40 protein-coding genes (1 of these 40 running past the window's edge) are annotated in these 40,928 nt (G+C 71.1%); 35 read left to right on the top strand and 5 right to left on the bottom strand.

The features are described 5' to 3' along the window. Window positions 1-687 precede the first annotated feature (687 nt). A complete protein-coding gene (locus NIE111_RS06840) occupies window positions 688-1,431 on the top strand; it encodes a DUF5753 domain-containing protein (protein WP_238683573.1) in 744 nt (247 codons plus the stop codon). Continuing rightward, window positions 1,422-1,643, top strand: a complete 222-nt coding sequence (locus NIE111_RS06835; protein ID WP_238683563.1) for a DUF397 domain-containing protein — start codon at window positions 1,422-1,424, stop codon at window positions 1,641-1,643. Before NIE111_RS06840 ends, NIE111_RS06835 begins: the two co-directional genes overlap by 10 nt. On the opposite strand, the gene NIE111_RS06830 is transcribed toward NIE111_RS06835, so the two are convergent. After that, entirely contained in the window at window positions 1,622-2,134 is a 513-nt protein-coding gene (locus NIE111_RS06830; protein WP_091394101.1) for an Lrp/AsnC family transcriptional regulator, read from the bottom strand. The genes NIE111_RS06835 and NIE111_RS06830 overlap by 22 nt on opposite strands. Window positions 2,135-2,348: 214 nt before the next feature. On the opposite strand from NIE111_RS06830, the gene NIE111_RS06825 reads away from it, so the two are divergent. The 14 genes from NIE111_RS06825 to NIE111_RS06760 all read left to right on the top strand — a co-directional run bounded on the left by NIE111_RS06825 (window position 2,349) and on the right by NIE111_RS06760 (window position 17,007). After that, on the top strand, window positions 2,349-3,533 hold the full coding sequence (locus NIE111_RS06825) for a polyamine ABC transporter substrate-binding protein (RefSeq protein WP_238683562.1): 1,185 nt from the start codon (window positions 2,349-2,351) through the stop codon (window positions 3,531-3,533). Window positions 3,534-3,538: 5 nt separating this feature from the next. Further along, window positions 3,539-4,690, top strand: coding sequence for an ABC transporter ATP-binding protein (locus NIE111_RS06820; protein WP_238683572.1), 1,152 nt, complete (start codon window positions 3,539-3,541; stop codon window positions 4,688-4,690). After that, entirely contained in the window at window positions 4,687-5,595 is a 909-nt protein-coding gene (locus tag NIE111_RS06815; protein ID WP_238683561.1) for an ABC transporter permease, read from the top strand. The genes NIE111_RS06820 and NIE111_RS06815 overlap by 4 nt, the downstream gene beginning before the upstream one ends. Before the next feature lie 55 nt (window positions 5,596-5,650). Then, window positions 5,651-6,487, top strand: a complete 837-nt coding sequence (locus tag NIE111_RS06810; protein ID WP_238683560.1) for an ABC transporter permease — start codon at window positions 5,651-5,653, stop codon at window positions 6,485-6,487. Between the two features lie 37 nt (window positions 6,488-6,524). Then, window positions 6,525-7,991, top strand: coding sequence for an NAD(P)/FAD-dependent oxidoreductase (locus NIE111_RS06805; protein WP_238683559.1), 1,467 nt, complete (start codon window positions 6,525-6,527; stop codon window positions 7,989-7,991). Continuing rightward, on the top strand, window positions 7,991-9,172 hold the full coding sequence (locus tag NIE111_RS06800) for a saccharopine dehydrogenase family protein (RefSeq protein ID WP_238683558.1): 1,182 nt from the start codon (window positions 7,991-7,993) through the stop codon (window positions 9,170-9,172). Before NIE111_RS06805 ends, NIE111_RS06800 begins: the two co-directional genes overlap by 1 nt. A 271-nt stretch (window positions 9,173-9,443) precedes the next feature. Further along, entirely contained in the window at window positions 9,444-10,202 is a 759-nt protein-coding gene (locus NIE111_RS06795) for a G5 domain-containing protein (protein ID WP_238683571.1), read from the top strand. Between the two features lie 272 nt (window positions 10,203-10,474). After that, window positions 10,475-11,320: an endonuclease domain-containing protein gene (locus NIE111_RS06790; protein ID WP_238683557.1), complete on the top strand. Its 846-nt coding sequence runs from the start codon at window positions 10,475-10,477 to the stop codon at window positions 11,318-11,320. 343 nt (window positions 11,321-11,663) lie between these two features. Then, window positions 11,664-12,329, top strand: coding sequence for a response regulator transcription factor (locus NIE111_RS06785; RefSeq protein WP_238683556.1), 666 nt, complete (start codon window positions 11,664-11,666; stop codon window positions 12,327-12,329). Next, on the top strand, window positions 12,326-13,390 hold the full coding sequence (locus NIE111_RS06780; protein ID WP_238683555.1) for a sensor histidine kinase: 1,065 nt from the start codon (window positions 12,326-12,328) through the stop codon (window positions 13,388-13,390). Before NIE111_RS06785 ends, NIE111_RS06780 begins: the two co-directional genes overlap by 4 nt. A gap of 73 nt (window positions 13,391-13,463) precedes the next feature. Beyond that, on the top strand, window positions 13,464-14,474 hold the full coding sequence (locus NIE111_RS06775; protein ID WP_238683554.1) for a threonine ammonia-lyase: 1,011 nt from the start codon (window positions 13,464-13,466) through the stop codon (window positions 14,472-14,474). Then, window positions 14,471-15,601 carry a D-alanine--D-alanine ligase family protein gene (locus tag NIE111_RS06770; RefSeq protein ID WP_238683553.1) on the top strand — a complete coding sequence of 377 codons (1,131 nt, stop codon included), beginning with the start codon at window positions 14,471-14,473 and terminating at the stop codon, window positions 15,599-15,601. The genes NIE111_RS06775 and NIE111_RS06770 overlap by 4 nt, the downstream gene beginning before the upstream one ends. Continuing rightward, window positions 15,598-16,275 carry a M15 family metallopeptidase gene (locus tag NIE111_RS06765; protein WP_238683552.1) on the top strand — a complete coding sequence of 226 codons (678 nt, stop codon included), beginning with the start codon at window positions 15,598-15,600 and terminating at the stop codon, window positions 16,273-16,275. The genes NIE111_RS06770 and NIE111_RS06765 overlap by 4 nt, the downstream gene beginning before the upstream one ends. Before the next feature lie 57 nt (window positions 16,276-16,332). Then, window positions 16,333-17,007 carry a septal ring lytic transglycosylase RlpA family protein gene (locus NIE111_RS06760; RefSeq protein WP_238683551.1) on the top strand — a complete coding sequence of 225 codons (675 nt, stop codon included), beginning with the start codon at window positions 16,333-16,335 and terminating at the stop codon, window positions 17,005-17,007. Window positions 17,008-17,066: 59 nt separating this feature from the next. Here NIE111_RS06760 and gabT read toward each other — a convergent pair whose 3' ends face one another. Both gabT and NIE111_RS06750 read right to left on the bottom strand, forming a co-directional pair. Then, the gene (gabT, locus tag NIE111_RS06755; RefSeq protein WP_238683550.1) at window positions 17,067-18,338 is read right to left on the bottom strand and encodes a 4-aminobutyrate--2-oxoglutarate transaminase; all 1,272 of its coding nucleotides are present in this window, start codon (window positions 18,336-18,338) and stop codon (window positions 17,067-17,069) included. Between the two features lie 3 nt (window positions 18,339-18,341). Further along, on the bottom strand, window positions 18,342-19,778 hold the full coding sequence (locus NIE111_RS06750; RefSeq protein WP_238683549.1) for a gamma-aminobutyraldehyde dehydrogenase: 1,437 nt from the start codon (window positions 19,776-19,778) through the stop codon (window positions 18,342-18,344). Between the two features lie 142 nt (window positions 19,779-19,920). Here NIE111_RS06750 and NIE111_RS06745 point away from each other — a divergent pair, with 142 nt between their 5' ends. Continuing rightward, complete coding sequence (locus tag NIE111_RS06745) at window positions 19,921-21,360, top strand: aldehyde dehydrogenase family protein (protein ID WP_238683548.1); 1,440 nt, start codon at window positions 19,921-19,923, stop codon at window positions 21,358-21,360. A gap of 18 nt (window positions 21,361-21,378) precedes the next feature. On the opposite strand, the gene NIE111_RS06740 is transcribed toward NIE111_RS06745, so the two are convergent. Continuing rightward, entirely contained in the window at window positions 21,379-22,620 is a 1,242-nt protein-coding gene (locus tag NIE111_RS06740; protein WP_238683547.1) for an SUKH-3 domain-containing protein, read from the bottom strand. A 78-nt stretch (window positions 22,621-22,698) separates the two neighbouring features. Between NIE111_RS06740 and NIE111_RS06735 the strand changes: the two genes are divergently transcribed. The 15 genes from NIE111_RS06735 to ahcY all read left to right on the top strand — a co-directional run bounded on the left by NIE111_RS06735 (window position 22,699) and on the right by ahcY (window position 37,582). Further along, complete coding sequence (locus NIE111_RS06735; protein WP_238683546.1) at window positions 22,699-23,121, top strand: YbaB/EbfC family nucleoid-associated protein; 423 nt, start codon at window positions 22,699-22,701, stop codon at window positions 23,119-23,121. Further along, a complete protein-coding gene (locus tag NIE111_RS06730; protein ID WP_238683545.1) occupies window positions 23,118-23,450 on the top strand; it encodes a hypothetical protein in 333 nt (110 codons plus the stop codon). Before NIE111_RS06735 ends, NIE111_RS06730 begins: the two co-directional genes overlap by 4 nt. 15 nt (window positions 23,451-23,465) lie before the next feature. Beyond that, complete coding sequence (locus NIE111_RS06725; RefSeq protein ID WP_238683544.1) at window positions 23,466-27,428, top strand: toxin glutamine deamidase domain-containing protein; 3,963 nt, start codon at window positions 23,466-23,468, stop codon at window positions 27,426-27,428. A 25-nt stretch (window positions 27,429-27,453) separates the two neighbouring features. Further along, window positions 27,454-27,738, top strand: a complete 285-nt coding sequence (locus NIE111_RS06720) for a hypothetical protein (RefSeq protein WP_238683543.1) — start codon at window positions 27,454-27,456, stop codon at window positions 27,736-27,738. 43 nt (window positions 27,739-27,781) lie between these two features. Next, window positions 27,782-28,093: a hypothetical protein gene (locus NIE111_RS06715; protein ID WP_238683542.1), complete on the top strand. Its 312-nt coding sequence runs from the start codon at window positions 27,782-27,784 to the stop codon at window positions 28,091-28,093. Window positions 28,094-28,157: 64 nt separating this feature from the next. Next, window positions 28,158-28,340 carry a hypothetical protein gene (locus tag NIE111_RS06710; protein ID WP_238683541.1) on the top strand — a complete coding sequence of 61 codons (183 nt, stop codon included), beginning with the start codon at window positions 28,158-28,160 and terminating at the stop codon, window positions 28,338-28,340. A gap of 55 nt (window positions 28,341-28,395) precedes the next feature. After that, a complete protein-coding gene (locus NIE111_RS06705) occupies window positions 28,396-28,644 on the top strand; it encodes a hypothetical protein (RefSeq protein ID WP_238683540.1) in 249 nt (82 codons plus the stop codon). 98 nt (window positions 28,645-28,742) lie between these two features. Next, the gene (gene nfi, locus NIE111_RS06700) at window positions 28,743-29,447 is read left to right on the top strand and encodes a deoxyribonuclease V (RefSeq protein ID WP_238683570.1); all 705 of its coding nucleotides are present in this window, start codon (window positions 28,743-28,745) and stop codon (window positions 29,445-29,447) included. Window positions 29,448-29,598: 151 nt separating this feature from the next. Beyond that, the gene (locus NIE111_RS06695; protein ID WP_238683539.1) at window positions 29,599-30,660 is read left to right on the top strand and encodes a hypothetical protein; all 1,062 of its coding nucleotides are present in this window, start codon (window positions 29,599-29,601) and stop codon (window positions 30,658-30,660) included. A 69-nt stretch (window positions 30,661-30,729) separates the two neighbouring features. After that, a complete protein-coding gene (locus NIE111_RS06690) occupies window positions 30,730-32,115 on the top strand; it encodes a phosphomannomutase/phosphoglucomutase (protein ID WP_238683538.1) in 1,386 nt (461 codons plus the stop codon). Between the two features lie 61 nt (window positions 32,116-32,176). Beyond that, window positions 32,177-32,362 (top strand): Trm112 family protein, encoded by a 186-nt coding sequence (locus NIE111_RS06685; protein WP_091394023.1) that lies wholly within the window; start codon window positions 32,177-32,179, stop codon window positions 32,360-32,362. Next, window positions 32,359-33,561: an SIS domain-containing protein gene (locus NIE111_RS06680; protein ID WP_238683537.1), complete on the top strand. Its 1,203-nt coding sequence runs from the start codon at window positions 32,359-32,361 to the stop codon at window positions 33,559-33,561. The genes NIE111_RS06685 and NIE111_RS06680 overlap by 4 nt, the downstream gene beginning before the upstream one ends. A 67-nt stretch (window positions 33,562-33,628) precedes the next feature. After that, window positions 33,629-34,636, top strand: coding sequence for a cation diffusion facilitator family transporter (locus NIE111_RS06675; protein WP_238683536.1), 1,008 nt, complete (start codon window positions 33,629-33,631; stop codon window positions 34,634-34,636). 3 nt (window positions 34,637-34,639) lie between these two features. Beyond that, complete coding sequence (gene manA, locus NIE111_RS06670; RefSeq protein ID WP_238683535.1) at window positions 34,640-35,803, top strand: mannose-6-phosphate isomerase, class I; 1,164 nt, start codon at window positions 34,640-34,642, stop codon at window positions 35,801-35,803. 279 nt (window positions 35,804-36,082) lie between these two features. Next, a complete protein-coding gene (ahcY, locus tag NIE111_RS06665; RefSeq protein ID WP_238683534.1) occupies window positions 36,083-37,582 on the top strand; it encodes an adenosylhomocysteinase in 1,500 nt (499 codons plus the stop codon). A gap of 179 nt (window positions 37,583-37,761) precedes the next feature. On the opposite strand, the gene NIE111_RS06660 is transcribed toward ahcY, so the two are convergent. Further along, the gene (locus NIE111_RS06660; RefSeq protein ID WP_238683533.1) at window positions 37,762-37,908 is read right to left on the bottom strand and encodes a hypothetical protein; all 147 of its coding nucleotides are present in this window, start codon (window positions 37,906-37,908) and stop codon (window positions 37,762-37,764) included. 172 nt (window positions 37,909-38,080) lie between these two features. On the opposite strand from NIE111_RS06660, the gene efeU reads away from it, so the two are divergent. The 3 genes in view from efeU to efeB are tightly spaced (at most 25 nt apart) and all read left to right on the top strand, a layout consistent with a single transcriptional unit that may run on beyond the window. Further along, on the top strand, window positions 38,081-38,980 hold the full coding sequence (gene efeU / locus NIE111_RS06655; RefSeq protein ID WP_238683532.1) for an iron uptake transporter permease EfeU: 900 nt from the start codon (window positions 38,081-38,083) through the stop codon (window positions 38,978-38,980). 22 nt (window positions 38,981-39,002) lie between these two features. Next, window positions 39,003-40,136 (top strand): iron uptake system protein EfeO, encoded by a 1,134-nt coding sequence (gene efeO, locus NIE111_RS06650; RefSeq protein ID WP_238683531.1) that lies wholly within the window; start codon window positions 39,003-39,005, stop codon window positions 40,134-40,136. A 25-nt stretch (window positions 40,137-40,161) separates the two neighbouring features. Beyond that, a protein-coding gene (efeB, locus tag NIE111_RS06645; RefSeq protein WP_238683530.1) for an iron uptake transporter deferrochelatase/peroxidase subunit crosses the window boundary here: on the top strand, window positions 40,162-40,928 show its 5' portion. 511 nt of this gene lie beyond the right edge of the window; only the first 767 of its 1,278 coding nucleotides appear in the window; its start codon is at window positions 40,162-40,164; its stop codon lies off the right edge, out of view.

Raw genomic sequence — 40,928 nt, 5'->3', positions numbered from 1 at the left:
GTGCGTGTTGGTCGGTATAGTTTTTGCTTGCTGACCGCTCCATCACGCGTGCTCGACCGCCCTGCCCGCCACGCGCAGGTGCCGGCCGGCGGCGCGGGCACGCGGGGCCGGGGAGGCCGCAGGGCGGCGGTCGCGGATTGCGGTGACGCAGGCCGGGTTGGGTGCGCGGCTGGGGTCGGGTGCGCGGCTGGGGTCGGGTGCGCGGCTGGGGTCGGGTGCGCGGCTGGGGTCGGGGGCGCGGCTGAAGGTCGGGGCGACGCGTGACGGGGGCGACGCGTGACGGGGGCGACGCGTGACGGGGGAGGCGCGGGCCGCAGGGGGCCGGGGAGGGCGCGCCGGGGTCGGGAGGCGCGGGCCGCAGGGGGCCGGGGAGGGCGCGCCGGGGTCGGGAGGCGCGGGCCGCGGGGGGCCGGGGAGGGCGCGCCGGGGGTCGGGAGGCGCGGGTCTTGGGACGCTGGTGGGGCACTTCGGGGACGGTCGGGGGGCGTCCTGGTTGCGCGCCCAACACGTCCCACCGCAACACGCCGGTAGAGCGCAGACACCGACACGCAGCGTGGCTATCGTCCGCCGCAACGTGCATCGAGCGGCGTCGCAGCGCGCCTGCTGGGCGAACGACCCGGGGTCGTCCGCCACGGCACGGAGGAGCGGCGGGAGGGTCTGGTGGCGAACGAGGCGTTGCGGGTGGCGATGGCCGAGGCGGGGGAGACTGTCGAGTCGTTGGCCGAGAAGGTCTGCGTCGACCCGAAGACGGCGGCGCGGTGGCTCGCTCCGGGGCGCATCCCGCATCCGCGTACCCGGGTGGCGGTGGCCGAGGTCCTGCGCCGGGACGCGGCCGACCTTTGGCCGGAGCCGTTCCGCCGCCGTGACCTGCCGTGGTTCCGGCCGTGGGCCGAGCTGGAACAGGACGCCACCTCGCTCCGGTGGTATGAGCCGCTGCTCGTGCCGGGTCTGCTGCAGACCGAGGGGTACGCCCGCGCGATCCTGGGCACCGGCGGGCTGGTCGCACCGTCCGAGGTGGACCAGATCGTGGCGGGCCGCCTCGAACGGCAGGCGGTCCTGTGCCGCGATGCTCCACCGCAGCTCGTGGCGGTGATCGACGAGGTGGTGCTGCGCCGGCCGGTCGGTGACCGCGCCGTGATGGCCGCCCAGTTGGCCCACCTCGCGAGAGTGGCCGAGTGGGAGCACGTGCAGGTCCGGATCATCCCGGCCGAGAGCCCGTGGCACACCGGGCTGGCCGGCCCGTTCATTCTGGGGCGGCTGCCCGACGGGGCGGAATTGGCGTATCTCGACAATCAGCTCCGCGGTCAGGTCGTGACCGATCCCCTCGACGTCGCTAGCCTGGGACGCAGGTGGGAGAGCGTCACCGGTGAGGCGTTCCCCCAACGACGGTCGATCGAGCTGATCGGGGAAGTGGCCACGACATGGACATGACCGACGCCCGCTGGCGCACCGCGACCCGCAGCAGCAACAACGGTGGTGCCTGCGTCGAGGTGGCCGACAACCTGCCCGGCCGGGTGCTGGTGCGTGACAGCAAGGATCGCGACGGCGCCGCCCTGACCTTCGCGCCGACCGCCTGGGCGTCGTTCATCGGCGCTGTCAGCGCGGCGAGCGGCGGGCAGCGTCAGGCCGTACCCCAGGTGTAGGTCTGCTTGCGCAGCTTGAGATAGACGAACGCCTCGGTGGAGAGCACCCCGGGCACCGCGCGCAGTCGTTGCAGGATCTCCAGCAGGTGGTCGTCGTTGCGGCAGACCACCTCGGTGAGCAGGTCGAACGACCCAGCGGTGATCACCACGTAGTCGACCTCGTCCAACTCGGCCAGCCGGTCGGCGACCGCTTCCAGGTCGCCGTCGGTACGGAGGCCGATCATCGCCTGCCGGTTGAAGCCGAGCTGGAGCGGATCGGTCACCGCCACGATCTGCATCACGCCGGAGTCGAGCAGCCGCTGCACCCGTTGCCGGACCGCCGCCTCGGACAGCCCCACCGCCTTGCCGATCGTCGCGTACGGGCGGCGGCCGTCCTCCTGGAGCTGCTCGATGATCTGCTTGGCCACGTCATCCAGCAGAGCGTGATTGGCGCCGTCACGGACAGCGACGCGTCGACCGCCATTGCTGTTCTCGTGCTGCCGGTTTGTCATTGCCCGCTCCCCATGTCCCGAATCGTGATGTCGCGCGTGTATCCCCGCGTAGTCTGGCGTATTTCGTCGTGCATCGCTATTCCCGCAACGGAATCCCTTGTAAGGGAGGTCACCTCATGTCAGGATCAGTCGTCCATGGCACTTGACCCTCCCGACATTCCCGCCGGCGCGCCTCCCCGTCCCGCCCGCCGACGATGACCCCCTAGGAGTCGTCATGCGTACTCCCCTCCGGCCCCTCTCCCGGCGTGGACTGCTCACCGGCACTCTCGGTTCGGCCGCCCTGCTCACCATGGGTGGCAGCCTCGCGGGCTGCGGCACCAAGGGCGCGCAACAGACCGAAGCTGGCTGCGTCAGCGAGGACCTCTCCGGCACCGAGAAGAAACTCGCCTTCGCCAACTGGCCGCAGTACATGGACGTGGACGACGCTGACGAGTCCAAGCGGCCGAGCCTCGACGAGTTCATCACGAAGACCGGCATTCAGGTGACCTACACCGAGGACATCAACGACAACAACGAATTCTTCGGCAAGGTGCAGAACCAGCTCGCCGCCTGCCAGAGCACCGACCGGGACATCATCGTGCTGACCGACTGGATGGCGGCCCGGATGATCCGGCTCGGCTGGATCCAGAAGCTGGACCCGGCGAAGATCCCGAACGTGCAGGCCAACCTGCTTCCGTCGCTGCTCAACCGCCCCTTCGACGCCGAGAATCGGATCTCCATCCCGTGGCAGTCCGGCCTCGCCGGCCTCGCTTACAACGGCAACGTCACGAAGGAACTGCGGACTGTCGACGAACTGCTCACCCGCCCCGACCTCAAGGGCAAGGTGACAGCGCTCAGCGAGATGCGCGACACCATGGGTCTGCTGCTCGGGTCCAACGGGCATGACCCGGCGAACTTTACCGCCGCCCAGTTCGACGACGCCCTCAACAAGCTCAAGAAGGCAGTCGACTCCGGGCAGATCCGCAAGTTCACCGGTAACGACTACGCGCCCGACCTGGCGAAGGGCGACATCGCCGCGTGCATCGGCTGGTCCGGCGACGTCATCCAACTGTCCGGTGAGGACGAGAAAGTTCGGTTCGTCGCGCCGGACTCCGGCGTGATGCTCTACAGCGACAACATGATGGTCCCCAACAAGGCCACCCACAAAGGCAATGCCGAAGCGCTGATCAACTACTACTACGAGCCGGCTGTCGCGGCGAAGCTGGCCGCGTACGTCAACTACATCTGCCCGGTCAAGGGCGCTCAGGCCGAGATGGAGAAGATCGACCCCGAGTTGGCGGCCAACCCGCTGATCTTCCCGGACGAGGCGCTGCTGTCGAAGTCCAAGGTGTTCATGGCCCTGGACGAGAAGCAGGAGAAGGAGTACGAGGGCAAGTTCCAACAGGTCATCGGGGCGTGACGAGGATGGCGCGCGAGACACCAGCCGGCGACCTGCGCCTGGCCGACCTCACCAAACGGTTCGGCGTCTTCACCGCTGTCGACGACCTGAGCCTGACCATCGAGCAGGGCTCGTTCTTCGCGCTGCTCGGCGCGTCCGGCTGCGGCAAGACCACCACGTTGCGGATGATCGCCGGCCTCGAGGAGCCGACCAGCGGCCAGGTGCTGCTCGGTGACCGGGACATCGCCCGGCTGCGGCCGTACAAGCGGCCGGTCAACACCGTCTTCCAGAGCTACGCCCTCTTTCCGCACCTCGACATCTTCGAGAACGTGGCCTTCGGGCTGCGCCGACGCGGCATCCGCTCGGTCGACGACGAGGTCACCCGGATGCTGTCGCTGGTGCAACTCGACGGGTACGGCAACCGCCGCCCCGCCCAGCTCTCCGGCGGCCAGCAGCAGCGGGTCGCGTTGGCCCGCGCCCTGATCAACCGGCCGCAGGTGCTGTTGCTCGACGAGCCGCTGGGCGCACTCGACCTCAAGCTGCGCCGACAGATGCAGATTGAGCTGAAGCGCATCCAGACCGAGGTCGGCATCACCTTCGTGCACGTCACCCACGACCAGGAGGAGGCCATGACAATGGCCGACACCGTCGCGGTGATGAACGCCGGCCGGATCGAGCAACTCGGTCCTCCCGCCGACCTCTACGAGTTTCCCGCCACCGCCTTCGTGGCGAACTTCCTCGGCCAGTCGAACCTGCTCGCCGGCGAGGCCACCGGCGCCGGTGGCGGCGACGTCGCGGTGACGGCGCACGGCACGCGCTTCTCGGTGCCCGCCGGCCGCTCACGGGCCGAACACGGTCCGGTCCACCTGGGGGTACGCCCCGAGAAGCTGATTCTGGTCGGCTCCGCCGACCAGGTGCCCGCTGGGCATCAGCACGTCACCGGAGTGGTCACCGACGCCTCCTACGTGGGAGTCAGCACGCAGTACCTGCTGCGCACCGGCTGGGGCACGGAGTTGTCGGTCTTCGCCGCCAACAGCGGGACGTCGCCGCCGGTGGCGGTCGGCAGCGAGGCCGTGGCGTACTGGGATCCGCAGCACGCGTTCCTGCTGCCCCGCGACGCCGCCGACACCGACCGGACGTCGCCGGTGCTCGACGAGCCGGTGGGTGCGTCGTCGTGACCCTGCTGGCCCCCACCAGGGCGGGGCACCCGCCGCCCGCGCCACCGGCAGCCCGGTCCGGGCGGCGCCGGCTCCTGCCGTACCTCCTGTTGTTGCCCGGTGCGGCCTGGCTGCTCATCTTCTTCGGTGTGCCGCTGGTGCAGTTGGCGGCGGCCAGCCTGTACGACCCCGGCGGCTCGCTCTCCACCGGGTACGCGATGACCTGGGCGGTCGGCAACTACCCGGACGTGCTGCAGGCGTACTGGCCGCAGTTCCTGCGCTCGTTCGGCTACGCCGGGTTGGCCCTGGTGCTGGCGTTGCTGCTGGGCTACCCACTGGCGTACGCCATCGCGCAGAAGGCCGGCCGTTGGAAGAACCTGCTGCTGGTGTGCGTCGTCGCACCGATGTTCACCAGCTTCCTGGTCCGGACGCTGGCCTGGAAGACGATCCTGTCGGACAACGGCGCGCTCGTCGGTCTGCTGCGCGACGTGCACCTACTCGCCCCGGACGGTCGGCTGCTGGCCACCCCGTTCGCTGTGGTGCTCGGCCTGACGTACAACTTCCTGCCGTTCCTGGTGCTGCCGCTGTACGCCAGCCTGGAGCGGCTGGACCCCCGGTTGCTGGAGGCGGCCACCGACCTGTACGCGAGCCCGGTGCAGGCGTTCCGTCGGGTGACGCTGCCGCTGTCCATGCCCGGCCTGGTCGCCGGCACGCTGCTGTTCTTCATCCCGGCCAGCGGCGACTACATCAACGCCGAACTGCTCGGCACCCCAAACGAATACATGATCGGCAACGTCATCGACTCGGCGTTCCTGGTCCGCCTGGACTACCCGCAGGGCGCCGCGTTGTCGTTCCTGCTGATGGCGGCGATCCTCGCGGTGGTCTTCGGCTACCTCCGTCGAGCCGGCACGGAGGAGGTCCTGTGAGCGCGAGGAGCGCAGCGCAGCGGAGCCCCGCAGTCGCGAACGAAAGGCGGCTCTGATGAGGCTTTCCCGTTGGCTCGCGGACCGCTGGGTGATGATCGTGGCATTGCTGGTGCTCGGCTACCTGGCGCTGCCGATCCTGGTGGTGGCCGCGCTGTCGTTCAACAGGCCGTCGAGCCGGCTGTCGTACGACTTCAACGAGTTCACACTGGACAACTGGCGGCAGCCGTGCGCCACCTCGGACATGTGCGACGCGGTGGTCCGCAGCGTGCAGATCGGCTTTATCGCCACTGTGGTCGCCACGGTGCTCGGCACCCTGATGGCGTTCGCGCTGGTCCGGCACCGTTTCCGGGGCCGATCCGGGATCAACGTGCTGATCTTCCTGCCGATGGCCACCCCGGAGCTGGTGATGGGCACGTCGTTGCTGGCCCTGTTCGTGTCGGCGGGAGTGCCGCAGGGGTTCTGGACCATCGTGATCGCGCACGTGATGTTCTGCGTGTCGTTCGTGGTGGTGACCGTGAAGGCGCGGCTCGCCGGGATGGACCGGCGGCTGGAGGAGGCCGCCATGGACCTCTACGCCAACGAGTGGCAGACCTTCCGGCGGATCACCCTGCCGCTGGTGCTGCCCGGGATCGTGGCCGCCGCGTTGCTGGCCTTCTCGCTGAGCTTCGACGACTTCATCATCACGAACTTCAACGCCGGCACCACAGTCACGTTCCCGATGTACATCTGGGGCGCTGCCCAGCGTGGCATCCCACCGCAGGTCAACGTGATCGGCACCGCGATGTTCGCTGTCGCGCTGCTACTCGTGGGGCTCAGCTCGCTGCGCGGTCGACGGGCCCGCCGCGCCACTCTGCTGGCCGGGCCGTCAGGTCACCCGCGTCGGTCGTCATGACGCCCCCGGATGCGGGTCATCCGACCGGTGGGCCGTCATGACGCTCCCGCATACCGGCCGGGCGTTGGCCGACGCGGCACCCGTGCCGTACTGGCTCGATCGCCCGGACCGACCCGACCCGCTACCGCCACTGAGCGGTCGGCACTCCGCCGACCTGCTGGTGATCGGCGGCGGTTACAGCGGGCTGTGGGCCGCGCTGTTGGCGAAGCAGGCGGACCCGGACCGGGACGTGCTTCTCGTCGACGCCGGGACCTGCGGTTGGGCCGCATCCGGGCGCAACGGCGGGTTCTGCGCCGCCTCGCTGACCCACGGCCTCGCCAACGGCGTCGAACGTTTCCCCGACGAGGTCGGCGAGTTGGAACGCCTCGGCCGGGACAACCTGGACGCCATCGCCGCCACCGTCGCGACGTTCGACATCGACTGCGACTTCGAGCGCACCGGTGAGCTGGCCGTCGCCGTCGAGCCGTACCAACTCGACGGGCTGGCCGCCGACGCGGACCTGGCCCGCCGGTACGGCCACCGGGTGCGGTTGCTCGACCGGGACGAGGTACGCGCCGAGGTGCACTCACCGACGTACCTGGGTGGAATGTTCGACGCCGACCGGGTGGCGATGGTGGACCCGGCGAAGCTGGCCTGGGGGCTGCGCCGCGCCTGCCTCGACCTCGGCGTACGCGTGCACGAGCACACCCGGGTCACCGGACTGCGCGCCGACATCGCCGCGGTGCACGCCAGCACCCTGGGCACCGATCCCGCGACCCTGTCGGCCGAGCCCGGCCCGGCCGACACCCGCGCCGCAGGTCTTCCCGGCTCGATACGCGCGCGCCGGGTCGTGCTGGCCACCAACGCGTTCCCGCCGCTGCTGCGCCGGCTGCGGGCGTACCTGGTGCCGGTGTACGACCACGTGCTGATGACCGAACCGCTCACCCCGGCCCAGCGCGACGCCATCGGTTGGCGCAACCGGCAGGGGCTCGCCGACACCGCCAACCAGTTCCACTACTACCGGATCACCACCGACGGGCGGATCCTCTTCGGCGGCTACGACGCCGTCTACCACTACGGCAACCGGGTCGCGCCCGAGTTGGAGCAACGACAGGCCACCTTCACCACCCTCGCCCGCCACTTCTTCACCACGTTCCCGCAGCTCGCCGACGTGCAGTTCAGCCACCGCTGGGGCGGGGTCATCGACACCTGCACCCGGTTCTGCCCGTTCTTCGGCACCGCCTACGGCGGTCGGCTGGCGTACGCGGCCGGCTACACCGGCCTCGGCGTCGGGGCCACCCGCTTCGGGGCCCGGGTGCTGCTCGACCTGCTCGACGGCGGGAACACCCCGCTGACCCGGCTCGACCTGGTTCGCCGCAAGCCACTGCCGTTCCCGCCGGAACCCGCCCGCGCGGTCGGCATCAATCTCACCCGCTGGTCACTGGCCCGCGCCGACGCGCGTGAGGGCCGGCGCGACCTCTGGCTCCGTACTCTCGATCGTTTCGGTTTGGGGTTTGATTCCTGATGCGTGTCCTCCTCGTCGGCGCCGGTGGCGTCGGCTCCGCCGCCGTAGCCATCGCCGCCCGACGGACCTTCTTCGAGACCATCGTGGTCGCCGACCACGACCCCGTTCGCGCCCAGCGGGCGGTCGCCGGGCATGGTGACCGTTTCGTCGCCGCCCAGGTGGACGCCTCCTCGGCCGACGCGGTCACCGCACTGTGCCGGGAGCACCGGATCACGCACGTGCTGAACGCCGTCGACCCGCGATTCGTCATGCCGATCTTCGATGGCGCGTTCGCTGCCGGCGCGGACTACCTGGACATGGCGATGTCGCTGTCGCACGTCGAGACCGGCGTGAAGCTCGGCGACGAACAGTTCGCGCTGGCCGACACCTGGTCGGCGGCCGGTCGGCTGGCGCTGTGCGGCATCGGGGTCGAGCCCGGCCTGTCCGACGTGTTCGCCCGTTACGCCGCCGACGAGCTGTTCAGTGAGATCGACGAGATCGGTGTCCGGGACGGGGCGAACCTCACCGTCGACGGATACGACTTCGCGCCCTCGTTCTCCATCTGGACCACCATCGAGGAGTGCCTCAACCCTCCGGTCATCTGGGAGAGGGACCGGGGCTGGTTCACCACCGAACCGTTCTCCGAGCCCGAGGTCTTCCACTTTCCGGAGGGGATCGGGCCGGTCGAGTGCGTCAACGTCGAGCACGAGGAGGTGCTGCTCATCCCGCGCTGGGTCAAGGCCCGGCGGGTCACCTTCAAGTACGGCCTCGGCGACGAGTTCATCGAGGTGCTCAAGACGCTGCACAAGCTCGGCCTGGACGCGGTCTCCCCGGTGCGGGTACGCGGCGTCGAGGTCTCGCCGCGTGACGTGGTGGCCGCGAGCCTGCCCGACCCGGCCACGCTCGGTGCCCGGATGCGCGGCAAGACCTGCGCCGGCACCTGGGTACGCGGGCTCGGCCCGGACGGGCATCCCCGCGAGGTCTACCTATACCACGTGGTCGACAACGAGTGGTCGATGCGGGAGTACGGGCACCAGGCGGTGGTCTGGCAGACCGCCGTCAACCCGGTCGTCGCGTTGGAGTTGCTCGCCAGCGGCGCGTGGGCAGGTGTCGGGGTGCTCGGGCCGGAAGCGCTGCCCCCGATGCCCTTCCTCGACCTGCTGAACGGCTACGGGTCGCCATGGGCGATGGAAGAGCGCTGAGCCCGCCCCGTTGACGGCATCGCGACAGTTCCGTCGTCGCCGTTCGGCTTCCGACCCCCTGTCGATTCAGTGCATGGTGATCTGCGGCTTTTGTTGGTGCTGACACCCGCACGATCGGCCCTGCCCTGCCGACCTGGAGGGTTGCCGCACCTGCCGACTCGTCGCCCGCGAGCGCGCCCACCGATCTTCCCGGCGAAGCGAAAGGCGCAGGTGACGAACGCGACGGGGGATATTGCAGGCTGTGTTTGCGACGACACTCATCGCCGTGACGATGCAACCACCACAGAACCCGGGGCCGCCGTACCCGCCGTCGTTCGGCCAGACGGCCCGACCGAACTGGTTCCGCCGGGCCACTCCCGCCAGCCGGGTCGCCGTGATCCTCGGCTCGGTGACGCTGTCGCTCCTGCTGCTCTGCTGCGCCGGCACCGCCATCGTCGGCGCGTTGACCGGCGAGCCGGAACCGACAAAGACCGGCACCGCCGCCGAGCAGCCGCAGCAGCCGATCCTGGTCGCTTCCGGCGAGCCGGCCCAGGAGGAGTCGCCGATCGCCGTGCCCTCCACACCCTCGTCGGCGCCTTCGTCGGTCGCGCCCAGCCCGTCCAGCGCGGCAGCCGTGCCGGTGGTGCAGGTGACGACCGTGACGGAGAAGGCCACCATCAGGTACGGCGAGCGGACCGTCAAGGACTCGTCACTGGCCGAGGGTAAGCGGGTCGTCCGCACCAAGGGCGTGAACGGCGTCCGGACCCTGACCTACGAGGTGACCACCACCGACGGCGTGCGGACGGCCAAGAAACTGGTCAAGTCCGCCGTGACGAAGCAGCCGGTGACCCAGGTCGTGGCCGTCGGCACGAAGAAGCCGCAGTCGTCCAAGTGCGACCCGAACTACAGCGGCTGCGTTCCGATCGCCAGCGACGTCGACTGCGCGGGTGGCAGTGGCAAGGGCCCCGCCTACGTCAGCGGGCCGATCAGGGTGATCGGCAACGACATCTACGACCTGGACCGAGACGGCGACGGCATAGCCTGCGACTAACCCCGCCCCCGCGCCCGCACCCCCCGCGCCCCCGCCCCCGCCCCCGCCCCCGCGATCTTGCACTTTCTGCGCCGACCTTTCGCTGCATATAGGGCGTATCGACGACAGGAAGTGCAAGATCGCGGGGGCGGGGGGTGCGGGGCCGGGGAGTCCGGGGGTGGGGCGCTAGCACGGCAGGGGGTGGGGTTGGGGGTTGTCCACAGGGGGGACGGTTTTCCACAGGTGGTCGTCGCGGGTCCTCTATGGGCTCCCGGGTTGGTCAGCCTGCTCCCATGGCTACTCAGTTGTGGCGTACCGACGCACTCATGCGGCAACTCACCGTTGGGCGAATCCGTAGTCGGCTCGACCGCGAGGAATTGCACCGCGTACGCAGAGGGGTCTACGCCGACCAACCCTGCAGCGACGACGACGCACTGCGCGCACTGCTGCTCCGGCTGCCCGACGGGGCGATGTTGGCGAGGCAGAGTGCCGCCCGCCGACACGGCTTCGGGGTGCTGCGTGATGATCTGATCCACGTTCATCTGCCCGCCGAGGTGCCAAAGCCCCGTCTACCCGGGGTGGTCGTTCACCGGACGGTGCTACCCGTTCGGCCGGTCTTCGTCGACGGTCTGCCCTGTGTGCCGGCGGCTCGCTGTGCGGTCGACCTGGCTCGCGCCGTCCGACGACTCGACGCACTCCCGGTACTCGATGCCGCGCTCCGGTCGGGCTTGGTCACCCAGGATGACCTGCTTGCCGAGGTTGCCGCCCACAACGCGTTGCGTGGTGTCCGCCAAGCCCGGCAACTCGTACCGCTGGCCGACGGCAGGGCGGAGTGCCGACAGGAGAGCCAGTTGCGACTGATTCTGATCGATGGGGGGCTGCCTCCACCGGAGCCGCAACTATGGGTGGCCGACCGTCATGGCACAGCTCTCTACCGGCTGGATCTGGGCTACCGCGAACGCCGGATCGGCATCGAGTACGACGGACTGTCGCACCTGGACCGTGACCGGCTCAGACACGACCGGGAGCGGGTCAACTGGCTGGACGCTGCGGGCTGGCGGATGCGCTATTTCACCGACCGTGACCTCTACCGGCGCCCCCAGCACATCAAGGCCACCATCCGCGCCGCCCTCTCCTAACCACACCAGCACCCCCGTCACCCCCGCCCCGCCCCGTCGATCTTGCACTTTCTGTCCCGACAGATAACGCCTTAGGGACATTTGGGCAACACAAAGTGCAAGATCGACGGGGCGGGGCGGCCTCAGGGTGACGCAGCTCACCCGCGCTCGCCAACCCGCCTCGGCCTTCGGGGACGGACGACCCAGATGACGTGACACGGGCACGAAGTCGACCGGGACTGGCTTGCGGTGGTTTGCCCGCTGGACACCCGCGTGGAGGATGGCTGCGACGGGTGCTTACAGAACCCTTAACCCGGGCCTGCGACGGTATGCCGGGCAAGCCGAACTGGGGGAGCGGACAAACGTGCGGGTGCTGGTGGCGGACGACGAGCGGTTGTTGGCGGACACGGTGGCCGAAGGGCTGCGCCGCCTCTCGATGGCCGTCGACGTCTGCTACGACGGTGACGGTGCGCTGGAGCGGGTCGGGGTGAACCGGTACGACGTCGCGGTGCTGGACCGGGACATGCCTGGGCACACCGGCGACGAGGTGTGTCGCAGCATCACCGACTCACAGGTCGGCACCCGGGTGCTGCTGCTCACCGCGGCGGCCGGCATTCGGGACCGGGTCGAGGGCCTCGGGCTCGGCGCGGACGACTACCTGACGAAGCCGTTCGCCTTCGCCGAGTTGGTGGCCCGGGTGCAGGCCCTCGGGCGACGGTCCACGCCGGCGCTGCCACCGGTGCTCGCCCAGGACGGCCTGGCCTTGGACGTGGGCCGGCACCTGGCCACCCGGGACGGCCGCCCCCTCGCGTTGAGCCCGAAGGAGTTCGCCGTGCTGCACGTGCTGCTGCGCGCGGACGGCCAGGTGGTCAGCGCCGAGGAGCTGTTGGAGCAGGCCTGGGACGAGTTCGCCGACCCGTTCACCAACGCCGTACGGGTCACGGTGATGACACTGCGCAAGAAGCTCGGCGATCCGGCGATCATCCACACCGTGCCGAAGGCCGGCTACCGCATCGGCGGCACGGCGTGAGCTGGACGCCCCGACGTCGGGTGCTGCTGGTGGGGCTGGTGGCGCTGCTGGCCGGCCCGATACTGCCGGCGATGGGCAAGTGGCTGTCGGGGGTGACCTGGGCCTGGGGGCAGCAGTTCTGTGACGTGCCCGTGCCCGGGTTGTCGACTGTGTGCGGCAACGTACGGCCGGGGGCGTTCATGCTGCCCCTGGTGGCCGTCCTGTTCGTGACAGTGGCAGTCCTGGTGGGGCTCTGGTTCGCCGCGGTGTGGTGCCTGCGCCCGGTCGCTGACCTGGCCGGGCCGATCGGGCACCTGGGCCCGCAGAACCTCGGTCACCGGATCCGGCCGCGGGGCCGCGACGAATTGGCCCGGCTGTCCCGGGCGATCGACGAGATGATGGAACGCGTCTCCGCCGGGTACGAGGGGCAGCGACGGTTCGCCGCGAACGCCTCGCACGAGCTGCGGACGCCCCTCGCCGTGCAGCGGACGCTCATCGAGGTCGGCATGGCCAGGGCGCTCACGGGTGAGCAGTTGGAGCTGCTGACCAGTCAGCTGCTGGAGACCAACGAGCGCAACGAACGACTGATCGAGGGCCTGCTCGCGCTCAGCGAGAGTGACCAGGGCCTCCGATCGCGGATACCGCAGCGGTTGGACACGATCGTCGAGGCGGTGCTGGCCGGTTACCTGGACCGGGCCCGGGACGCCGGGGTCACGGTGGAGACCCATCTCGAACCCCGCATCGTCGTCGGCGAGCGGGTGCTGCTGGAACGCCTCGTCACCAACCTGGTGGAGAACGGGATCAAGTACAACCGGCCGGGCGGCTCACTGACCGTCCTGGTGAGCGGTGTGCCCGCGCTGTCCGTGGTGAACACCGGCCAGCCCGTGCCGGCCGAGGCGGTGGCCGGCCTGTTCGAGCCGTTCCGCCGACTCGCCAGGGACCGGACCTCGCAGGGCGGTGGGGCCGGCCTGGGCCTGGCCATCGCCCGCTCGATCACCCAGGCCCACGACGGCATCATCGCGGCCCGGCCCGCCGAGTACGGCGGCCTGCGGGTCGACGTCCAGCTACCCACAGTGACCTGACACTTCCACCCACCTTCCCCGGGGTCCACGTACCGCTGGACCCCGCCTGTGGTGTGCCCGAAAAGGAGAACCGATGACACGCACCGTTGGCCAGGTCCGGCCCGATGTCGAGGAGGCCAGCCACTGGCTTGCCGGCCGAGTCGTCCGTACCCCGGTGCTGCGCTCCCCGGTGATCGACGAGCTTGCCGGGGCACGGGTCCTGCTCAAGGCGGAGAACCTCCAGAACGGCGGCTCGTACAAGATGCGCGGCGCGCTGCGCGCGGTCGGCCGCCTCGCGATGGCCGGGCACACCGGGGTGATCGCGCAGAGCACCGGCAACCACGCGGTGGCCGTGGCGTTGGCGGCCCGGCAGCACGGGCTCGCGGCGACAGTGGTGCTGCCTGTCGACGCGGCCTCGACGAAGGTTGACCGGGCCCGCGCGGCGGGAGCCCGGGTGGTGTTCGCCGGCACCAGCGTCGAGGAGCGGGTGGCGGTGGCCGACGGACTCAGCGACGAGAGCGGTCACACCGTCGTCGACGCGTACGACCACCCGGATGTCATCGCCGGGCAGGGCACCGCGAGCCTGGAGCTGATCGAGGACGCCGAGCGCGCGGGGACGCCGTTGGACGCGCTTGTCGTACCGGTGGGGGGTGGTGGCGGGGTGGCCGGTGCGTGCCTGGCCGCCGCCGGTTCCGGCATCGAGGTGTACGGCGTGGAGCCGGTGGGCTGCGACTCGCTCGCCCGCAGCCTGGCGGCAGGTGTACGCGTGCCGGTCGCGCCGGCGCCCACCATCGCGGACGGGCTGCGGCCGTCCTGCGTGGGGGAGCTGCCGTTCGCCATCGTGCGGGACACGCTGCGCGGCGTCGTCCGGGTCGACGACGACGAGATCGCCGCCGCGTTCCGGCTGATCCTGACGGAGCTGAAGGTGCTCGCCGAGCCGTCCGGGTCGGCGGGCCTGGCCGGTGCTTTGCGGCTCGCGCCGGACCGGGACCGGCAGCGGACGGTCGGCGTGGTGCTGACCGGCGGAAACGTGGAGGCGGCGCTGGTGGCCCGGTTGATGGCCCCGCGATCCGCCGACCTGGCTGAGGAAGGGGCGGCGGCGTGAGCGCGCCAGTTCGGATCGGAATCCTGTTCGGTGGACCGTCGGCGGAGCACGAGGTCTCCTGTGCCTCGGCGCTCGGGGTGGCCCGGGCGCTCGCCGGTGGCGGCTACCGCACTGTCGCCATTGGCGTCACCCGCAGCGGCGGCTTCCGCCTGATGCCCGACGCGCTGCTGGCCGAGTTGCGCGACCGGCCGGCCGGCGAGCGGGCCATCGACGACCAGTTGGTGGTGACCGGGCCGGCCGTCGAGTTGCGGGCCGGTCCGCGCCCGGGTGTCGTGCAGGTGTCCGCCGGTAACGCCCCCGGCGCTGTGCACGCCGAGCTGGACGTGGTCTTCCCGGTGCTGCACGGCCCGTACGGCGAGGACGGTGTGGTGCAGGGGCTGCTGGAGTCACTGAACGTGCCGTACGTCGGGTGCGGCATCCTCGCCTCGGCCGTCGGCATGAACAAGGTGGCGATGAAGCGGGCGCTGCGCGCCGAGGGCATCCCCGTCACCCCGTACGTGTCGTTCGACGCGCACGCCTACCGGGCGGTCGACGACCCGGAGAAGTTGGTGACCGGGCTGAGCCGGCCACTGTTCGTCAAGCCGGCCAGCATGGGTTCGTCGATCGGCATCTCCCGCGTCGGCGAGGGTGACGACCTCGCCGCCGCCGTGGAGGAGGCGCTTCGCCACGACCAACTCGTCATGGTGGAGCAGGGGGTCGCCGGCCGGGAGTTGGAGTGCGCGGTGCTCGGTGGCTGGCGTCCCGAGGCGTCGGCGGTGGGCGAGGTGCAGGTCAGCGGCGGCTGGTTCGACTACCAGCAGAAGTACTTCGGCGACGCCGACCCGATGATCGTCCCCGCCGTGCTGCCGGACGAGGTGACCGCGCGGGTCCGCGAGCTGTCGCTGCGGGCGTTCGCCGCGATCGGGGGTTGGGGTCTGGCCCGGGTCGACTTCTTCTACGACGAGACGGCCGGTGAGCTGTACGTCAACGAGCTGAACACGATGCCCGGCTTCACCGCGCACTCGATGTACCCGAAGGTGTGGGCCGCCGTCGGGGTCGGCTACCGGGAGGTGGTGGACCGACTCGTCGAGTTGGCCCGGCTCCGGCACGCGGAGCGGTCCGCGAGCACGGCGGGGAGCATCCGATGATCCTGCTCTCCGACCCCCGGGTGGCGGCGGTGCCCAGCGCCGACGACGGCGAGGAGTTCGTGGACCTGCGTGAGCTGCCGGAGTTGCGGCTCGACGGCCGGGCGGCAGACCCGGCCGGGGCGTACGCCCGCTTGCGCGCCGGTGTCGTGGACCGCCTGCTGGCCGCGCAGCGTGCCCTGCCCGGTGGGCTGCGGTTGCTGGTGGTCGAGGGCTACCGGCCGTACCAGGCGCAACTGGCCATCTTCACCGGCTACCGCGACGAACTGCGCCGACGGCACCCGGACTGGTCACCGCAGCGGCTGCACCGGGAGACCACGAAGTTCGTCTCACCGGTCGAGGTGGCCCCGCACAGCACCGGCGGCGCTGTGGACCTGACGCTCTGCACAGACGACGGCGTGGAGCTTGATCTGGGCACGGCCATCGACGCCACCCCGGAGGACAGCGCCGACGCCTGCTTCACCGACGCGCCGGCGATCGGCGGCACCGCTCGCCGGGACCGGCAGATCCTGGTGGACGCCCTCGGCGGCGCGGGGATGGTCAACTACCCGACCGAGTGGTGGCACTGGTCGTACGGCGACCGTTACTGGGCGCTGATCACCGGGGCCCCGCGCACCCGGTACGGGCCGGTGGACCTGGCCGCCGCACGATCGATACCCATGCCGGCTGAACGGTAGGACGCTCCGATCCGTACCGGTGGGTGAAGGACACCACCGAGGACGGGAGTGACGGCGATGAGGGTGCAGCGCAGGCACGTGCTGGCAGCGAGCGTGGCGGTGCTCGCCGCGGTGGGCGTGTCGGTGGGGACCAGCTTCGGGTTCGCCGACACGGCCCCGGCACGGTCGTCGGTCTGCTCCGGCTCGGTCACCTTCTCCGCGGAGGGCGGGGCGCCGGCGGCGACCAGCGACCGGTTCCCGGTGGGTACCCGGCTGCGGGTGACCAACCTGGACAACAACCGGGCGGCCACCGTGACGGTGACCGGCCCGTCGGGCAGTTGCGTGCTGCTGAACTCCGCCGCCATGGAGCTGGTCCGCGAGCCGGGAAAGAACGTTATCCGCCGCAACGTGGTGGAACGTGTCGACGGCGCGGCCCCGCCCGCCGGCGCTCCGGCCCCCGGCACCGTCCGCCCCGGCGCCGCGTCTCCCGGCGCACCCGGCCCGGCACCCCAGTCGGCGTGCTCCGGGGCGATCACCTTCTTCGAGGAGGCGGCCGGACCGGCGGCGACCAGTGGGCAGTTCCCGGTGGGTACCCGGCTGCGGGTGACCAACCTGGACAACAACCGGGCGACCACTGTGACGGTGACCGGCCCGTCGGGCAGTTGCGTGCTGCTGAACTCCGCAGCCATGGAGCAGATCCGCGAGCCGGGCAAGAACCTGGTGCGCCGCAACACTGTCGAGGTGCTCCGCTGACCCTCGGCGGAGGGGGCCCGTGCACCGGGCCCCCTCCGCCGCTCAGCCTGCTCAGCCGCTCAGCCGAAGGCGGCGTCGAGGAGGTCGGCACCGCGACCGAGGTGCCCGTCGGAGATCACCAGCGGTGGCAGCAAACGCAGCACGTTGCCGTACGTGCCGCAGGTCAGGGTGAGCAGGCCGGCGGCGTGACAGGCCGCCGAGATCGCCGCCGTGGCGACCGGGTCGGGGCTGAGCGTGCCCGGCAGCACCAGCTCCACGGCGAGCATCGCGCCCCGGCCGCGTACCTCGGCGACCCGGGGATCCCGCTCGGCGATGGCCCGTAGCCGGGGGACCAGCACCGACTCGATCCGTCGGGCCGCGCCGGCCAGGTCCAGCTCGTGCATGGTCTCGATGGTGGCGAGCCCGGCGGCGCAGGCGATCGGGTTGCCGCCGTACGTGCCGCCGAGCCCACCGACGTGCACCGTGTCCATCAGCTCGGCCCGGCCGGTCACCGCTGCCAGCGGCAGGCCACCGGCGATGCCCTTGGCGAGGGTCACCAGGTCGGGTTCGACGCCCTCGTGCTGGCAGGCGAACCAGTCGCCGGTGCGGCAGAAACCGGTCTGGATCTCGTCGGCGACGAAGACCACCCCGGCCGCCGTCGCCCAGGCCCGCAGCGCGGGCAGGAAACCCGGCGCGGGTACGACGAAGCCACCCTCGCCCTGGATCGGCTCGATGAGCAGCGCGGCGACGTTCTCCGCGCCGACCTGCTTCTCGATCATCTCGATCGCTCGGGTCGCCGCCTCCGCGCCGGAGAGCCCGCCGTCGCGCAGCGGGTACGACATCGGCACCCGGTAGATCTCCCCGGCGAACGGCCCGAACCGGTGCTTGTACGGCATGTTCTTCGCTGTCAACGCCATGGTCAGGTTGGTCCGGCCGTGGTACGCGTGGTCGAACACCACTACCGCCGGCCGCCCGGTGGCGTGTCGGGCGACCTTGACGGCGTTCTCCACCGCCTCGGCGCCCGAGTTGAACAACGCCGAGCGCTTGGCGAATCCGCCGGGCGTCAACGCGTTGAGCTGCTCGCACACCGCCACGTACGACTCGTACGGCGCGACCATGAAGCAGGTGTGGGTGAACCGCTCCACCTGCGCCCGGACCGCCTCGACCACCTTCGGTGCCGAGTTGCCCACGCTGGTCACGGCGATGCCGGCGGCGAAGTCGATCCACTCCCGGCCGTCCACGTCGGTGATCGTCGCGTCGGACGCGCGGTCCACGTAGGACGGGATCACACTGCCGACACCCCGGGCCACGGCATCGCCGCGCCGCTTGTGCAGCTCCTCGGACGTCGGCATGGCTCAGCCCTCGATGTTGTGCATGACGTGCTTGATCCGGGTGTAGTCCTCCAGGCTGTAGACCGAGAGGTCCTTGCCGTGCCCGGAGTGCTTGAAGCCACCGTGCGGCATCTCGGAGACGAACGGGATGTGCGTGTTGACCCAGACGCAGCCGAAGTCCAGTCGACGGGTCATCCGCATGGCTCGGCCGTGGTCCCGCGTCCAGACCGACGCGGACAGGCCGTAGTCGACGCCGTTGGCCCAGCGCACCGCCTCGTCCTCGTCGGAGAAGCGTTGCACGGTGATGACCGGCCCGAACACCTCGTCCTGGATGATCTCGTCGGCCTGACGCAGCCCGGAGACGACCGTCGGCGCGTAGAAGTAGCCGCGTTCGCCCTGCCGGGACCCGCCGGTCTGGATCGCCGCGTGGTCCGGCAGGCGGTCCACGAAACCGCTGACCCGGGTGAGCTGGTTGGCGTTGTTCAGCGGACCGTAGAGCACGTCGGCGTCGTCCGGGGCGCCGGTCTTCGTGTTGCGGGCCTGCTCGGCGAGCGCCGCCACGAAGTCGTCGTGGACGCCGGGGCCGGCCAACACCCGGGTGGCCGCCGTGCAGTCCTGCCCGGCGTTGAAGTAGCCGCCCAGCGCGATGGCCTCGGCGGCCGCCGCCACGTCCGCGTCGTCGAAGATCACCACCGGGGCCTTGCCGCCCAACTCCAGGTGGGTGCGCTTCAGGTCGGGGGCCGCCGCGGCGGCGACCTCCATGCCCGCGCGGGTCGAGCCGGTGATCGACACCAGCTGCGGGGTCGGGTGCGACACGAGGGTACGACCGGTGTCCCGGTCGCCGCAGACCACGTTGAACACCCCTGGTGGGAAGAACTCGGCGGCGATCTCGGCGAGCAGCAGCGTCGACACCGGTGTGGTGTCCGACGGCTTGAGCACCACTGTGTTGCCGGCGGCGAGCGCGGGCGCGATCTTCCAGACCGCCATCATCAGCGGATAGTTCCAGGGGGTCACCTGCGCGCAGACGCCGATCGGCTCACGCCGCACGTAGGAGGTGTGCCCGGCCAGGTACTCCCCGGCGGACCGCCCCTCCAACATCCGCGCGGCACCGGCGAAGAACCGGAACTGGTCCACCGCCGGTGGAAGCTCCTCCTCGGCGGTGAGCTGGCGGGGCTTACCGGTGTTGCGCACCTCGGCGTCGACCAGCTCGGCGGCGCGCGCCTCCACGGCGTCGGCGAGCTTGAGCAGCGCCCGCTGCCGCTCTGCAGGGGTGACCTCCCGCCAGCTCTCGAACGCGGTGGCGGCGGCGCTCATCGCCGCGTCCACGTCGGCGGCGCCGGAGACCGGGGCCTGGGCGAACACCTCACCCGTGCAGGGGTCGACCAGGTCGGCGTAACCGCCGTCGGACGGGTCGACGTAGGAGCCGTTGACGAAGTTGCGCAGCTGCTGCTGGTCACTCATGAGGGATCACTCCGAGGGGGCCGGGGGCGCGGTTCTGCGGCGGTTATCGCAATCTCTCTGCCATCTTCGCTACTGAATTCGCGGCAGACAAGGGTTATCGCGACTGTTTCCGTCGACTGGTCGCTCGGCTACTCTGCTCGGCGTGGAGCCCACAGCCTTCTTCGTCGCCTCCCGCCCCGCCACCGGCGAGGGTGAGTTGACAGTCCACCACCCGTACGACGGCCGCCCGGTGGGGCGTACCACATTCGCCACGCCGGACCAGGTCGACGCCGCCGTCGCCGCGGCGGCCGGGGTGGCCGCGCAGGCCGCGGCCCTGCCCGCGCACGCCCGCGCGGCGGCCCTCGACCACGTGTCGCGGCGGATCGCCGAGCGCGCGGGCGAGATCGCCGCCCTGATCACCGCGGAGAACGGCAAGCCGCTCAAGTGGGCCTGCGCCGAGGTCGGGCGTGCCGTGTCGACCTTCCGCTGGGCCGCCGAGGAGGCCCGCCGATTCTCCGGCGAGTTGCAACGACTCGACACCGACCCGGCCGCCGACGGGCGGATCGCCCTGGTCCACAGGGTGCCGCGCGGGCCGGTGCTGGGCATCACGCCGTTCAACTTCCCGCTCAACCTCGTCGCCCACAAGGTGGCGCCGGCCATCGCCGTCGGCGCGCCGATCATCGTCAAGCCCGCGCCCGCGACGCCCCTGACCGCGCTTCTGCTCGGCGAGTTGCTGGCCGAGACCGACCTCCCGGCCGGGATGTTCTCGGTGCTGCCGCTGCCCAACGACCGCGCCGCCGAACTGGTCACCGAACCCCGGCTACCTCTGGTGTCGTTCACCGGCTCCGGGCCGGTCGGCGCCGCCATCCGCCGCGCCGCGCCGGAGAAGCACGTGACGCTGGAGTTGGGCGGCAACGCCGCCGCGGTGCTCTGTGCGGACTGGACCGACGACGAGGACCTGGACTTCGCCGCGCAGCGCATCGCGACGTTCGCCAACTACCAGGCCGGCCAGTCGTGCATCGCCGTCCAGCGGGTGTACGTGCACCATGCCCTGCACGCCGACTTCCTGCCCCGGCTGGTGGCGGCCGTGCGGGGGCTGCGGACCGGAGACCCCACGTCCGAACTGACCGACGTCGGGCCGATGGTGTCCGAGGACGCCGCCCGTCGGGTCGAGACGTGGGTGGCCGAGGCCGTCGCCGCCGGCGGCACCGTCGAGGTGGGCGGCCTCCGCGACGGCGCGACCTACCCCCCGACAGTGCTCACCGGCGTGCCGGCGAACGCCAAGGTCGTGGCCGAGGAGGTGTTCGGGCCGGTGCTGGTGGTCACCCCGGTCGCCGACGACCAGGCCGCGTTCACAGCGGTCAACGACTCGGCGTACGGCTTGCAGGCTGGCGTCTTCACGCGACGCCTGGACGTGGCCTTCGCCGCCGCCCGCGCGCTGGAGGTGGGCGGGGTGATCATCGGTGACGTGCCGTCGTACCGCGCCGACCAGATGCCCTACGGCGGGGTGAAGGGCAGCGGCGTCGGCCGGGAGGGGCTGCGCAGCGCGATGGACGACTACACCGAGCCCAGGGTCATGGTGCTGACCGGCCTCGCGCTCTAGCCCGGCGACACCGCCGGGCTAGTCGGCCTGCCAGGTGCCGTCGTCGCGGACCCGGGCGGGGGCCCGGCCGAGCAGCAGAGTGGTCAGCGCGGCGTCGATGGTGTCGCCGAGGAACCACTCGCCGGCCTGGTCGAGCGCGAAGACCCGGCCGCGCTCGTCCACCGCCAGGATGCTGTCCTGCTGCTCGGTGCCGATCGGAAAGAGGCGTACGCCGAGCACCGCGCCGAAGTCCGCGAGGGTGTCGGCGGTGTGCGCGATGGTGTGCGGGCGGATGTCGAAACGGGAGATCCACACCTGCTCGCCCCTGCCGCGCCGCGCACCGACCAGGCTGGGGAACGCGGTGAGCGCCTCCACGGCGGCGGGAAAGACCTCGTGCCGATGGTTGCGCCCCGGCACCGACGAGACGTCCCGTACGGCGGCGGCGGCCATGATCTGATCGCCGATGTGTGGCCGCCAACCGGCCGCGACCAGGGCGTTCGCGACCTCCGCCGGGAATCGCCCAGGATCGGGGTCGGATGCCTTCGGCGCGGTCCACGTCTCGGTGTAGGCGCGAGCCGACTCCGGCAGGACGTTCGCCCGCACCAGGAAGGCGATGCACGAGTCGCAGGGCCGCTCGGCGGGCCCTCCAGCGGGATCGCCCGGCTCACGGATCCGGAAGATCTCGAAGCGGGCGCCCTCCAGCAGCGCCGCTGCCTCGGCCCGTCCCATCGGGGCGATGCCCTCGGCGACGCGGCGGTGGTCGTACTCGTGCAGGACGTCGGAGACCACGATCAGCTCGGCGTGCGCCGCCCCGCCGCGAACCAACTCGCCGGGGGGTAGCTGGTCGAGATAGTCGCGGACCAGCGGGTGATGGTTGATTGGCACGTCGGCCTTCGTGCCCTGGGCCGTCCAGATCCGTCCGTCGATGGTCAGGTGCGCGGCGGTGTTCGGGGTGGCGCCCCGATGGATTTCCCGGACCAGCAGGCTCGACGGGTCGAGAGTGCGGGGAGCCGTCGGCCCGACGGGCTGGCTACGCCGGTACAGCTCTGCCACCACAGTGCTCGGCACCCGGGGCCACGTGGTGACAGTGCCGGTCTGCTTGTCGATGACTGTCGTCGGCAGGTCACCCGGCACCGTGCGCACCTCGGTGGGCACGACGGACGTGATGACCCACCCCAGGTCGAACTCGTCGACCATCGCGGTGCACTCGTGGCCGAGACGCTGCGAGTCACGGCGGGCCCAGGTGGCGGCGAGCTGCTCGGCCTGTTGACGGTCGATCACGCATTGAAACTACCGGACTACACGGATCGATGGCGGCCGGTATTGTCTTGCTCTACCGACGGTGACGGGAGGGCGGCGGTGGACGAACAGGCGGACCGGGGCGTCAATCGCGAGCTACGTGCCCGATTCGACGACGTTTATGGGCAATACCAGCAGCTCAGGTCCGGTTTGGACACGCTCCAGACGCGACTCGCCGCGCTGCGGGTGACCCGCCGGTCGGCTGACGGCCAGGTGACGGCGACAGTGGGCGCGCAGGGCCAGTTGATCGAGGTCAAGCTGACGCCGGCCATCTACCGGGACCGCGACGCCGACGCGCTCGGCCGAAAGGTCACCGAAACGATCCGGGCCGCCGCGACAGCCGCCGCCGACGCCACCCGCGACCTCGTCGCCGAGAGCATGCCGGCCGGCTCCGGCGCGACGGACTTCCTCAAGACCGGCGATTACGCCACGCTGCTCGGTCGGGCCGACGCCGTACTCGGCAAAGGTGAGGCGAAGCCATGACCGACGGGCAGCTCTGGCTTGATCCGTCCCGGGCCCTCCGGGGTGGTGCCGACCTGGCGCTCGCCGGCGAGGCGGTGACGGCCCGTCGTGCGGCGGAGGGTGGCGCGATCGAGGCCGCCAGCGGTGCCAGGCCCTGGGGCCGCGACGACATCGGCGCTGCCTTCGAGCGCAACTACCGCGGGTTCGAGCAGACAGTGCTGCGGGCCTGGGCCGGCGTCGGGCACCGGCTCACCGAGCTGGGCGGCGACGTGGTCGAGGCGGTCGACGCGAGCGTGCAGACCGACGGGGCCAACGCCGCCCGGGTCGGTCGGGCCGCCGACCGGCGCTGACGGTCGACGATCCCGATGAGCGTGCTGCCGAGCCCCATCCCGCACCCCCTGGACTACGCGCCGTGGGACGTGCCCGGCTGGATCTACGAGGCCCTCGACTGGGTGGTCGGCGTGCAGTGGCCGGAGGGCAACGAGCGGGCCGTCTGGGACGTCGCCGACCAGTGGTACGCGGTCGCCTCCGTGCTCGCCGGGCCGCACGCCGACGCCGCCGCGGCCGCCGTCGAGGTGCGCAACGGGTACGGCGGTGTCGGGGCTGTCGACGCGGCGTTCGAGGCGGCCTGGCGGGGGATCGCCGAGGGCGCCGACGCCCCGCTGCCTGTGCTGCTCGCGGTCACCGCCGACCTGGGCCGACTGGTCGAGGAGTGCGGTTGCGACATCGAGGGCGCCAAGCTGGAAGTCTGGATCGAGCTGGGCATCCTGGTCATCGAGCTTCTCACAGTGGCGGTGGCGGCGGTGCTGACCGCCGGTGCGGCAACCCCGGCCGCCGGCGCGGCGATCACCGCGACGCGACTGCTGGTCCAACAGATCTTCAAGCGGCTGATGGGCCAACTGGCCAGCAAGTCCCTCAAGCACGGGCTCAAGGAGGCCGGCGAGCGGGCCGCCAAGGACATCGCTCGAGGTGGCGCACGCGGGCTCGCCAAGCGAGCCGCCCGTGGCGGGCTGGAGGAGGCCGCCGAGGAGGCCGGGGTCACCCTGGCCACCCAGGCGTACCAGAACTCCACCGGGCGGGCACACGGCCTGGACCTGACCGATCTCGGCGCCTCGGCGGTCGGTGGCCTGGCCGGCGGGGCGGTGGCGCCGCTGGCCGGCCTGGGCCGGCACGCGACCGGGCGAGCGGCGAAAGTCGGGGAGCACCTGGGGCGGGAGATGACCGGCGAGGTGCTCGCCGACAGCGCGGCGAGCCTGGCCACCGGTCAGGGCCTGACCTCGATGGAGGACGTGGCGCGCGCCGCCGCGTCCGGGGCCACCGGTTCGGCGACCGGGCAGACCGACCACGCGCTACGCGCCCGGCTCGACGCACAGGCCAACGCCCTCGCCGGAGCATCGTTCACGGGCCCCTCCGTCCCGGCCGTGCTGCCTGTCGCGGGGGATGCGGTCTCTGCGGGAGGGTCTCCCTCAACGGTGGCCTCGGCTGCGGCGGGGGCTGCTTCTGCGGGGGCTGCCGGTGGTGTGGCTTCGGGTGGCGTGGTTACGGCTGCGAGCATTCCGATGCAGGCGACGGAGAGCGTTGCCACCACGCCGCCGAACCAGTCGGCTGCGCCGACGACACCGGCTGTCGAGCAGTCACGGGGAGCCGGGCTGGCGTCTCCGGTCGCGCCCGACGTGCAGACGTCGTCACCGATGCCGGTTGGCGCGGTGTCCGACGTGGACGCGGTGGATCGTTCGGTACGCGCGTCCGAGGTGACTCCGTCGACGGGTGGGTCGTTCGGCGACAGAGCGGGCGTCCCACACCCGGCCGACCCCGTGCCCTCGGCGACGACCACCACCGAGGCCACGTCGGCGGTGGGTGTCGGTCCCGTCGCGTCGGCTTCGGCTGCCGATCCGGCCACCTCGGCGGTGGCTGACCCGAGTCGGCCTGTGGTGGGTGCCGATCCGAGGCTTTCGTCGGCGTCCGCGCCCGTGGTCGGTCCCCTCGAATCGGGCGGGCCGGCTGCCACCGGTGTGCCGCCGGCCCACCCCGGCAGCTCACCGCACCCCACCACCTCCGGACCGACCGCCTGGTCTCCGACGACTGGACCCTCCGCGCCGACGATCAACCCCGGGCTGGCGGCGCCGGTCACCTTCGGCGTCCCGAGCACCACCAACGGGCCACTGCCGGTCGCCTCCACCCCACCAGCGGTGGGTCGGTTCGCCGTGCCCTCGCGTGTCCCCACCCGGGCGACGCCCGCACCGGTGCGCGCGCCCGACCATCCCGCCCGGGGAAGGGCGTCGATCCCCGTCGACGTGGCAGCGTTCGGCGCCCCGACGGTGCGCGAGCCGGAGACCAACGACTCGTACGCGGCGCAGTGGGCCGCTGCGGCGGAAGCCGCCGAGCGGCAGCGCTACCAGGACCACTACGAATCGGTGCGGATCGGGTTCGAGAACAACCGCCGGCAGGCCGAAGCCGCCCGACTGCGCACCCGCGCCGTGGAGCACGATCGGCGAGCCGTCGAGTACGCCACCTACGCCCGGCAACTGCACCAGGCCGGCAACCGGCAGTGGGCCGACGGCTGGCAGCGCGCCGCGAACGAGGAAACTCGCGCGTACGCCGAATGGCGTGACCTGGCAGACGCGGTGCTGGCCGGCACCACGGCCCCGCCGGTAGTGGACATCAGCGCCACCTTCGAGCACGCCAACCGGGACGTGGGCGCGCTCGCGCTCGGCGCTGTGGAAACTACCGGTCCGTCCATGCTCACCGGCGACGACGATCCGCCGCCGATCGACGACTCCCGGCCGTACGGGCAGCCCGGAGGACTTCGGCCACCGCTCGCCCTGCACCAGGTCGACGTCGAACGACAGATGCCCCGCGGACCGGACGGCACCGTCACCCGCACCGCCGACCCTCGACACGGCGGCTGGTTCCGGCTGCTCAACGATGGCGGTCCCGCGGCCGACGCCACCCGGGGCATCAACTGCCTGGACTGCACACTGTCGCTGTTCGAGACGTGGGTGCACGGGCGACCCCGCGTGTCGGCGCCCCGAACGTTCGACGGCTACCTCGACGGCGACATCCGGCGCCCCATCCGTGGCGAGGCGGGCGGCCCCGGTCGGGTGGAGGACGTGACCGGCGGGCGCTTCCAGCAACTCCTCGCCCCGGCGTCCGGTCAACGTACGGACACAGCGCAGGCGCGGCAGGCCGCCGACCGGGGCTACCGCAACCTGCACGACCAACTGCTGCTGGGCGGCCATGGCAGTTACTCGTTCCTGGTCACCGAGTGGGCGCACGGCGGTTCGCACGCCTGGGTGGCGCTCAACCAGAACGGCACTGTGCTCTACGTGGACCCGCAGAACGGCGTGGTCCGGGACCGGCCGCTCTACCCTGACGTGGTCGGCATCGACGCGCTGGTGCTGAGCGGAGACGGCAGACCGATGCCGCTTGGCGGACTACCCCGGGGCCGGTTCAGCGAACGGCCCGACCTGCCGGATCACCCGCCGACGCACGACGACGGCGGCCACGGCGACCCGTACATCAACCGGATGTACCTGCTCCTCGACGGCCCGGGCTCGGCGCCCGATGCCGATAGCGGGCAGAACCCCATCGAGCTCACGGAGCAGTCCGCAGCAGAAGAGTGGGGCGATCACGGCTGGCAGGCTGCCGGTCCACTGTTACCCGCAGATGAGTCTGGCCGTCAGCTGAACCCGAAGGATTGCGAGTTCCTCGGCATCACACCCGATGCCGTCCTGGCCTGGGCCGACAGGTCGGCCCCTCTCGGAGCTACCCGGGAGCAGTTCGCACGGATGACAGCCGACCTCTTCGACGCATTGCGGGAGGATGGCCTGGACCTGTCAACTGTCGACATTCGGCTTCAGGGCTCATCGGCTCGCTTTTTCTCGGGTGCCCACAAGCAAATGCCGACGGAGTCCGAGTTGGTCGACAACCCGGAGGCGTTGGCGCGTTTGCAGGGCTGGTCGCAGCTGGCGCCGCTTCCGATGCGTAGGCCGTTCGACTCCATGTACCGGCTGGGCCTGGAAGAGCCGAGTGACTACGACTTTCAAATTTCCTCCGATGAGATGGTGGAGCGGGCCCGCCAACACGCGTCCGAGAAATACCCTGACCTCCGTGTCGTCAACGCGAGGTACGGCTTCGTGACGAAGAAGGTGGCGCGAGAGTGCTTCCCTCACCTGTTCGATTGGGCTCAACGCCAAGCTCGTGATCTGGGCCGCGACGTGGTACCGGCAATTTTCCCTGGTGCCGGTCCGCCGGATCGAGCCGGATCCGGAGTGTCGTCCCACTTCCAAGATTCGGACTGGATTGTGGGGGAACCGAATGTCAGCTAGCTGGGTAATCGATCTACACGGGCAGATGGACCGGGCGACTTTGGCCCGTCTGCGCGCAGTGCTCGGTCTGAGTGAGGTGGGGCGTCTCGGTGACGACTGGGACGAGTTGTTCGGCGAGGTCAAACGGACAACCGCAGGGGTATCTGCGAACGTCGGGCTCTGGCGCGACGTGGACAGCCAAGGGTGGCGCCTCGACATCGACCTGCTGGCGGAGCCGGGCGACTCGGACGTGCAGGATCTGCTGGCTGCGGTCCGGGCGGAGGTTGAAGCGGCGGGTGTGCAGGTCGCTTCGATCGTGAGTCGCCGATAGGCGCTACGTCGACGCTGTCGATTCGGGTGTGCGCCCGGGATTGGTGACGAATCAGATGGGCCGCAGGCTGACCTACTACGTGATTTATCGGAATGACGAGAGGGTCGGGGGTCCGGCCGGACTCTTCGTGATGGACGTAGGCGTAGGCAATGCCATCCTCTGGGACCATCGCAGCGGACGCTGGACCTTCGATCCAGATCTGGCCGTGCGCTTCGTCGACGACTACCGAAACGTCGACCGCTTCGAAACTGTTGATCGGGCGACGGCCGAGAGGGTGGCTGAGACCGTCAGCGGGGGTACAGCGCTGCCCGACGAGGACGGCATCCGAGTCATGTTCACGCCTGGCGCGAGGTGAGCAGGCCGGCCGTGTCGACGGGGCGCGGGAGCTGCTGACCGAGTCGACTCGGTTACGCCGGAAGTTGTCCTTCACCGCCGGTGTCGCGGCGAATCTGATCGGTCTGGCGCATCTGGCCGCGAGCGACGGTGATCGGGATGCCGCGCATGAGTTGCTCGACGAGGCGGCCGGGCTGGCAGCCGACAGCGGCGCGCACGGGGTTGGTCGGTGGGTCGAGGAGGCCCGCGAGGAGTTGGGGCTGGCCTGAGCGTGGAAGCGGTCGGTGGGGGTGGAGCCCTGGCGGGGCCGAATAAGATCGACGCATGGCGAAATCCGGTACGCAGGGCGTCAGGTCCACCGTCTGGGCCTGGCCGGTCGGCATCCTGATCGGTCTGGCGATCGGCATTCCCGTGTTCGGTGCGAAGGGTGGCGTCGCCTTCGGTGTCGCCCTCGGCATTGCCTTCGCGCTCGGCCTGGGTGCGATCAGGGGCCGGGCCGACGGTGACCCCGCTCAAGGTGGCTCGGACGGTAGGGCCGCCGGGGATGGCGCCGACGCCTCGGGCCGGAGGTGATCGACTCCGGTTCCTTGAAGCCGGGGCATCCAAGGCCGTGGGACATCCCGACTTCCGTGAAGCCGAGTGGATCATGGCGCACGCCGGGCACGCCGGGCATGAACGCCGCGCCGGACGCGGTGGGAGCGGGGACGACAGGGCCGGGCAGTGTTGCCGAGGCGGTGGCCGTACAGGAGGAATTGCGGCCGCTGGTGGACCTGGTCGGGCCGGGGCCGAGCGCGCCCGCGACGGTGGCCGGCCTGGACGTCGCGTACGCCGAGGGTGGTGACCTGCTGGCGGCGGCCGTGACGGTCCTGGACGCCCGGACCCTCGCGGTGGTGGATTCCGCTGTCGGTGTGGGGCGACCCGCGTTCGGCTATGTGCCGGGGTTGTTCGCCTTCCGTGAGTTGCCGGCGTTGCTCGCTGCGCTCGACCGGCTGACCGTCGTCCCGGACCTGCTGGTCTGCGACGGGCACGGGTTGGCCCATCCGCGTCGGTTCGGGCTCGCGTGCCACCTGGGGGTGGTCACCGGGTTGCCCGCGATCGGGGTGGCGAAGACGCCACTGGTCGGGGTGTGGGATCCGCCGGCCGCCGAGCGGGGTTCCTGGTCGTCGTTGCGTGACGGTGGTGAGGTCGTCGGTCGGGTGCTGCGGACCCGCGACGGGGTGAAGCCGGTCTTCGTCAGTGTCGGCCATCGGATGAGCCTGGAGAACGCGACAGCGCAGGTGCTCGCGTTGACTCCGCGCTACCGGCTGCCGGAGACCACCCGCACCGCCGACCGGCTGTGCCGCGACGCCCTCGCCGAGGCGCAGCAGGCCCGCTGACTGGCTGGTCAGCCTGGTCATCAGCTGGTCGGCGGGAGGCGCCGTAAACCGTAACGCCGCCCACATGCGGGGCGCTCTATGACCGGTGGGACAGGTGGGCCGGTAGTAGCCTGACCCGCGGACCCCACCCGGGGAGAACGGCGAGGTAATCATGACAGTGCGTCGACGCGTGGCACGGCTCGCGGCGGTCTGCGGTCTTGCGGGCGGCCTGGTGATGCTCGGTGCGTCACCGGCGCTGGCCGATCAGGACTCGGTCCGGGTGGGCGCGGCCAGTAGCTTCGCCGCCGGTGGTTCCGCGCAGGGGGTGAACGTCGCGGTGCGCAAGCGCACCGACGGGTGCGTCCTGTTGCGTACCGCGCTGGGCTTCAGCCTGGAGGGTCTCCAGCCGAACCAGGTGGCGGTCGAGGTCAACGCGGGCGGGCGCTGGTTCCCGGTGGCCGTCACCGGCGGCGCCGGCACCGTGTCGACCGCGCAGACGTCACCCTTGAAGCCGACGCTGTGCAAGGGCAAGGGCATCACGGTGCGGTACCGGGTGGCGTTCGCGGCGGGTTCGCCGGGCGGCCGTCTCGTGGTCAGGGGCGCGGGCATCAGCGCCGCCGGCCAGACGCTGGGTCACGCCACGGACGCGGCGCGGCTGACCGGAGGGCGGGTCACTCCGTCGCCGACTCCGTCGCGGTCGACGAAGCCGACGCCGACTCCGACCCCAACCGAGGTCGCTACCGTCGACGAGGCGGTGAACCCGGCGGCGCAGGCGGGCGTCTCCGCGGCGCCGAACACCACGGCGACGGCCGCCGAATCGTCCGGAGGAGGTTCACCGGTGATGTACTTCGGCATTGTGCTGGTGGCGGTCGGACTGCTGCTCATCGTGCTGCTGTTCCGTCGGTCCCGGCAGGACCGCAAGCCGTCCGACGACGCCCCGGGCACCCTCCCGGGCAACCCCGGTGGCACCACCTACCGCGCCGGGGGTGGGTTGCCGGCCGCGCCCGGTCGCCCCGGTCAGGTGTACGGCCAGCAGCCGCCGGCCGCCGCCTGGGGTGGTGCGGTGCCGTCACCGCGTCCCGCCACCGGCGGGGTTTACGGTGCCCGGCCGGACACCCCCGCCCCGGAGGCCACCCAGCCGATGCCGGGTCGGCCCGACGGTCGCCCGAAGCCCGGTGACCCGCCCACCGACGGTGACGGCCACACCGTGTTCATTCCCCGCCTCCCCGGCTGAGCGGAGGACGGCCCGGCCCTCCGTTAGGCTCAGGATCGGTGTCTAACCTGCGGCCAAGGAGTGGAACACGTGTCTGATCTGTCCCAGATTGTGAAGGCGTACGACGTCCGCGGGACGGTGCCGGACCAGTGGGACGAACGGGCCGCCGAGGCGCTGGGCGCCGCCTTCACCCAACTGCTCAACTCCACCGACGAGCCGGGCGACGCCGTCGTCGTCGGGTACGACATGCGGGCCACCTCGCCCGGCCTGGCCGCCGCGTTCGCCACCGGCGTACGCGCCGAGGGCCGCTCGGTGATCGAGATCGGCCTCGCCTCCACCGACCTGCTCTACTACGCGTCCGGTTCGCTCGACCTGCCCGGCGCGATGTTCACCGCCAGTCACAACCCCGCGCAGTACAACGGCATCAAGATGTGCCGTTCCGGCGCGCGCCCAATCGGCCAGGAGAGCGGCCTGGCCGAGATCCGGGAGCGGGCCCAGGCCCTCCTGGACTCGGGCGACGCTCGTCCCGCCGGTGCGCCGACCCGGTCCGCCGAGCGACGCGACCTGCTCCCCGACTACGCCGGCTACCTGCGCAAGCTGGTCGACCTCTCGGGCATCCGGCCGTTGAAGGTGGTCGTCGACGCCGGCAACGGCATGGGTGGCTTCACCGTTCCGACAGTGCTCGGCGACGCGGCCCTGTCGCCGTTGCCGCTGGAGATCGTGCCGCTCTACTTCGAGTTGGACGGCAGCTTCCCCAACCACGAGGCCAACCCACTCGACCCGGCGAACCTTGTCGACCTCCAGCGCGCGGTGGTCGAGCACGGGGCCGACATCGGGTTGGCCTTCGACGGTGACGCCGACCGGTGCTTCGTGGTGGACGAGCGCGGCGAGCCGGTCTCACCGTCGGCGATCACCGCGCTCGTCGCCGCCCGTGAGTTGGCCAAGCACCCGGGTTCCACGGTGATCCACGGCCTGATCACCTCCAGTGCCGTCGCGGAGATCATCCGGGAGCACGGTGGGCAGCCGGTCGTCGCCCGGGTCGGGCACTCCTTCATCAAGGCGGAGATGGCTCGCACCAACGCCGTCTTCGGCGGCGAGCACTCCGCGCACTACTACTTCCGGGACTTCTGGTTCGCCGACACCGGGATGCTCGCGGCGATGCACACGCTGGCCGCGCTGGGCGAGCAGTCGCTGCCGCTGTCCGTGTTGGCCGGTGAGTACGAGCGCTACATCGCCTCCGGTGAGATCAACTCGACGGTGGTCGACCAGGCGGCGGCGGTGGCCGAGGTGCGCGCCGCGTACCCCGACGCGGTGGCCGACGAGATGGACGGGCTCACCCTGCGTTTCCCCGACGGCGCCTGGTTCAACCTGCGCGCCTCCAACACCGAGCCGCTGCTGCGACTCAACGTCGAGGCGCCCACCCGGGATCGGATGGTCTCGCTCCGGGACGACGTGCTCGACCGCGTTCGCCGATAAGATCGCCTGCGCCGGTCGGCACCGCCGTCGGTCAAGCCGTACACGTGGAAGGAGCCGCGCCATGGCCCTGGATCCGCAGTTGCTCGAGATCCTTGCCTGTCCGGACACGCACCACGCCCCGCTCACCTATGACGCCGAGGCGCAGACGTTGACCTGTACGGAGTGCGGCCGGATCTTCGAGGTCCGCGACGACGTGCCGGTGCTGCTGCTCGACGAGGCGCGCGGCGGCCCCGGGCAGTCCTCATGATCGACGGTACGGCCGGGGTCAGCGGACGCCGGGACGCCGACGAGGCCCTGCTCGACAACCCGCAGGCGTTGGCCGAGGCCGACCCGGGTGGCATGCTCCGGCACACGGCGTCGGCCGGTGCGCAGGTCCGCGAGAGCGCCGCGCTGGCAGCCGAGGCGAACCTCGCGGTGCTCGCCGACGACGGGCGGCCCCGAGCCGTCGTGATCGCCGGCATCGGCACCGCCGGGCGTACCGGGGACGTGCTGGCCACTGTCGCCGGGCCACGCTGCCCGGTCCCGATCATCGGGCACCGCTCCGCTGGCGTACCCGGTTGGGTGGGCGCGGCCGACGTGGTGATCGCGGTGAGCGCGTCCGGACGTAGCCCGGAGGCGCTCGGCGCCGCCGAGGCGGCCCACCGCCGTGGTGCCCGACTCGTCGCCGTGGGTGCCCCGGACTCGCAGTTGCAGTCGATCGCCGAGCAGGCCAGGGCGCCGTTCATCCCGGTGCCCCGGCGTGCTCCGGCCCGGGCCAGCCTCTGGGCGCTCACAGTGCCGGTGCTGCTCGCGGCCCGTTCCCTCGGGCTCGTGAAGGTCAACGAGGCGGACCTGGCCGAGACCGCGGCCCGGCTCGACGCGGACGCCGACCGCTGCCGGTCGGCCGCCGAGTCCTTCGTCAACCCGGCGAAGTCGCTGGCCCTGGGCCTGGCCGGCTCGATCCCGATCGTCTGGGGTTCGTCCCCGCTGGCCACCGTGGCCGCCCGCCGGTTCGGCGACACCCTGTCGGCAAACGCCCGCTACCCGGTGGTCACCGGGGCGCTCGGTGAGGCCGGGCGGGGTCGGGTCGGTCTGCTCGACGGTGTCTTCGGCGGCCTGGCCGAGGGGGAGCGGGACATCTTCGCCGACCCGGCCGACGACGACGACGACGGCGAGGGCACCCGGCTGCGGTTGGTGCTGCTGCGCGACGGCGGGCTCAACGCCGAGGACGACACCGATGAGCCCCTCGCCGTCGAGGAGCGCCGCGCGGACGCGGTGCAGACCCTCGCCGAGCGCCGTGGCGTGCGGTGCGACGTGGTGACCGCCGAGGGTGGCTCCGCCCTGGAGCGGCTGGCCTCGCTGATCGCGGTACCGGATTTCGCCTCGATCTACCTTGCCCTGGCCCACGGGCTGGACCCGATGGCCGTGCCGGCCATCACCGAGATGAAGGAGCTGTCGAACCAGTGAACGAACGCAATGGGCGGCGCGTCATGCGCGGACCGGGCGGCTTCGTGCGGCGAAGCGGAGCGGTGGCATGAGCGCCAATGGTGGGACGAAGGCGATCGTCGCCGCTTTGCTGGCCAACATCGGCATCGCCGTCACCAAGTTCATCGCGTTCCTGCTCTCCGGCTCGTCGTCGATGCTGGCCGAGGCGGTCCACTCGGTCGCCGACTCCGGTAACCAGGGCCTCCTGCTGCTCGGTGGCAAGCGTGCGAAGCGCGCGGCCACCCCGGAACACCCGTTCGGGTACGGCCGGGAGCGCTACATCTACGCGTTCATCGTGTCCATCGTGCTGTTCAGCATCGGTGGCCTGTTCGCGCTCTACGAGGCGTACCACAAGTGGCATCACAAGGGCGGCATCGAGTCCTGGCACTGGCTGCCGGTGGTGGTGCTGGTGTCGGCGATCATCATGGAGTCGTTCTCCTTCCGGACCGCCATCAAGGAGTCCAACCACGTCCGGGGCAACCAGTCCTGGGTGCGTTTCATCCGCCGGGCCAAGGCGCCGGAGCTGCCGGTGGTGCTCCTGGAGGACTTCGGCGCGCTTGTCGGTCTGGTGTTCGCCCTGTTCGGCGTCACCATGACGTTGATCACCGGCAACGGCGAGTGGGACGCCGCCGGCACCGCGATGATCGGCATCCTGCTGGTCGTCATCGCCGTCGTGCTGGCCATCGAGACGAAGAGCCTGCTGCTCGGTGAGGGCGCCGAGGCGTCCGAGCTGGCAGCCATCGAACGGGCCGTCACCGACGGCCCCGAGGTGGAGCGGATCATCCACATGAAGACGCTCTACCTGGGCCCGGAAGAGCTGATGGTGGCCGCCAAGATCGCCGTTCCGGAGTGGGAGAGCGCCCACGACCTGGCCCGTGGCATCAACGCCGTCGAGGCGCGGATCCGTGCCGCGGTGCCGATCGCCCGGGTGATCTACCTGGAGCCGGACGTCTACAGCGCCGCTGCCGCCGAGGCCGGCACCGGTGCCGCGGCCGACACCGCGGTACCGCAGCCGCAGGACACGTCGGGCGAGGCGGCCGGGCGGCCCGGGGGCTGACAGGTGGAGCCACTGTACGGGCCGATCCGGGACTACGCCTGGGGCTCGCGCTCGGCCATCGCCCTCCTACAGGGGCGATCGGTGCCGAGCGCGGGCCCGGAGGCGGAGCTGTGGTTGGGGGCCCACCCGGGCGCTCCGGCCCACGTGGATCGCGCCGGTCTGCGGGTGAGCCTCTGTGACCTGGTGCGGGACGAGCCAGGGCAGTGGCTCGGCCAGCGGGTGTCCGAGCGGTTCGGCAGCCGGCTGCCGTTCCTGCTCAAGGTGCTCGCGGCCGACGCTCCGCTGAGCCTGCAGGCCCACCCGGACGCCGAGCAGGCGCAGGCCGGCTACGCGGCGGAGGTGGGGCGTTCCGAGGGGCAGCGTAACTACTCCGACCCGCACCACAAGCCGGAGTTGCTGGTCGCGCTCACTCCGTTCGAGGCGCTGTGCGGTTTCCGGGATCCGGCGGAGTCGGCCGAGGCGCTCGCCGCGTTCGGCGTACCGGCGTTGGCGCCTGTTGTCGCCGCGTTGCGGGCCGGGCCGGCGGGGTTGCGCACGGCGGTGCGGACGTTGCTCGCCTGGCCGGTGGCCAGACGTCACGACCTGCTGGCCGCGGTGGCGGCAGCGCCAACCGACGGCCCGGACGCGGAGCTGACCCGCCGGTTGGCCAAGGCGTACCCGGGGGATCCGGGTGCGCTGGTCGCGCTGCTGTTGCACCACCTGCGGCTGGAGGCGGGGGAGGCGATCTGGATGCCCGCCGGCAACCTGCACGCCTACCTGAGCGGCTGCGGCGTGGAGATCATGGCGGCCAGCGACAACGTGCTGCGCGGCGGCCTGACCCCGAAGCGGGTGGACGTCGACGAGTTGTTGCGGGTGCTGCGCTTCGAGGTGCTCGACGATCCGGTGCGGGCCGCGCAGCCGGTCGGCCCGGGCGTGGACTGGTGGCCCGTGCCGGTGGACGATTTCGCGCTGCACCGGGTCCGGGTCGACGCGGCGGTGCCCTCGGTGACGCTGCCGTTGCCCGGCCCCCGGGTGGTGCTCTGCGCTGGTGGTTCGGTCACCGTGGACGACGGCGCTGGCGCGTTGACGCTGGTCTCGGGGGAGGCGGCGATCGGTACGGCGTTGGGAGCGCCGCTGCGGATCGACGGCGCCGGTGTGGCGTTCGTGGCGACGTCCGGGCTGCGCTGACCTCGCCTCGGGCGAAAGACACAAGTCCGACTTTCCCGGAATAGCTTGACGTCACCCTGGCTGAGTGTGACTCTATGAGTACGCAGCGTTATCGCGACGACGGTCCGAGAACGTGCGGGGGAACCAAACCGGGGGGATGCACGGGGCGGGCGGGACGTGGGCGGGAAAGTCCGTCCATCACCGACCGCCCCGTGCGCTGTCCGCGGACCGTGCCTGATGCCCGTCGCCGACGCGCGTAAGGTGGAGGGTCGGCGCAGACATCGTTCGACAGGAGCTTTCATGACCAGCACCCTCCCGGCGTCCGCCAGCGGCACGCCGTCCGAGGCCCGGCCGAGCACGCTCGCCGACGGCGACTTCAAGGTGGCGGATCTGTCGCTCGCCGAGTTCGGGCGTAAGGAGATCCAGCTCGCCGAGCACGAGATGCCCGGCCTGATGGCGATTCGTCGCGAGTTCGCCGAGGCGCAGCCGCTCGCCGGCGCGCGGATCACCGGCTCCCTGCACATGACCATCCAGACCGCCGTCCTGATCGAGACGTTGGTCGCGCTCGGCGCGCAGGTGCGCTGGGCGTCCTGCAACATCTTCTCCACCCAGGACCACGCCGCCGCGGCGATCGTCGTCGGCCCGGACGGCACCCCCGAGGCTCCGGCCGGGGTTCCGGTGTACGCCTGGAAGGGCGAGACCCTGCCGGAGTACTGGTGGTGCACCGAGCAGGTGCTCGCCTGGCCGGACGGGCAGGGCCCCAACATGATCCTTGACGACGGCGGCGACGCCACCCTGCTCGTACACAAGGGCGCCGAGTTCGAGCGGGCCGGGGCGGTCCCGCCGGTCGAGTCCGCCGACTCCGAGGAGTACGCGGTCATCCTCGAGCTGCTGCACCGCTCGCTCGGCGAGGACGGCCAGCGCTGGACCCGGATCTCCGCCGGCATCAAGGGCGTGACCGAGGAGACCACCACCGGTGTGCACCGGCTCTACGAGATGCACCGGGCTGGCACCCTGCTCTTCCCGGCCATCAACGTCAACGACTCGGTGACCAAGAGCAAGTTCGACAACAAGTACGGCTGCCGGCACTCGCTCATCGACGGCATCAACCGCGCCACCGACGTGCTGATCGGCGGCAAGATGGCGGTCGTCATGGGCTACGGCGACGTGGGCAAGGGCTGCGCCGAGTCGCTGCGCGGCCAGGGCGCCCGGGTCGTGGTGACCGAGGTCGACCCGATCTGCGCGTTGCAGGCCGCGATGGACGGCTACCAGGTCGCCACCCTGGACGACATTGTCGAGCAGGCCGACATCTTCATCACCGCCACCGGCTGCTTCGACGTCATCACCAACGAGCACATGGCGCGGATGAAGCACCAGGCCATCGTCGGCAACATCGGCCACTTCGACAACGAGATCGACATGGCCGGGCTGGCCAAGCGGTCCGACGTCGAGCGGATCAACATCAAGCCGCAGGTCGACCTGTGGCGCTTCGCCGACGGGCACGCCATCATCGTGCTCTCCGAGGGCCGCCTGCTGAACCTGGGCAACGCGACCGGGCACCCGAGCTTCGTCATGTCGAACTCGTTCGCCAACCAGACGATCGCCCAGATCGAGCTCTTCACCAAGACCGAGGAGTACCCGATCGGCGTCTACGTGCTGCCCAAGCACCTGGACGAGAAGGTGGCCCGCCTGCACCTCGGCGCGCTCGGCGCCAAGCTGAGCACGCTGACCAAGGAGCAGGCCGCCTACCTCGGCGTCTCCACGGAGGGTCCGTTCAAGCCGGATCACTACCGCTACTGATCGACGTTTCCGGACCGGGTCGGCTGTTCGCAGCCGGCCCGGTTCGTCGTCTCCGCCGCCGGCTGGGCCCCACAGCTTTCGCGATCTTGCAGTTTCGGTTGGGGTTTTGCGGCTTTTGGCGCGATATGCCGCAGCAGGAAATGCAAGATCGCGGGTGGGGTGGGGTGGGGTGGGGGCGGTTATCTGCGGCGGGTGGGGCGGAACCAGGTCCAGACGCACCAGATCAGCCAGCCGACCGACACGACGGTGGCCAGCGCCCGCAGACGTAGCGCGCTGAGCAGCAGCACCACGGCCAGCACCGCCAACCACGGCAGGAATCCCCTCACGGCGGGGATCCTCCCACAGCCGGCCGGCGGCAGACCGGCTGCCGGGCGGTCGTCGGTCCTCGTCATGGGCCCAGTGAGCTTGTCGTGAACGACTTGACGAGGGTCCTGAGCAGGGAGGAAGGTATGCCTGCCCTAAGTCAGCCAAGGCGTGCCTAACCTACTCGGAGCCCGGATGTTCGCCACGTACCTGATCGGTCTGCGGGAAGGGCTGGAAGCCACCCTGGTGGTCAGCATCCTGGTCGCCTTCCTGGTGAAGTCGCAGCGCCGGGACCGGCTGCCGCAGGTCTGGGCGGGCGTCGGCCTGGCCGTGGCGCTATCGGTGCTCTTCGGCTGGCTGATCGAGTACACGTCGACCTCGCTGCTGTCCCGATCCGAGGACCGTGAGTTGTTCGAGGCGATCACCTCGGTCGCCGCCGTGGTCTTCGTGACCTGGATGATCTTCTGGATGCGTCGGGCCGCCCGGACCATCGCCGGCGAACTGCGGGGCAAGCTCACCGAGGCGCTGGCCGTCGGGTCCCTCGCCGTCGCCGGCATGGCCTTCCTCGCGGTGATCCGCGAGGGCCTGGAAACCGCGCTGATCTTCTACTCGGCCGCACAGGGCGCGGCCGGCGACAGCGGCCCGCTGCTCGCGTTGATCGGCGGAATCGTCACCGCCGTGGTCCTCGGTGTGCTGCTCTACGCCAGCGCCCTGCGGATCAACCTCAGCAAGTTCTTCACCTGGACCGGCGCGCTGCTGATCCTGGTCGCCGCCGGCATCCTCAAGTACGGCGTGCACGACTTCCAGGAGGCCGGCGTCCTGCCCGGCCTGAACGACCTGGCCTTCGACATCACCGGCGCGCTCGACCCGAGCACCTGGTACGCGGCCCTCCTCGCCGGCATGTTCAACGTGACTCCCGCGCCCACCGTGCTGGAGACGATCGCCTGGGTCGCGTACGCCGTGCCGGTGCTCCTGCTCTTCCTGCGACCGGCCCGGCGCAAGCCGGCACCCACCGCGACCACCACCACCGTCACCGAGCGCGGGGCCGACACCGGCGCCGAGGCCGAGGCGGCGTCTACGCCGCAGCGTGCCTGACCCACGAGGAGAGACAGCCCAGATGCGTACTACCCAGTTCTTCGCGCTGGCCGCCGCCGGCGTGCTGGCGACGGCCGGTCTGGCCGCCTGCTCCGACTCCGACAAGGGTGACTCGGCCGCGTCCGGCGGACCGATCGTGGTCAAGGCCAGCGACACCGCCTGTGAGGTCGGCTCGACCGACCTGGGCGCCGGCACCGCCACCTTCAAGATCACCAACTCGGGCGCGAAGGTGACCGAGTTCTACGTGTACGCCGACGGCGACCGGGTGATGGGCGAGGTGGAGAACATCGCCCCCGGCCTGAGCCGCGAGCTGCACGTGGAGTTGCCGGCCGGCACGTACCAGACTGCCTGCAAGCCAGGGATGAGTGGCAAGGGCATCCGGGGCGCGCTCAAGGTGAGCGGGTCGGCGCAGCCGCTCACCGCCGACGCCGCCCTGGGTGACGCCACCGACAACTACCAGCGCTACGTCAAGAGCCAGACCACCGCTCTGTTGGACAAGACCGAGGAGTTCGTCGGGGCGGTCAAGGCCGGCGATGTGGCGAAGTCCAAGGCGCTCTACCCGGTCGCCCGCACCTACTGGGAGCGGATCGAGCCGGTTGCCGAGATCTTCGGCGACCTCGACCCCAAGATCGACGGTCGCGAGGAGGTCATCGAGGAGGGGATGGAGTTCACCGGCTTCCACCGGATCGAGAAGGACCTCTGGCAGTCCGGCGACATCAGCAAGGACGGCCCGATCGCCGACCGCCTGCTGGTCGACGTCAAGGAGATCGTGGCCAAGGCGAACGCCGAGAAGCTCTCCCCGCTCCAGCTCGCCAACGGTGCCAAGGAACTGCTCGACGAGGTGGCCAGCGGCAAGATCACCGGCGAGGAGGACCGCTACTCGCACACCGACCTGTGGGACTTCGCCGCCAACCTCGAAGGTTCCAAAGCCGCCGTGTCCGCCCTGCGGCCCGCGTTGCAGCAGCGCTCGCCGGAGCTGGTCACCCAGCTGGACACCGAGTTCACGAACGTCGAGGGGCTGCTCGGCAAACACCGCGACGGCGACGGGTGGAAGCTGCACACCGCGCTGAGCAAGGCCGAGCTCAAGGAGCTCTCCGACGGGATCAACGCGCTCGCCGAGCCGATCAGCAAGGTCGCCGCGGCCGTCGCGAAGTGACCACCTGGCAGAAAGAGTCGAGTCGATGAGCGGGAGCAGGTTCACCCGGCGCCGGGCGATCACCCTGGCCGGCGCCGGGGTGGCGGGGGTCGCCGGAGTGGCGGCCGGCGCGGGGGCGCTGCTGAACGGCTCCCACGGCCCGGCCGCGGCGAACGACCACCCGGCCGGGGCTGTGCCGTTCCACGGTGAGCACCAGGCCGGCATCGTCACCCCGGCGCAGGACCGGCTGCACTTCGTGGCCTTCGACGTGATCACCAAGGACCGGGCCCGACTCGTCGAACTGCTGGAGGAGTGGTCGGCCGCCGCCGCCCGGATGACCGCGGGGCGAGATGCCGGGGTGCTCGGTGCGGTCGGCGGAATGCCGGAGGCCCCACCGGACGACACCGGCGAGGCACTCGGCCTGCCTCCCTCGCAGCTCACCCTCACCATCGGCTTCGGGCCGACGCTGTTCCGCGACGCCGACGGGCGGGACCGGTTCGGCATCGCCGACCGTCGGCCCGCCGCCCTCGCCGAGCTGCCCAGGTTTCCCGGCGACGCGTTGCAGCCGCAGCTCTCCGGCGGCGATCTGTGCGTCCAGGCCTGCGCCAACGACCCGCAGGTAGCGGTGCACGCGATCCGCAACCTGGCCCGGCTCGGTATGGGCGTGGTGAGCGTCCGCTGGTCGCAGTTGGGCTTCGGCCGCACCTCGTCGACCTCGCGGGAGCAGGCCACCGCGCGCAACCTCTTCGGGTTCAAGGACGGCACTGCCAACCTCAAGGCCGAGGACACCGAGCTGCTACGCGACCAGTTGTG

Source organism: Micromonospora hortensis, assembly GCF_022230935.1.
Taxonomy (GTDB): domain Bacteria; phylum Actinomycetota; class Actinomycetes; order Mycobacteriales; family Micromonosporaceae; genus Micromonospora; species Micromonospora hortensis.
Note: the sequence above shows the minus strand (reverse complement) of the source record. Positions and strands in the feature narration are given on the sequence as shown.

What these genes read in the sequence shown, in the direction of transcription:
- NIE111_RS06775 (WP_238683554.1), top strand. Translation starts at nt 13,464, where the DNA reads ATGACACGCACCGTTGGCCAGGTCCGGCCCGATGTCGAGGAGGCCAGC.
- NIE111_RS06840 (WP_238683573.1), top strand. Translation starts at nt 688, where the DNA reads ATGGCCGAGGCGGGGGAGACTGTCGAGTCGTTGGCCGAGAAGGTCTGC.
- efeU (WP_238683532.1), top strand. Translation starts at nt 38,081, where the DNA reads ATGTTCGCCACGTACCTGATCGGTCTGCGGGAAGGGCTGGAAGCCACC.
- nfi (WP_238683570.1), top strand. Translation starts at nt 28,743, where the DNA reads ATGAACGCCGCGCCGGACGCGGTGGGAGCGGGGACGACAGGGCCGGGC.
- NIE111_RS06820 (WP_238683572.1), top strand. Translation starts at nt 3,539, where the DNA reads ATGGCGCGCGAGACACCAGCCGGCGACCTGCGCCTGGCCGACCTCACC.
- NIE111_RS06810 (WP_238683560.1), top strand. Translation starts at nt 5,651, where the DNA reads ATGAGGCTTTCCCGTTGGCTCGCGGACCGCTGGGTGATGATCGTGGCA.
- NIE111_RS06750 (WP_238683549.1), bottom strand. Translation starts at nt 19,778, where the DNA reads ATGAGTGACCAGCAGCAGCTGCGCAACTTCGTCAACGGCTCCTACGTC.
- NIE111_RS06805 (WP_238683559.1), top strand. Translation starts at nt 6,525, where the DNA reads ATGACGCTCCCGCATACCGGCCGGGCGTTGGCCGACGCGGCACCCGTG.
- gabT (WP_238683550.1), bottom strand. Translation starts at nt 18,338, where the DNA reads ATGCCGACGTCCGAGGAGCTGCACAAGCGGCGCGGCGATGCCGTGGCC.
- NIE111_RS06695 (WP_238683539.1), top strand. Translation starts at nt 29,599, where the DNA reads ATGACAGTGCGTCGACGCGTGGCACGGCTCGCGGCGGTCTGCGGTCTT.
- NIE111_RS06680 (WP_238683537.1), top strand. Translation starts at nt 32,359, where the DNA reads ATGATCGACGGTACGGCCGGGGTCAGCGGACGCCGGGACGCCGACGAG.
- NIE111_RS06790 (WP_238683557.1), top strand. Translation starts at nt 10,475, where the DNA reads ATGGCTACTCAGTTGTGGCGTACCGACGCACTCATGCGGCAACTCACC.
- NIE111_RS06795 (WP_238683571.1), top strand. Translation starts at nt 9,444, where the DNA reads ATGCAACCACCACAGAACCCGGGGCCGCCGTACCCGCCGTCGTTCGGC.
- NIE111_RS06725 (WP_238683544.1), top strand. Translation starts at nt 23,466, where the DNA reads ATGAGCGTGCTGCCGAGCCCCATCCCGCACCCCCTGGACTACGCGCCG.
- NIE111_RS06760 (WP_238683551.1), top strand. Translation starts at nt 16,333, where the DNA reads ATGAGGGTGCAGCGCAGGCACGTGCTGGCAGCGAGCGTGGCGGTGCTC.
- NIE111_RS06720 (WP_238683543.1), top strand. Translation starts at nt 27,454, where the DNA reads ATGGACCGGGCGACTTTGGCCCGTCTGCGCGCAGTGCTCGGTCTGAGT.
- NIE111_RS06730 (WP_238683545.1), top strand. Translation starts at nt 23,118, where the DNA reads ATGACCGACGGGCAGCTCTGGCTTGATCCGTCCCGGGCCCTCCGGGGT.
- NIE111_RS06835 (WP_238683563.1), top strand. Translation starts at nt 1,422, where the DNA reads ATGGACATGACCGACGCCCGCTGGCGCACCGCGACCCGCAGCAGCAAC.
- NIE111_RS06825 (WP_238683562.1), top strand. Translation starts at nt 2,349, where the DNA reads ATGCGTACTCCCCTCCGGCCCCTCTCCCGGCGTGGACTGCTCACCGGC.
- NIE111_RS06705 (WP_238683540.1), top strand. Translation starts at nt 28,396, where the DNA reads ATGGCGAAATCCGGTACGCAGGGCGTCAGGTCCACCGTCTGGGCCTGG.
- NIE111_RS06800 (WP_238683558.1), top strand. Translation starts at nt 7,991, where the DNA reads ATGCGTGTCCTCCTCGTCGGCGCCGGTGGCGTCGGCTCCGCCGCCGTA.
- NIE111_RS06765 (WP_238683552.1), top strand. Translation starts at nt 15,598, where the DNA reads ATGATCCTGCTCTCCGACCCCCGGGTGGCGGCGGTGCCCAGCGCCGAC.
- NIE111_RS06830 (WP_091394101.1), bottom strand. Translation starts at nt 2,134, where the DNA reads ATGACAAACCGGCAGCACGAGAACAGCAATGGCGGTCGACGCGTCGCT.
- efeO (WP_238683531.1), top strand. Translation starts at nt 39,003, where the DNA reads ATGCGTACTACCCAGTTCTTCGCGCTGGCCGCCGCCGGCGTGCTGGCG.
- NIE111_RS06685 (WP_091394023.1), top strand. Translation starts at nt 32,177, where the DNA reads ATGGCCCTGGATCCGCAGTTGCTCGAGATCCTTGCCTGTCCGGACACG.
- ahcY (WP_238683534.1), top strand. Translation starts at nt 36,083, where the DNA reads ATGACCAGCACCCTCCCGGCGTCCGCCAGCGGCACGCCGTCCGAGGCC.
- NIE111_RS06675 (WP_238683536.1), top strand. Translation starts at nt 33,629, where the DNA reads ATGAGCGCCAATGGTGGGACGAAGGCGATCGTCGCCGCTTTGCTGGCC.